Annotated in this window: 46 protein-coding genes and 2 tRNA genes (1 of these 48 running past the window's edge); 22 read left to right on the top strand and 26 right to left on the bottom strand. The window is 55.8% G+C overall.

Going from position 1 to position 57,671, the window contains the following annotated elements; all coding sequences use genetic code 11:
• Positions 1-720 carry the 3' end of a hypothetical protein gene (locus NOR51B_RS03495; protein WP_009019637.1) on the top strand. 1,062 nt of this gene lie to the left of the window's left edge, so the window shows 720 of its 1,782 coding nt (coding positions 1,063-1,782); the start codon falls outside the window, past its left edge; its stop codon occupies positions 718-720.
• A gap of 638 nt (positions 721-1,358) precedes the next feature.
• Here NOR51B_RS03495 and NOR51B_RS03490 read toward each other — a convergent pair.
• From NOR51B_RS03490 to NOR51B_RS03480, 3 genes are all read right to left on the bottom strand, one after another.
• Entirely contained in the window at positions 1,359-1,859 is a 501-nt protein-coding gene (locus tag NOR51B_RS03490) for a hypothetical protein (protein WP_040481723.1), read from the bottom strand.
• 182 nt (positions 1,860-2,041) lie between these two features.
• On the bottom strand, positions 2,042-2,878 hold the full coding sequence (locus NOR51B_RS03485; protein WP_040481720.1) for a hypothetical protein: 837 nt from the start codon (positions 2,876-2,878) through the stop codon (positions 2,042-2,044).
• A gap of 172 nt (positions 2,879-3,050) precedes the next feature.
• Positions 3,051-3,704, bottom strand: a complete 654-nt coding sequence (locus NOR51B_RS03480; RefSeq protein WP_009018981.1) for a HEPN domain-containing protein — start codon at positions 3,702-3,704, stop codon at positions 3,051-3,053.
• A gap of 146 nt (positions 3,705-3,850) precedes the next feature.
• On the opposite strand from NOR51B_RS03480, the gene NOR51B_RS03475 reads away from it, so the two are divergent.
• From NOR51B_RS03475 to NOR51B_RS03430, 9 genes are all read left to right on the top strand, one after another.
• Complete coding sequence (locus tag NOR51B_RS03475) at positions 3,851-4,174, top strand: hypothetical protein (protein ID WP_009020400.1); 324 nt, start codon at positions 3,851-3,853, stop codon at positions 4,172-4,174.
• A 722-nt stretch (positions 4,175-4,896) separates the two neighbouring features.
• The gene (locus NOR51B_RS03465) at positions 4,897-5,355 is read left to right on the top strand and encodes a hypothetical protein (protein ID WP_154647587.1); all 459 of its coding nucleotides are present in this window, start codon (positions 4,897-4,899) and stop codon (positions 5,353-5,355) included.
• 8 nt (positions 5,356-5,363) lie between these two features.
• On the top strand, positions 5,364-6,590 hold the full coding sequence (locus NOR51B_RS03460) for a PcfJ domain-containing protein (protein WP_009021588.1): 1,227 nt from the start codon (positions 5,364-5,366) through the stop codon (positions 6,588-6,590).
• Positions 6,591-7,483: 893 nt separating this feature from the next.
• Positions 7,484-8,797, top strand: coding sequence for a DUF2130 domain-containing protein (locus NOR51B_RS03455; protein ID WP_009021427.1), 1,314 nt, complete (start codon positions 7,484-7,486; stop codon positions 8,795-8,797).
• A gap of 90 nt (positions 8,798-8,887) precedes the next feature.
• Positions 8,888-9,700 (top strand): hypothetical protein, encoded by an 813-nt coding sequence (locus NOR51B_RS03450; protein WP_154647586.1) that lies wholly within the window; start codon positions 8,888-8,890, stop codon positions 9,698-9,700.
• Between the two features lie 130 nt (positions 9,701-9,830).
• A complete protein-coding gene (locus NOR51B_RS03445; RefSeq protein WP_009020493.1) occupies positions 9,831-13,385 on the top strand; it encodes a helicase-related protein in 3,555 nt (1,184 codons plus the stop codon).
• 9 nt (positions 13,386-13,394) lie between these two features.
• On the top strand, positions 13,395-16,301 hold the full coding sequence (locus NOR51B_RS03440) for a DUF1156 domain-containing protein (protein ID WP_009021079.1): 2,907 nt from the start codon (positions 13,395-13,397) through the stop codon (positions 16,299-16,301).
• The gene (locus NOR51B_RS03435; RefSeq protein WP_230198391.1) at positions 16,267-19,164 is read left to right on the top strand and encodes an ATP-binding protein; all 2,898 of its coding nucleotides are present in this window, start codon (positions 16,267-16,269) and stop codon (positions 19,162-19,164) included. The genes NOR51B_RS03440 and NOR51B_RS03435 overlap by 35 nt, the downstream gene beginning before the upstream one ends.
• A 116-nt stretch (positions 19,165-19,280) precedes the next feature.
• Positions 19,281-20,282, top strand: a complete 1,002-nt coding sequence (locus NOR51B_RS03430) for a hypothetical protein (RefSeq protein ID WP_009018961.1) — start codon at positions 19,281-19,283, stop codon at positions 20,280-20,282.
• Positions 20,283-21,508: 1,226 nt separating this feature from the next.
• Here the strand turns inward: NOR51B_RS03430 and NOR51B_RS03425 are convergent.
• The 4 genes from NOR51B_RS03425 to NOR51B_RS03410 form a co-directional block, all read right to left on the bottom strand.
• Positions 21,509-21,781, bottom strand: coding sequence for a hypothetical protein (locus NOR51B_RS03425; protein WP_009021305.1), 273 nt, complete (start codon positions 21,779-21,781; stop codon positions 21,509-21,511).
• A 103-nt stretch (positions 21,782-21,884) separates the two neighbouring features.
• Complete coding sequence (locus NOR51B_RS03420) at positions 21,885-22,517, bottom strand: hypothetical protein (protein WP_040481712.1); 633 nt, start codon at positions 22,515-22,517, stop codon at positions 21,885-21,887.
• Positions 22,514-23,404: a tyrosine-type recombinase/integrase gene (locus tag NOR51B_RS03415; RefSeq protein ID WP_009019066.1), complete on the bottom strand. Its 891-nt coding sequence runs from the start codon at positions 23,402-23,404 to the stop codon at positions 22,514-22,516. Before NOR51B_RS03415 ends, NOR51B_RS03420 begins: the two co-directional genes overlap by 4 nt.
• Positions 23,405-23,506: 102 nt before the next feature.
• Positions 23,507-23,583: transfer RNA gene (locus NOR51B_RS03410), tRNA-Val, on the bottom strand.
• Between the two features lie 60 nt (positions 23,584-23,643).
• Here NOR51B_RS03410 and NOR51B_RS03405 point away from each other — a divergent pair.
• Entirely contained in the window at positions 23,644-24,369 is a 726-nt protein-coding gene (locus NOR51B_RS03405; protein ID WP_230198390.1) for a sulfotransferase family protein, read from the top strand.
• A 59-nt stretch (positions 24,370-24,428) separates the two neighbouring features.
• Here the strand turns inward: NOR51B_RS03405 and NOR51B_RS03400 are convergent, their stop codons facing one another.
• Positions 24,429-25,424 (bottom strand): NAD-dependent epimerase/dehydratase family protein, encoded by a 996-nt coding sequence (locus NOR51B_RS03400; protein ID WP_009021201.1) that lies wholly within the window; start codon positions 25,422-25,424, stop codon positions 24,429-24,431.
• A 240-nt stretch (positions 25,425-25,664) separates the two neighbouring features.
• Between NOR51B_RS03400 and NOR51B_RS03395 the strand changes: the two genes are divergently transcribed.
• Positions 25,665-27,404: an isocitrate/isopropylmalate family dehydrogenase gene (locus NOR51B_RS03395; protein WP_009021088.1), complete on the top strand. Its 1,740-nt coding sequence runs from the start codon at positions 25,665-25,667 to the stop codon at positions 27,402-27,404.
• A gap of 219 nt (positions 27,405-27,623) precedes the next feature.
• Positions 27,624-27,699: transfer RNA gene (locus tag NOR51B_RS03390), tRNA-Thr, on the top strand.
• Between the two features lie 137 nt (positions 27,700-27,836).
• Here NOR51B_RS03390 and NOR51B_RS03385 read toward each other — a convergent pair.
• Complete coding sequence (locus NOR51B_RS03385) at positions 27,837-29,696, bottom strand: gamma-glutamyltransferase family protein (RefSeq protein WP_009020282.1); 1,860 nt, start codon at positions 29,694-29,696, stop codon at positions 27,837-27,839.
• 319 nt (positions 29,697-30,015) lie between these two features.
• Between NOR51B_RS03385 and NOR51B_RS03380 the strand changes: the two genes are divergently transcribed.
• Both NOR51B_RS03380 and NOR51B_RS03375 read left to right on the top strand, forming a co-directional pair.
• Positions 30,016-30,606, top strand: coding sequence for a carboxymuconolactone decarboxylase family protein (locus NOR51B_RS03380; protein ID WP_009020206.1), 591 nt, complete (start codon positions 30,016-30,018; stop codon positions 30,604-30,606).
• A 207-nt stretch (positions 30,607-30,813) separates the two neighbouring features.
• Positions 30,814-32,187 carry a VOC family protein gene (locus NOR51B_RS03375; protein WP_009019701.1) on the top strand — a complete coding sequence of 458 codons (1,374 nt, stop codon included), beginning with the start codon at positions 30,814-30,816 and terminating at the stop codon, positions 32,185-32,187.
• Positions 32,188-32,202: 15 nt separating this feature from the next.
• Here NOR51B_RS03375 and NOR51B_RS03370 read toward each other — a convergent pair whose 3' ends face one another.
• From NOR51B_RS03370 to NOR51B_RS03345, 6 genes are all read right to left on the bottom strand, one after another.
• Positions 32,203-33,093, bottom strand: coding sequence for an alpha/beta fold hydrolase (locus NOR51B_RS03370; protein WP_040481707.1), 891 nt, complete (start codon positions 33,091-33,093; stop codon positions 32,203-32,205).
• Positions 33,094-33,163: 70 nt separating this feature from the next.
• Positions 33,164-33,457 carry a TIGR03643 family protein gene (locus NOR51B_RS03365; protein ID WP_050759408.1) on the bottom strand — a complete coding sequence of 98 codons (294 nt, stop codon included), beginning with the start codon at positions 33,455-33,457 and terminating at the stop codon, positions 33,164-33,166.
• A 61-nt stretch (positions 33,458-33,518) separates the two neighbouring features.
• Positions 33,519-35,168: a tRNA-dihydrouridine synthase gene (locus NOR51B_RS03360; RefSeq protein ID WP_009020523.1), complete on the bottom strand. Its 1,650-nt coding sequence runs from the start codon at positions 35,166-35,168 to the stop codon at positions 33,519-33,521.
• A gap of 72 nt (positions 35,169-35,240) precedes the next feature.
• Complete coding sequence (locus tag NOR51B_RS03355) at positions 35,241-36,740, bottom strand: protein adenylyltransferase SelO (RefSeq protein WP_009020183.1); 1,500 nt, start codon at positions 36,738-36,740, stop codon at positions 35,241-35,243.
• A 63-nt stretch (positions 36,741-36,803) separates the two neighbouring features.
• Entirely contained in the window at positions 36,804-37,121 is a 318-nt protein-coding gene (locus NOR51B_RS03350; protein WP_009020525.1) for a high-potential iron-sulfur protein, read from the bottom strand.
• 3 nt (positions 37,122-37,124) lie between these two features.
• Complete coding sequence (locus tag NOR51B_RS03345) at positions 37,125-39,119, bottom strand: AsmA family protein (protein WP_009019024.1); 1,995 nt, start codon at positions 39,117-39,119, stop codon at positions 37,125-37,127.
• A 264-nt stretch (positions 39,120-39,383) separates the two neighbouring features.
• Here NOR51B_RS03345 and NOR51B_RS03340 point away from each other — a divergent pair, with 264 nt between their 5' ends.
• A complete protein-coding gene (locus tag NOR51B_RS03340) occupies positions 39,384-41,048 on the top strand; it encodes a M28 family metallopeptidase (protein WP_081443882.1) in 1,665 nt (554 codons plus the stop codon).
• A 24-nt stretch (positions 41,049-41,072) separates the two neighbouring features.
• Here the strand turns inward: NOR51B_RS03340 and NOR51B_RS03335 are convergent, their stop codons facing one another.
• Both NOR51B_RS03335 and NOR51B_RS03330 read right to left on the bottom strand, forming a co-directional pair.
• Complete coding sequence (locus NOR51B_RS03335; protein WP_040481705.1) at positions 41,073-42,539, bottom strand: FAD-binding domain-containing protein; 1,467 nt, start codon at positions 42,537-42,539, stop codon at positions 41,073-41,075.
• Complete coding sequence (locus tag NOR51B_RS03330; RefSeq protein ID WP_230198389.1) at positions 42,529-43,440, bottom strand: nucleotide excision repair endonuclease; 912 nt, start codon at positions 43,438-43,440, stop codon at positions 42,529-42,531. Before NOR51B_RS03330 ends, NOR51B_RS03335 begins: the two co-directional genes overlap by 11 nt.
• A gap of 44 nt (positions 43,441-43,484) precedes the next feature.
• Between NOR51B_RS03330 and NOR51B_RS14800 the strand changes: the two genes are divergently transcribed.
• Positions 43,485-44,321, top strand: a complete 837-nt coding sequence (locus tag NOR51B_RS14800; RefSeq protein ID WP_081443881.1) for a heme-dependent oxidative N-demethylase family protein — start codon at positions 43,485-43,487, stop codon at positions 44,319-44,321.
• A 41-nt stretch (positions 44,322-44,362) separates the two neighbouring features.
• Positions 44,363-44,683: a DUF6482 family protein gene (locus NOR51B_RS03320; RefSeq protein ID WP_040481699.1), complete on the top strand. Its 321-nt coding sequence runs from the start codon at positions 44,363-44,365 to the stop codon at positions 44,681-44,683.
• Here NOR51B_RS03320 and NOR51B_RS03315 read toward each other — a convergent pair.
• From NOR51B_RS03315 to NOR51B_RS03305, 3 genes are read right to left on the bottom strand one after another with little or no spacing between them, the layout of a single operon-like run.
• Positions 44,680-45,501: a GTP cyclohydrolase II gene (locus NOR51B_RS03315; protein ID WP_009019508.1), complete on the bottom strand. Its 822-nt coding sequence runs from the start codon at positions 45,499-45,501 to the stop codon at positions 44,680-44,682. The genes NOR51B_RS03320 and NOR51B_RS03315 overlap by 4 nt on opposite strands.
• Positions 45,502-45,512: 11 nt before the next feature.
• Positions 45,513-46,505 carry an agmatine deiminase family protein gene (locus NOR51B_RS03310; protein ID WP_009021188.1) on the bottom strand — a complete coding sequence of 331 codons (993 nt, stop codon included), beginning with the start codon at positions 46,503-46,505 and terminating at the stop codon, positions 45,513-45,515.
• 8 nt (positions 46,506-46,513) lie between these two features.
• Positions 46,514-47,509 carry a carbon-nitrogen hydrolase gene (locus NOR51B_RS03305; RefSeq protein ID WP_009018977.1) on the bottom strand — a complete coding sequence of 332 codons (996 nt, stop codon included), beginning with the start codon at positions 47,507-47,509 and terminating at the stop codon, positions 46,514-46,516.
• Positions 47,510-47,652: 143 nt separating this feature from the next.
• On the opposite strand from NOR51B_RS03305, the gene NOR51B_RS03300 reads away from it, so the two are divergent.
• Complete coding sequence (locus NOR51B_RS03300) at positions 47,653-49,125, top strand: coniferyl aldehyde dehydrogenase (protein WP_009020194.1); 1,473 nt, start codon at positions 47,653-47,655, stop codon at positions 49,123-49,125.
• Here NOR51B_RS03300 and NOR51B_RS03295 read toward each other — a convergent pair.
• From NOR51B_RS03295 to NOR51B_RS03280, 4 genes are all read right to left on the bottom strand, one after another.
• Positions 49,122-50,426: a DUF3422 domain-containing protein gene (locus tag NOR51B_RS03295; RefSeq protein ID WP_154647585.1), complete on the bottom strand. Its 1,305-nt coding sequence runs from the start codon at positions 50,424-50,426 to the stop codon at positions 49,122-49,124. The two genes, NOR51B_RS03300 and NOR51B_RS03295, sit on opposite strands and share 4 nt — an antisense overlap.
• 39 nt (positions 50,427-50,465) lie before the next feature.
• Positions 50,466-51,065 carry a DUF4136 domain-containing protein gene (locus NOR51B_RS03290; protein WP_009019501.1) on the bottom strand — a complete coding sequence of 200 codons (600 nt, stop codon included), beginning with the start codon at positions 51,063-51,065 and terminating at the stop codon, positions 50,466-50,468.
• A gap of 75 nt (positions 51,066-51,140) precedes the next feature.
• Positions 51,141-52,172: a DUF3080 family protein gene (locus NOR51B_RS03285; protein ID WP_195891463.1), complete on the bottom strand. Its 1,032-nt coding sequence runs from the start codon at positions 52,170-52,172 to the stop codon at positions 51,141-51,143.
• A 16-nt stretch (positions 52,173-52,188) separates the two neighbouring features.
• On the bottom strand, positions 52,189-52,815 hold the full coding sequence (locus tag NOR51B_RS03280; RefSeq protein ID WP_009020510.1) for a glutathione S-transferase family protein: 627 nt from the start codon (positions 52,813-52,815) through the stop codon (positions 52,189-52,191).
• A gap of 158 nt (positions 52,816-52,973) precedes the next feature.
• On the opposite strand from NOR51B_RS03280, the gene NOR51B_RS03275 reads away from it, so the two are divergent.
• Complete coding sequence (locus NOR51B_RS03275; RefSeq protein ID WP_040482291.1) at positions 52,974-53,402, top strand: c-type cytochrome; 429 nt, start codon at positions 52,974-52,976, stop codon at positions 53,400-53,402.
• A 53-nt stretch (positions 53,403-53,455) separates the two neighbouring features.
• Here NOR51B_RS03275 and NOR51B_RS03270 read toward each other — a convergent pair whose 3' ends face one another.
• Both NOR51B_RS03270 and NOR51B_RS03265 read right to left on the bottom strand, forming a co-directional pair.
• On the bottom strand, positions 53,456-54,967 hold the full coding sequence (locus tag NOR51B_RS03270) for a YifB family Mg chelatase-like AAA ATPase (RefSeq protein WP_009019319.1): 1,512 nt from the start codon (positions 54,965-54,967) through the stop codon (positions 53,456-53,458).
• A 71-nt stretch (positions 54,968-55,038) separates the two neighbouring features.
• Positions 55,039-55,317 carry an accessory factor UbiK family protein gene (locus NOR51B_RS03265; protein WP_009019153.1) on the bottom strand — a complete coding sequence of 93 codons (279 nt, stop codon included), beginning with the start codon at positions 55,315-55,317 and terminating at the stop codon, positions 55,039-55,041.
• A 605-nt stretch (positions 55,318-55,922) separates the two neighbouring features.
• On the opposite strand from NOR51B_RS03265, the gene glnK reads away from it, so the two are divergent.
• Both glnK and NOR51B_RS03255 read left to right on the top strand, forming a co-directional pair.
• Positions 55,923-56,261: a P-II family nitrogen regulator gene (gene glnK, locus NOR51B_RS03260; RefSeq protein ID WP_009020280.1), complete on the top strand. Its 339-nt coding sequence runs from the start codon at positions 55,923-55,925 to the stop codon at positions 56,259-56,261.
• Between the two features lie 27 nt (positions 56,262-56,288).
• Positions 56,289-57,524 carry an ammonium transporter gene (locus NOR51B_RS03255; RefSeq protein ID WP_009021245.1) on the top strand — a complete coding sequence of 412 codons (1,236 nt, stop codon included), beginning with the start codon at positions 56,289-56,291 and terminating at the stop codon, positions 57,522-57,524.
• Positions 57,525-57,671: the final 147 nt, after the last annotated feature.

The raw sequence follows: 57,671 nt of genomic DNA, 5'->3' as shown, positions 1-57,671 counted from the left end.
TCCAAAAGCGCCCCTATAAGCGCCGAAGCGCTAATAGCTGGTATCTTTTACGCGCTATTCACAAACACGGCTCTTGATGACACGCGTGAGGAAGCACTCGTGCTCGATGCGCTTCGTAGATCCACGAACTCACTGCATGACGCGTCCGAGAATGACCTCGCAAATTACTTGAGCTCATTGACCCCAGAACAACTGCGAGGCGTCGCAAACAGCGTCAAGGGTATCTACCACGAAATGCGTTGGATTGAAGAATACAATGCGATCCACACCGATACCTATGCAGTCCTGCATGAATCGACGGTACACCGAGGCGCGGATGTGCAAATACGCTCCAGTGATAGCCATGAAGTTATCGAAGAGTATCAACTTAAAGCTACTGGTAGCGGCGGTTATGTGCGAGAACATCTAGAGCGGTATCCAGATATCGAAGTTCTGGCGACTAGCGAGGTGGCAGCAGCAGTTTCAGAGGTAGACTCCAGCGGGTTTTCAAATAGTGGATTGAGCGAAACCACCGGCAACGTATTCGACGCAGTGGCCGATAATACTATTACCGACCGAGTTACAGAATCAGCGGAGTTGGCGGGCTTGGTCAGTGCTGGTAGAGAGGCAATATCGATGCTGAACGGCGACTCAAGCCTTAGCGATGCGGGCAAGCGAAGCATCAGCACGGTGGTACAAGCCGCAGCGGCTACAGGAATTACTGCCTATCTTTTCGGCTGACGGCAATTAGCCTCACTACGGTCAATCTCTCGATCGAAGAAAGCTCGGTAAAAGTGCAGCTCGGGCGGAATCGTTAATTTTCTCGGGACGAAGCCGCAGACTTGTTCACTTGACCTAATCTGCGACGTCGTTAACTGGAGTTTTCTGTGACCACGGGCACAGTGGGCGGCGATGAAGAAGTCACGATTTACGAACATCCATTTACTGCCCTGCATGCAAGTGGCCTGATGGGCTGTTTAATGGTGCCCACTTTCCCTAAGCTGAGACATCGTTAATTGGAGTTTTCTGTGACAATAAGCATAGGGAGCTGCGGTGAAGAAGTCACGATTTACGGAAAGCCAGATCATTGGGGGTTGAAGCAAGTGGATGCGGGCACAAAGTGTAGTGGTTAACTGATTCGAACCTTGTCCCCTTCGAAAATCGTGAGCTGCAGAGAGAGTTTGAGGCAGTAACAATGCGTCTTCAGGGAATGGCGTGAGTGATCTCGATGCCCACACCTTCTCGATTGTAGTCATCCAGCAGATTCAAGGCCCGCAGCATCCGGCCATCGACCAGAGAGTCGCGTATAAAAGCTATCGGCCAGCTCTGATTGGTAGAAGTGGACAGACAGAGCCATCCGAAATCTATTTATCAATGCACTATAGACGCGTTTCTTGTTCCGCTGCATGCGACATTATGGAACGCTCTATGCCCGACTGAGAGTCAGGAGCAGAGACTTCGTACGCTTGTAAGGAAGATTTCAGTTCGCCAAGGACGTGAAGAAAAAACTCTGAGTTTTCTATGGCATCAGGTGGACAGCCTTCCTGCCAGTGGGGCACGGCAAAAGAAGCGATCAAGTCTAGGTCTTGATCGATAGCTACTTGCGCATAGCGCCACTTCAGGTTCTTGTCGTTTATCCAAGCTATGCCAGCCTGTGTCTTCCTCTCAACGACACCCGTCCAGACGATATCTCCTTCTTCAGGATCTAGCCTCATGTAAAGTAGGTTGCTGGAGTCGCCAACATGCCAAGATTCCTCGTCGAATGGACGATTGTAGAGTCCGGACTCCTGCAGTTGAGCTGCTATCTCTTCTGTCGGGCACTCGGCGTCAGCGGTAGGTGTCAGTAGAATGCACGTGAGAAAGTAAAGTTGCTTCATCATTCACAGTGATTCCGTACGAGTTTTCAGTAGGACGCCTCTTGTGTGGATTAGTTCAATTGCAGTGCTTGGTTTAAATACACAGGTCAACCTTGTTGGTGAAGCGACATAGATGGTGGCTATGGATTAGGAAGGGCAGCCGAGTAGTAACAAACAGCCGGTAGCACCCACATTTGCGACTCAGGTCATCGGAGAAGATCGGTGCTTGCAGCCGCATTAGCTTGGACTAGAAATCTACCGTACTCGCACTGAGGGCTGTGTTCAGGGCAAGTGGTTTTTTCGAGGGTATTTTTCGCCTCGAACAAGGTTTTTTCAACCCAAGAATCATCGCCTTGATAAGGTATCACCGCCACATTGAATCGCATCCAAGCTTGTTGAGCGTTCGAAGGATCAAGCATGCCGGGTTCTTCAGCATGCTGCCCATCGACGTAGACGAAGTATCCAATGTCACTGACCGAAAAGCCCTTGCGCCGGGCGATCCATTGGTACATTTCCATTTGCCGCCGATACGCGCCCTTGTAGTCGGGTTTTTTCGGGTCTTCGGGAGCTGCGATAAATGAATCATCCAGTGGCTTAGGAGATTTGCTCATCTGAGCTGTGCTCTTATAGTCCACAATGTGGAGGTTGCCGGTATTTATGTCCTCCCAGACATCATCTAGGCCGCCCCCAAAGAGCAGATTTGTCTCTTGGTGAATAATGCAAAAATGATTTGGGCTTGAGCCGAAATGAAGAGAGCTCTCCCATTTTTCAATATCTTCATGGTCGAACGGACGAAGATGCGACAAGCCCGCCATTTCCATCACTGGGTGGGGTCCTAGTCCTCTCAAGCGGTCGAAGTCTTTTTTCAGGAGTGTGTCGGTATTGGTGTTCAGTAAAAACCCAGGTATCGAAGGGAATTTAACGCCCTTCACTCGATCCAGCCAAAAACACGCTTCGCATTTAAGGAAGCTCTCAAGCTTTCCACGAGAAATCTCGTACGGACTGCCACTTTCTGGATTGTATGTTCCACGATGTCTTGCCATCAGTTTAGCTGCCGTCGGTCGGTGGTTTTGCGGCCCCCAAAAATAGCAGGCCTTAAGGTTCTATAGCTCCAAAAATGCGCGCTACGGTTGATTACTCCGGTTTGGCAATGGCGGGTGAGCTGACGGACTAGAAACCTAGAGGCTGGCACAGCACATTGCATGGCTCCCATTCCTACATGGAAACCACCGGAAATGAGGGATCGCCCCACAGCGTATCTGGGTTGTCCATCATCAATTCAATAACTATCGGGACCAGCTTACTTAGAAAGGCAGTACTGTCCCGCAGCTGATCTCGATTGACTGACGAGTCCCAGGTGGCGCCACCATGCACGAGTTGGCACCGGAGGGTATATAGTCGCGACAGTATGATACTGATGATCCGGCCCGTATGACCCGCTGCAAGAGCCTGGTTTGCACCGCGATTTGCGGACTTGAATGCCTCTTCCCATTGCGCCTGCGTTGCCTGGCCACGCTGAAACTCCCAGAAGGGTGCAAAAACGTATTGGTTAGCCAGCAATACTCTTATTGACGCGGAGAATTCTTGCCAGACTAATTGGTAGAGCAAACGATTCTTGTCGAGGTCTGCGAGTTTGGAGATAAAAGCACCAGATTTTGCTTGTTCGTGCCCATGCCCAAATTCTGATAGTTCCTGTGCATAGGCAGCGTTAAAAGCCACCCAAAGAAATATGAAGCGCCCGTCCAGATCGTCACAAAGCTCGGCGCGTCTGACCCAGCTCAGCGAGCGATGTACGCGTAGACTTAGATTATTGGGCCACCCATCCCGCTCAGCACGATGCCTTACCTTCAGTTCGTCATACTGTCCCATACCGACCTCTATCCTTGCAGGATATCCGCAGGCTAACTCGACGTAAGCGGGGGATTCCAGCAGTTTCTATAGAGTTTTCTTGCGCCAGTATCATCAAGCGTGGCCAAATGGGGTGAGAAGAAAACGCCATATTTTCGAGGGGTCATATGACGCAACCGGAAGAAAAATTCCTCAATCGCTTATCTTTGCTGACTCAAGAGCTGTACGAGCTCAAGAAGTCCGGCGTCCCGGGAAGCGAATATGAGCTATTCCAATCGAGAGTGAAGGGCTTCGTTGAGGCGGGGCGATTGCTGGCACTGGTCGACGGTCGGCAAGTACAAACCACCATTGATGCTGCCCATTTAAAGGTATTCGGAGAGACTCGTCAGCAACGGCGGGCGAAAGATGGTGCCTCATCAGTTCCTGACAATGGGCAAGACTGGGCAGAGTTTGACTCACCTGCCTATGAACGCTACAGGTCTGGAGCCTAGCTATTGCCAGACGTAATCTGACGCACTACGATTCATACATCGCCGATTTCTGACACTTGCAGGGCGATTCAAAAATACTCGCTAAACCGTCGCATCCACCTCTACCCCGGTGTTCAGCGACCTATCATGCTTTGGGGTTGGAGGCTGTTATGCATAGTGAAAATCCAAACACACGTCCGTATCTCATAGTCGTACCACATTGGCCTGATGGGACAATGGCCTTCAAGTTTGGGTATGCCATCCAGAGAAGTATCCCCGTCGATCGAAATCAAATGACGATGGTGCAGTTTACACCTGAGCGTATTTTTCGCTTTGAGGCTGTGTTGTCCCCTGACATATTCACCCATCAGCTACGGACCAAAATGCGGGAAATAGGCTGTGGAAGACAGGTGATATTGGTCGATCTCCTGGCGGCAACAACGTTGACGGTGGGATCGCCGGCGGGTTGATTTAGCGAATATGTCGCTCAGACGTCCTATATACCTTCCACCTAGATTTCGTATCTTCCAAAGGTGCCCTGGGGGCCTGCGGGCAAAGTTAAGGACCATGAAAAGCCATTTTTGTGAGTCAGATCACACTTTTGGCCGGTGTGACGTCTGGGCGAGCCTACTCATGCGACATGTTAATCCATACACGATGGTGAAATTCGATGGGCCCTCTACGCTTAACCTCCGATTCAAGCTGTTTCAGCAAAGGCTAGATAAAGCCGTAGAGGTATGACGATGAAAAATACAAATGAAGGGCAAACCAAAAGAACGGCATTTATTTGCCTGATACTGGGTCTATGGAGCCATTCACCGAGCGCCCAGGAGTCATTGGGCTCATTGAGCGCCAATCCCTACGCCACCGATTCAACGAGTAATCCCTACGGCGCAGGAAGCCCGTACAGGTCAAATAGCATCAACAACCCTTACGGTGAGTATGGAAGCCAGTACAGCAATAAATCAGCAACCAACCCCTATGCGACGCAGGCCCCCAAGCTCCAGGACAGCCAGGGTAACTACCGGGGACGATTGAGCACCAACCCCTACGAGGCAGATTCGGTGAGCAACCCTTACGGCCGCTACGGCAGTCCGTACTCGAGTGACTCGATCAACAACCCCTACGGTGCGGGTAACCCTTATTCAGCCGACAGTCCGACAAATCCCTACGGCCGCGGTCTGGAAATCATTGGCGAGTGATAGGGGAGATGTCTCACACGACTGACGCCGATGCCGTTTTGCAGAAGCAAGTAACCGGCATTCAGCGGGATACTATGACCCCGACCTGCGCGACTGGCCAAGTAAGCGTCCAAAATGGCATAGCCTGGGACAGCAAACACGGGTGGTTGTCCGTCGACTGGTCGTACCTGCTGGATTACGACTGTGAGTTGCAGATTGGCGGCTGGGACTCAGGGCTCTGGGCAGCCTCTATCTCCGATGGCGACTACGCTCAATTGGATTTGACCGCGGTGGGCGACTGGATTCTCCTGGCCGAAGATGAGGGTATCAGGGCTTGGAAGTCGACGATTCCCGAACAGATTCTGAAGGCAGTCGACTGCTTGCCTGCCGACAAACTGGGCATTCTTGGGTTATGCGCAGAATGTTCCCAGTCATCGGATCTGTTAATTTCCAACCCCCTGTTGCTCTGGCTGCTTTACCGGAGCGAGTCCAGCGCAGTGGGTCGCGAGCACTGGATTGATCTTGTCTCAAGGCCACAGCGCGACTTGGTGGCACATATAGGCCTCATAGGGGGCAGAAGCACCGCAAGGCTACTCCAAAAAGCAGCGGGCGCCCTAAGTACCGTCGACGCGATCCGGATGTATGCGGTGGTGTTACGCAACGCTGACAGCCGGAAATACCTATCCCACGCTGCGGCGATTCGGTTTTCTGAAGTAAAAGCGATGTACGACTACCCGTGGGTAGCGGGATGCCAGGCTCGCGCCATCCTTCAACACCTGTCAGAGCCACGGATTCGCCGGAACTTCAACGACACCATCGCTTTGCTGGATGACCTGGAGCCACTGAAACGGTGCAAATCTCTCGATGAGGTGTCGAGGCTGCACGAAAGACTGGTTGAAGCACTGAACCGACAACCCGACTTAAAGCTACTGCGCAGAGATGAGAAGGGTAATGCCTTACCGCTGCCAGAAGCGCCCATTCACGGTACAGACGCGATCGTCCCTCTAACCACGCAACAGGACATTATCAGCGAGGGGCATCGAATGAAGCACTGTATTGCCACGTATATCCGCACTGTTCTGGAGGGTAACTACTATGTCTACAGCGGGTTATTTGAAGAGCCGGTAACCATTGGGGTGATGAAAAAGCCCTCGGTGGGGTGGGTGATCGACGATGTACGGGCAAAAAGAAATGCTGACCCTTCGAAGGCGACTATGTCTGCCTTGGAAGCGTGGCTCAGATCAAATTCAGAATGAATCGTATGGCATTACCCGAGTCCGGTTGTTGCATGAGTACCTACTCACAACTTTCGCAGGCAGGATCCGGGTATTTTCTAATTGACTAAGGAAAATCCCCACAGATTCGGTTATCGCACCTTGATCTCGGTTGTGGCGGGTGGGAACTTGGGGTTAGACGTTTGATTGTGTGCCAAGCTTCAGAAGTGATAGCAGGAGATACAGTGAGCGGAAGCCAATGCAGGTGCTCACAGCCTTTAATAGAGTTTTTTAACGGTGATCATAAGTGAACTTGGCGGCGAAAATATTGTTTCCGGTACTGCCGAGCTCATTGAAGGCGGAGATATTGCAAGAAGAAACGCTCCTTGGTCCGGCGGAACTGCAGCCACCTCTCAAAGTGGTAAGCGCTTTGCATCCTGCTGGTTCAACTTGCCCATGCTGCGCGAGCGATGATATCGCGAGCTATCTCCATGGATTACCGCCTATGGATGCAAGCGGGAAGCTTCGCGCCGATATTCAAGAGAAGCTGAGACTCGGAGAGATCATCTTGGGTGGATGCCTAATGGAGCCGCCGATGCCCTCCTGGAGGTGCCGGTGCTGCGAGGTGGATATCTACTGTAGAGAAGACTTTGCGGACGCCTGTGCACAATGAAGGCTGCGCTCTATTTGCCTGTGCCCAAATGGACGTGAGTGGGGGGGTTGGATGCAAGGCGAATATGACAATTCGGTCAGCTAGTAGGGGAGTGAGGTTTGTCGGCAGTTTGGTGGCGCGTACGAAACACGTCTTGGAGCGGCGGGCTGATCTATACCCTGCAAAGGTAATTTCCCCCAGCTATGAACCTTATGTCGGTCTGAATGAAACGAACCACCGGTAAATTCAGCTGGCTCTAAAGCATTTCAAGGTATATTTCTGAATGAATGAAATAATTTGTCCAAATTGTAAAACGGCCTTCAAGATTGATGAGGCTGGTTACGCCGATATCATTAAGCAGGTGCACGATACTGAGTTTGATAAGCAGGTAACTGAACGCTTGGTGTTAGCTGAACGCGATAAAGATGCAGCTCTTCAGCTAGCTCAGTCGCAGGCATTAGCAGAAAAGCAGGAACTTACTTCCGAGAAAGACCAGGTCATTCAGCAGCTCAAATCACAGTTAGAGTCTGGAAATGTTCAGCAGCAGTTGGCGATCGCCGAAGCCTTGAGGAAGGTAGAGCAAGAGAGAGATGCCCTGGCTGCTGAGAAAGATCGGAGAATCCAGCAGCTTGAAGCCAAGGTGAGTGCCAGCGCAACTGAAAGTAAATTGACTCTGGCTACTGCGCTCAATGAGGTAGAAAAGGAGCGAGATGCACTTGCTAGTCAACTTGATAACGCTAAGCTACAGCATAATCTGTCCGAGCAGTCACTGAAGGATAAATACGAGACTCAGCTAAAAGATCGGGATGATGCGATCGAGCGTTTGAAGGATCTTAAAGCAAAGCTTTCGACCAAAATGGTGGGTGAGACGCTCGAACAGCATTGCGAGACTGAATTCAATCGTATTCGTTCTACCGCGTTCCCTCGTGCCTACTTTGAGAAAGACAACGATGCTCGAACCGGGAGCAAGGCTGATTACATCTTTCGAGATATAGATGAGAACAATACCGAAATCGTCTCAATTGCCTTTGAGATGAAGAACGAGAATGATACGACTGCGACCAAGAAAAAGAACGAGGACTTTTTTAAGGAGCTGGATAAAGATCGCACGGAGAAAGAATGTGAATACGCTATCCTCGTCTCACTGCTGGAGTCGGATAGCGAGCTGTATAACACCGGTATCGTCGACGTTTCTCATCGGTACCCAAAAATGTATGTGGTTAGGCCGCAATTCTTTATCCCCATAATAACGCTACTCCGAAATGCCGCGACAGGTGCACTGCAATACAAGAACGAGCTGGCCCTAGTTAAGGAGCAAAATATAGATATAACTAACTTCGAGAATGATTTGGAGGCATTCAAATCAGCATTTTCGAAGAATTATGATCTGGCTTCGCGAAAATTCCAATTGGCAATTGATGAGATTGATAAGTCGATAGATCACTTGCAAAAAACGAAAGACGCACTTCTCAGTACGGATAGAAATCTTCGTCTCGCGAACAATAAGGCTCAAGACGTAACCATTAAAAAATTAACTCGTAAAAACCCCACTATGGCCCAGAAGTTCAGGGATTTAGATGAGGGAGACCAAGATTAGACGGGACGCGAATAAAAGAGGTTTACCTTGTTGAGGTGAAGGCTCGGAAATTTTCGAAGTAAGAATCTCTTCAAATTCAAAAGGTATCGTATGAAATCTGAAGTTAAAGAAGGACTGTCCGTTCGTCTCTATGACTACGGGACCGTACCTGATAGCAGCTCTGTATCCCTAGCCCCCTTCAATACAAATTCGTTTAGCGTCAATCTGTGGTCAGAGATGTATTATCCAGGCGGCCGCGAAGTTGCCCGGATAGGAGTGCCCGCAACTTGGAGGGAGCTTGTGGCCGTATTAGTTGACCTTGATGAGGGCTGGGTTGAAGAAGGGTGTTTTGAATCTATAGAAGTTACAGGTGCCGCCGGCGCGCAGGCTACCGCTTTAAGGTGCGCTTGGGTACTCGAGGCGCGGGATATTGCGTTGTGGATTTCCGAACAGTCTGATGATGACCTTGAAAAGTGGGGTGATCAGGTAGCTTTGGCTCTGCACTCTCTTGAAGACACACCAATATTTGAATTAATTGAATTGCTAAATAGCGTAAGTGCACCGACAACTTTGAGCAGCATAGTTGCAAATTACGGGTCAGATGGCGTGTTAGACATACAAGAGGTGTTACAGAAGATTGAGGAAGAGGTGTGCGATTTGGAAGAGAGGAAAAGCATGCAGAGATCCAGAATGCTTGAGCCATTTTCTGTTTCTATAGATGCAATCGCGCGTAACTTCGATGATCGGAGGATTAGAGGTGGCGGTTTCACTAGCCCGTCAAAGCGAGATCAAGTAAGAAGATGGTTGGAAGAATACTGTCTTACGCATGGGTCACTACCGAAAGGCATGCATGATGTCACCATAAAGTTTTTTGGAAATAAGCGACTCAGTGCAGGACGTATTGACTTTGACCAATTCACTTAGTGGAGAACCACCCAATAGATACCTTCTCAAGGTCTTGGGTTTTCCGCATTCAATAACGTCTCGGATGGTTACGAGAGAAGGCACTTAAAGGTCCTCACTACTTGTAACTTGTCTGTTGGAGCTCGAAATAATGCTGAAGCTAGAGGACGTAACAAAAGATGCCCAGGTGCGTGGCATCCAGGCTGATGAAATCGTCCGCGTGGTACAGGTGGAGCCGGTCGGCAATGACGCTTTGACCGTCTACTACAAAGATAGCCAGGGTCGCCTTAACGAACAAATGCTCTTTCGCTCCGACGAAGCACGGCTTGAGCTGGCGCAGGCTGGTCGACCATGGGCCTTCGATGCGCCAGGTGAAGATTTCAAACTCGGACTTGAGGCGTACCGTATCTCCCAGGCCGCCCTGTTTGACCCTATGATGGCGGTACACACCTCTAACGTAGAGCCGCTGCCACACCAAATCTCTGCGGTCTACGAAGCCATGCTACCCCGGCAGCCACTGCGGTTCGTGCTGGCTGATGATCCCGGCGCCGGCAAGACCATTATGGCTGGCTTACTGATCCGCGAACTGTTGCTGCGGGCCGATGCCAAACGCATCCTGATCGTCTCTCCCGGCGGTCTCACCGAGCAGTGGCAGGACGAATTGCTGGAGAAATTCGGCGTTCAGTTCGAGATCTTCAGCCGTGAGAAGCAGGAACAGTGTGCATCCGGCAACTACTTCGACGAACAGAATCAACTCCTCTGCCGCCTGGACCAGCTATCGCGTAATGAGGAGTATCAGGAAAAGCTGAAGAACACTGAGTGGGATCTCATTATCGTTGACGAGGCCCACAAGCTCTCGGCCAATTACTTCGGCAACAAGGTCAACAAGACCAAGCGCTTTTTACTGGGTGAGTTGCTCGGGTCTATCACCCGCCACTTTCTGTTAATGACAGCCACGCCGCACAACGGCAAGGAAGAAGACTTCCAGATCTGGCTCTCGCTGCTGGATGGCGATCGCTTCTACGGCAAGTTTCGCGAAGGCGCGCACAAGGTGGATGTCTCTGACATGATGCGCCGCATGGTGAAGGAGGAGCTGCTCAAATTCGACGGCACCCCACTGTTTCCTGAACGCCGTGCCTACAGTGCCAACTATGAACTGTCCGATGCAGAGGCAGCCTTGTACGCCGCCGTAACCGACTACGTCCGCAATGAGATGAACCGTGCCGACAATCTGGATGGTAAGCGCCGGGGTACGGTCGGCTTTGCACTCACGCAACTTCAGCGACGCCTAGCCTCAAGTCCAGAAGCGATCTACCAATCGCTGAAGCGCCGGCGAAAACGTCTTGAATCTCGCTTGGATGAGATGAAGCTGGTCGCTCGTGGCCACAGCGTTCAGAAAGGTGTCGCAGAAACCCTTGGTGAATACACAGTAAAAAGGCAGATCGACCTGCCGGATAATTTCGATGAGTTAGACGAAGAGCTGAGCGCAGAAGAATATGAGCTCTATGCTGACCAGGTCGTCGACCAAGCCACTGCGGCCGAAACCATCCCTGAGTTAGAAGCGGAAATTCTGATTCTGAAGGATCTGGAACACCAGGCGCTGGGAGTCGTGCAGTCGGGCAATGACAAAAAATGGGAAGAGCTTTCTCATCTGCTGCAGGACCGGCCTGAGATGTACACAGAGTCCGGCAGCCGCCGCAAGCTGATCATCTTCACCGAGCACAAGGATACCCTCAATTATCTGGTTGGCCGTATCCGCGGCATGTTGGGTAATCCCGAAGCGGTTATCACCATTCACGGTGGCGTCAATCGTGACGATCGACGTAAGGCCCAGGAAGAATTTCGTAACAATCGTGATGTGCAGGTGCTGGTGGCCACCGATGCCGCTGGTGAAGGTGTGAACCTGCAAAACGCTAACTTGATGGTCAATTACGATCTGCCCTGGAACCCCAACCGCCTGGAACAGCGCTTTGGCCGTATCCATCGCATTGGTCAAACAGAGGTGTGCCACCTATGGAATCTGATCGCCAGTGAAACAAGAGAAGGTGAGGTCTTCCAGCGATTATTCGACAAAATTGAGATCGAAAAACAAGCCCTCGGCGGTAAGGTCTTCGACATCCTGGGCGAAGTATTTGAGGGTAAATCTTTAAAGGACCTACTGGTAGATGCCATCCGGTCCAGCGAATCAGATGAGGCTCGACACGCCTATCAGGAAAGTTTTTTTGGCAAGGCTCTGGATACTGAACACCTGAAGGACATCCTCCGTCGCAATGCCCTCGTCGAACAGCATATGAGCCTGGAAGATCTTTATGCCGTCAAAGAAGAGATGGAAAAAGCCGAGGCTCGCAAGCTGCAGCCCTACTTTATCCGCGCCTTTTTCACCGAGGCATTTCAGAACCTCACTGGCGAAATGCGTCCCCGCGAGGCGGGTCGATACGAGGTGCGGCATGTGCCTGCCTCTATTCGTGAGCGTGACCGGATCATTGGTGAAAGCCGCACGCCGGTATTAAAGAAGTACGAACGGATCTGCTTCGAGAAAGACCTGGTTCGTACCCAAGGCAAGCCAATGGCGGACTTGATTCACCCCGGCCATCCACTGATGCATGCCACCACCGACCTGATCCTCTCAGCACACCGCAGCAAGCTCAAGCAAGGTGCAGTGCTGGTGGATCCCAATGATGACGGCGTAGAGCCACGCATACTGTTTATGGTGGATCACAGTGTTCGTGAAGCGTCAGCCAATGGTCAGCACGACAAGCCCAGAGTCGCTTCCCGGCACTTGCAGTTCGTCGAGATCGACCAGCATGGCAAGGCTATTCATGCCGGCTGGGCACCACACCTCGACCTGCAGCCCATTGATGATTACGACCTGAAACTGGTGCAGGACATTCTCAATGCCCCATGGATCAGCGCAGACCTTGAAGGTCTTGCGCTCAACCATGCATCCCAACACCTGGTGCCGGAACACTACCAGGAGGTAAAAGCCCGCTGTGAACATCAGGCCGATAAGGTGCTGGCTGCGGTCAATGAGCGGCTGGTCAAGGAGATCAACTACTGGTCCGACCGTTACATCAAACTCAGCGATGACGTCGCTGCCGGTAAGCAACCGCGCATGCAGCCTGAGATGGCGCGCCGCCGGGTAGATGAACTCACTGAACGCCTGAACCAGCGCAAGCGGGAACTGGAGGCTATGAAGGCCGTAGTCTCCAGTACGCCCGTGGTCATTGGTGGCGCATTGGTCATTCCGCAAGGTCTGTTGGCACAACGCAAAGGCGAGACCAGTTTCTGCGCGGACGCCGAGGCCCGCGCACGCGTAGAGATGGTAGCGATGAACGCCGTCATGGCTGTGGAACAGGGCTTTGGTTTTCAGGTGAAAGATATGTCTGCTGAAAAATGCGGCTGGGACGTGACTGCCCGCCCACCGGCCAACACGGATGGCTCGATTAAGCCGGATCGACATATTGAAGTGAAAGGCCGCGCGAAAGGGCAAAGCACCATCACAGTCAGTCGCAATGAAATCATCTATGCCCTCAACCAGACGGATAAATTTCTGCTGGCCGTTGTGGTTGTCGATGGCGACAGCTTTGAGGGCCCGCACTACATCCGCAACCCTTTCAGTACTGAGCCCGAGTTTGGCGTGGCCAGTATTAACTATGACTTGAGTGATCTGCTTTCCAAAGCAGTGTCACCAGAACTGACGATCTAAGGTTTATCAATGGCCGAAATAAAAGCACCCAAAAAACTGATTGAGGTTGCGCTACCTCTGGACGACATCAATGTGGCTTCAACTAGGGAAAACTATATTTACAAAGGGAACCCTTCTGCTATTCACAAATGGTGGGCTCAACGTCCCATAGCAGCAGCTAGAGCAGTCCTATTTGCTCAGATGGTAAATGATCCAGGCGGCGAGAGAGGATGGTACACAGGAAAATCAAAACAACAGGCTGACAAGGAGCGTGAGGAGCTCTTTGACATCATCAGAGAGCTTGTTAAATGGGAAAATAACAATAATGAAGACCTGCTGAACAGGGCTTGGCAAAAAATAAAGAACAGTTGGGCAGAGACCTGCAGACTTAATGCGGGCAAGCCTGGATTTGAAGAAAGTATCCTACCAGAGTTCCTTGATCCGTTTGCTGGAGGAGGAACTCTCCCGCTTGAGGCAAAACGTCTTGGCCTAAGGTCAAATGCTACTGACCTAAACCCTATTCCAGTGATGATTAATCGCGCATTGCTTCAGATTCCAGATATTTTCAAGAATCGTGAACCAATATCCGTAAAGTTTGAGCGCAGTGAACCTGAACAACTGGATTCCGCTAGTGACTGGAGTGGTGTTAAAGGCCTAGCCAGAGATGTCGAATATTTCGGTCAAGACCTCTTAGCTAGAGCTCAAGCGAGTATAGGAAGATATTATCCAAGCATTCCCGTTACAGAAACACTTATAAATGAGAATCCGCATCTAACAGGACTGGCTGGACAGACGCTTAAAGTTATCGCCTACATGTGGGCGCGCACCGTGAAAAGCCCAAACCCAGCATTTAATGATGTAGACGTCCCACTAATAACGTCATACATGCTTTCAACAAAGTCTGGCGGCGAGGTTTACTTGGAGCCGATAGTTGGAAGCAGAAAGTTTCATTTCAAAGTGGTGACTGAAAAGCCGAAGGACATAACAAAGGCCAAAATGGGGACGAAGCTCGCAAGAGGTGCAAATTTTCAATGTTTGCTTTCTGAGGTCCCGATTTCTAGCGAATATGTTCAGCAACAATCGAAAGCAGGCAACCTTGGCTACCGGATGTTAGCCATTGCTGTTGAGGGTCCTACGGGAAGAACTTACATTTCAGCTACGTATGAAGCGGAAAGTCTCGCGAAGAGCGCAGAACCAACCTGGAGACCAGAGGTACCTTTCTCCGGCACGTCTCGGTACCTGGGTGTCAAACTGTTTGGCATGGAGAATATTTCGGCGATTTTTACGGATAGGCAAACTCTTGCGTTAGAAACGTTTACAGGTCTTGTCCCTGAAATATTTGAAATCAGCCATCAAGCAGCTATTGAAGCAGGTCTTTCCGATGATGCGAACTCACTGGAAGATGGAGGGCGAGGAGCCAAAGCTTATGCTGAGGCTATTTGCCTTTTACTGGCATTCGCTATCGATAAATACTCTATTTATGGAAACACTTTAGTAACCTGGTACACGAAGGAAAACAGGCCGTCAATGCTTTTCAGCCAGAATGCGTTGCCGATGGCGTGGGATTTTATAGAACTCAATCCGTTCACTAATGTTGGCGGCGGATTATCGAAATCAATAAAAATTGTAGTTGATGTAGTCCGCGAGTTGCCAAGGTTGGGTAGCGCTGGTGTCATCAGTCAGAGAAGTGCCACAGAAGAACATGTAGTAATCAACCCCGTAATAAGCACAGACCCGCCTTACTACGATAATGTTCCATATTCTGATCTTTCGGATTTCTTTTACGTCTGGATGAGACGGTCTCTGAAAACATTTTTTCCGAAAACATTTTCAACTATTACTACCCCGAAAGAAGCTGAGTTGGTCGCATTCTCGCACAGGCATGAGGATCAGAATTCAGCAGAAGCCTTCTTCATGCATGGCATGACGAAAGCGATGGAGAAAATAGCGAATAATTCTCATCCTGCTTACCCAGTTACAATTTATTACGCGTTCAAACAATCTGATACGAAAAACTATGAAACTGCATCTAAAGGTTGGGAGACTTTTCTAGATGCGGTTTTGGCCGCTGGATTGACAATTACCGGCACTTGGCCATTGAGAACTGAGCGCCAAGGACGCACCAGGTCCAATCAGTCGAATGCTTTAGCCTCTTCGATCATATTGGTTTGCCACAAAAAAGACGATTCCGCCTCAGATATATCAAGGCGGGAATTTCAGCGTGAATTAAAAACTGAAATGCCTCTAATGTTGCTTGCAATGACAGGAGGAACAACAGGTCAGTCGCCGATTGCCCCCGTTGATTTAGCCCAAGCAGCTATTGGTCCGGGTATGGCAATCTTTTCCAAATACGGGGCTGTGCTTAACCAAGATGGCTCTCGGATGAGCGTACATGATGCACTAATATTGATTAATCGTGCCATCACAGAACACTTGAGTCCCGAATCAGGCAATTTTGATCCGGATACTCAATTCTGTTCGAGCTGGTTTGATCAGTATGGTTGGAGTATTGGCCCATTTGGGGAAGCCAACGTTTTGGCTCAGGCTAAGGGCACCACTGTTGACGGCGTTCGTATTGCAGGAGTTGTAGAGTCCGGCGGCGGCAAAGTAAGGCTTCTAAAATGGAGCGAGTATGAGGCCGATTGGGATCCCACTACAGACAACCGCACCCCTGTTTGGGAAGCCTGCCACCAGATGATTCGCAGCCTCAACAACCAAGGCGAATCTGCCGCTGGCGAGCTGCTGGCCAAGATGCCGGAAAAAGGCGAGCCCATCCGACAACTCGCCTATCACCTGTACACCCTGTGCGAACGCAAGAAGTGGGCCGAAGACGCCCGCGCCTACAACGAATTGATCGGTTCTTGGCACGCCATTGTCACCGCCTCACATGAGGTTGGCCACAGTGGCTCGCAAGCCGAACTCGGACTGGATTTTTGAGGACTACCCTATGAGTTTGAAACCCTGGCGAGAAATCTCCACCCCGCACAAGGATGTTCTGGAAGGCACCTTCAAACAGTCTGAGTTTGCGGCTGACATCACTCAGGTAGCCAATGGCACAGCCACGGCCGAGTATCAGGATGCGGAGATGTTCTTCTCCCGTACCTATATCACCGAGGGCATGCGCCTCTTACTGATCTCTGTCGCGCAACGATTGGCCGGGCTCGGTGGCGACCCGGTCATTCAATTACAGACCGCTTTCGGTGGCGGCAAGACCCATACCCTGCTGGCCGTATTGCACCTGGCTTCGCGCAAGGTGGGCACCGACAAGCTCACGGGCATTCCTCCGGTATTGGACGAGGCGGGTATCCAGAGCCTTCCGTCGGCCAGAGTGGCGGTGATTGATGGCATCAAACTGTCGCCCAGCCAGCCCAGGAAGTACGGGAGCATAACGGCCAACACGCTGTGGGGCGAACTGGCCTGGCAACTGCTGGGGGATGAGGGTTATCAGATGGTCACCGACAGCGATGCTGACGGCACCTCTCCCGGAAAAGAGGTTCTCACCGAACTGATCGGCAAGGCAGCGCCTTGCGTGATTCTGGTGGATGAGCTGGTGGCGTTTATTCGCCAACTGGAGCTTGGTAAGCAATACAAGGCAGGCACCTTCGATAGCAACGTCAGTTTTATCCAGGCGCTCACCGAAGCGCTGAAGGCGGTGCCCAATGCCATCCTATTGGCCTCGCTGCCCGAATCGGAGCTGGAAGTCGGAGGCACCCAAGGTCAACGCGCTCTTAATTCGCTGGAGAAGTACTTCGCCCGGGTTGAGTCCGTCTGGAAGCCAGTCGGCACTGAGGAAGCATTCGAGATTGTGCGTCGCAGATTGTTTGAGAACCCCGGTGAACGCGCCGAGGTGGAAGGGATCAGCCGTCAGTTCTCTGATTTTTATCGTCAGAACGCCGAAAAGTTTCCGGTAGAAACCCAATCCAACGAATACTTTGAGCGTCTGTGCCGGTCTTACCCAATCCACCCGGAGATCTTCGACCGCTTGTACGAGGACTGGTCCACGCTTGAGAAATTCCAGCGTACCCGGGGCGTACTTCAGTATATGGCCATTGTCATCCATCGCCTGTGGAATTCTGATAACAAAGACGCGTTGATCATGCCTGGCTCACTGCCGTTGGAAGATGGCAACGTGCGCAACAAAAGCATTCACTACCTGCCTCAGGGATGGGAACCCGTGATTGAACGGGAAGTGGATGGCACCCGCTCGGCGCCCTATGACATCGATGGCCACCACACCCTGTTCGGCAGCGTGCAAGCTGCACGCCGCACTGCCCGGACCATTTTCCTCGGCAGCGCGCCATCAACCACTGAGCAGATGATTCGCGGCGTTCAGGTCGAACGCATCCTGCTGGGCGCAGCACAACCCGGCCAAACGCTCGGTGTATTTGAGGACGTGCTCAAGCGCTTGCGCGATCGACTGCATTATCTCTATTCCGACAAGGACCGATTCTGGCTTGATACCAAACCCAACCTGCGCCGGGAAATGGAGAGCCGCAAGCAGAACATCAACGAACGTGATGAACTCCTGCCCTTGTTAAAAACCCGAGTCACCCAGGTTTTCGGCCGCAACCATCGGTTTGGCGGCGTGCATGTCTTTACACCGTCCGTCGATGTACCGGACGACTACGGCACGGGCCCACGACTGGTCGTGTTGCCGACCAACACAGCCTACAGTCGCAGTGAGACCAACCAGGCATTTTCTGACGCAGAAGAGATTTTGCGCAACCGCGGCGATCAACCACGGCAGAAACAGAATCGCCTGATCTTCCTGGCGCCGGACTACGATGTGGTTGGCCGACTCAAAGAGCAGGCGCGGATTTTTCTGGCGTGGCAATCCATTGTTGCAGATATTGAAAATGGCCACTTGAATCAGGATTTGTCGCATTGGAATCAAGCCAAGCGCAACCGTGATGGTGCAGATCAGTCGCTTGCCCAACTGGTGCGCGAAACATACAAATGGTTAATCGCCCCCGTTGAAGAATTCGTAAAGGGTAAGCCAATACTCAATTGGGAGGTGGTTCCTGTCTCCGCTGCAGCGCCCAACTTGATCCAGGCGATCGAGGAGAAATTGCGTGAAGAGGAGTGGATGATTTACGAGTGGTCTCCTATTCATCTTCGCAATGTCCTAAAGCAGTGGTACCTGAAAGAGGACGTAAATGACGTCGGTGCGTTAAAAGTCTGGCAGGACTGTTGCCACTACCTGTACCTGCCACGGCTTGTTAACGATAGTGTTTTCCGCAATGCCATCGACCAGGGTGTGGAAAGCGAAGACTATTTTGCCTTCGCGTCTGGCAAGGAAGGTGACCGGTACCTTGGCTTCACCTTTGGGCGTGGTTCCATCGCCACTTTAGACGAATCGTCACTATTGATTGGCCGTGAAGCCGCCGTAGCTTACCGCGAGCACACACAGCAACCTTCTCAGCCTGGTCCTGCGCCCGGTGGTGTGGGCGGCGAGCCTGGAGGGACTACAACGCCAGGCGGTGATACGGGCGGTACGGGGACACCAACCCCAGCTCCTGGCGGAACCGGAGGTGGTGGTACAACCACACCTGCGACAAATAAAAAGCAATTTTACGGCACCATTTCCCTCGATCCGGTAAAAGCCAAGATGGACTTCGCCACCATCATGGACGAAGTAGTCCAGCAGTTCACGGCCAAGCTTGGCGTTGATGTAACGATCTCGGTGGAGATCGAAGCCAAAAGCAGCGAAGGCTTTGATGAAGGAGTTCAGCGCACAGTCAAAGAGAACTGCAGCGTGTTACGTTTCTCGGCCGCTGAGTTCGAGCAGAGCAAGTCTTGACTAAGCCCTCGGATCCAAATGCACGCTATCGCGGTCGTTTTGAACGATACCTTGCAAAGGTACAGGCCATCAGCGGACCTACAGTAACAGCTGCAGAAAACATCAAGGAGCAATAGATGGGCTTTTTCCCTCATTGGATCTCTGAGGATCTTTCGAAGATAAGCGAAGAAATTTCGTTCGATAGCGCTACGTATTTCGATGACCTTGTGCGTCAAATCGATAAATACGACGCCTTCCTAGAAGAAGCGCCACAGGATGCAGAGATCGCAGAGTTGTACGAAATCACTCCTCAGGGGTTGAGCGGTTTTTCTCGTGACTTCGTAGAGGGGCTATTGCATGCAAACGAGTTCCTCATATCTCGCTGGGTCTGTCAGCATCAAATGAAAGCGTTATGCTTTTGGCGCGGGATGAAGGACGCTGTTTCAATCGCAAATTGGTTGGTCGCTGCGGCCTGTCTACGCTCCTTTTTCGAGGAGGTGGCGTCGTTTAACTATCACCTTCAGAAAGTCACCCCGCTGACTAAAGAGACCTCGAGTCTTCTTCAAAGCATGGGTAAGAGCGTGAGCAAAAAAAATAAGTTGCACAAAGGGTGGTCTGAAAAGTTTATCAAGACGCAAGTAAGCAACTTAGAAAAGCTTTCTACATCACTTCACGGCGGTGCTGATGAATGGGTCCGGTACGTAAAACAGAAACGTAATCCGTCAAGGTTGCAATCGGAGTCGGCGGGCCCACAGTTCTCCCCAACGGTGCACATAAACGACTGCATTCGCTCACTTAAGAAGACCGGCTGGCAAGACGCAATGGAAGTGTATTCCCTGCTATCCGAGTTAGTGCATCCCAATTTCGGAGCGTCAACTCTGGTCGTAGCGAGTCGGAAGAGATTGAATGAGAAGTGTGGGGACGTAATTCTTTCAACGCGCCCAAAGAATAGGGAGGCCGCTACTTGGTTTTTGGAGCTGGCAATTCAGCCTCTAGCCTCAGTTACCAGAGTTTCTGCGGCGAATATTCAGCTCGCGAATTCCCAGATGAGTTTCTACCAGAAGAACGCAGAGAAATGGGCATCCTTGAATACGATGCTTGCTGGGCCTTCCGCGCAAAGCGGCATGCGTCCGCACTAAGCGATTCGTTTGCGCCTTTATGCGCTATCGATCCAACATCTTTACTGCGTTAGCGTGCCCAAGCTTCTGTCAACGCCAACTGAATCACTTCGAAATGGCGCGTACTCGCTGTAGATACGCCAAAACTAACCTGGACTCATAGCCTCCGCCCGCTAGAACCTAAGTTCGAGTCTTAGTTGTTACGTCCGCTATCAATCGCCCTTTGCCCTTACAAGATCGGCAAACTGAGTCGGAGTAATGTAGATTCACAAGCTCAACTTCACACTCAGGGCAGATAACCAAGGTCTCGGAGTTGTTGAGCACGGAGTGGCAAGTCGGGCAGTGAGTAATAAGTTTTCCTGTACCGTTGCAATCCCAGCAATCGTATTCATAGCTCGACTTTGTCAGAACAGCAGGGAAGTACGCTTTCCCGTGGCAAACAACACACGTTTTTGCCTCACCCTTTTGCCACCACTTTTGCTCCTCGAATCCAGTGCCGCTGCATGCCCAGCACGCCTTTTCACTGGGTAGGGAGCTCGTAGTGTAGTTGGCTGACTTTTTTGCCATCTTCTCCTGTGCTTCTCAATTACGACCGTTCTCTAAGGAAGCTTGGCAGCCAATAGGCAAGAGATCAAGATTGCTCACCCAATCAATTTTCTGTTTGAAATAGCTGAAAGAAAGTGGCGACGACAGCGTTAGTGGATGGAGCGCCTGCTCAGTCTGTTACCTTGTAAGAGTATTGGCTGTCCGCCTGTAAACTCGACTTCTGAATAACAGATCTGTGGGTGCAACTTAGTCATGTCCATGACGTTGTGTAATTACTCGAAGCGGTTTTAGCCTCCACGCTTGGAAATACTATACCTCGCTAGTCAGTAACGTTAGAAAAGTGATGCTTGGCGACCCTGACCCTTGGTGAATTTCTGAAGGAAGATCCACGAGTTGCGGACGCAACTTAGCCAGCTAATGACTAAGTTGGTCTGACCCTCGGAGCCATTCCGTCAGTCAGATCCACCGATGTAGCGTCACCACTTGGGTTGGGGGCGGTTGAGCGGTCTCCCCATTACGCGCTGCTTCTTAACGCAGAACCACTGACTAGCCACATCGACGACAGTCAGCTTTCCGCAGGTTGCATTTAGCATTGCCTGCTCGTGTCGGCTTCGCCTTGCGGGTGTCCGACTTACCCAGCTGGGATCATCGCCAGTCTCAATGCCTTTACGGTGCAGGCAAATCCTGGCTCCCCGTTACAGCTATTTGTCTCGGCAATTCTCTTCGGGCTGATTCGCCTTCTTCATTAGAATGCGATAGCACGCGTCTCCAAATAACGGCGTTACTAACGTTACACGGCCACCTCTGCCTGGGATCATCACCTCTTCTCTTACCAATGCCTCTTTGTTTTGCCGGATAAACCACTGAAGCGAAGCAAAAGTTAAAAAAATAGCTGCCCCGCTGGCGACATGCATTTCATGCCACCGGTAGAGTGGAATCAGACGCGTGAGCGTATTTTTGGTGTCGTAAGCCATCGCCTTCCCTCTTAAAAACCTCACCAGTCACGGTGTTGAGGGAAGAATGGCCTAGCATGCTGTTGGCCCTTTCATTGGGCCAACAGATTTCTTAGGGTCAGGGCTATTCCAGCATCGAATTGAGGGGCCGCAGTCCAAATTCGGTGCAAATTGTCTGAAGCGAGCGCTCTTCGAAGTACCAGTCCTCCCCAGCCTTCATCTCTGCGATCAGCAGTTCGACCCTATAACGGGTAAGTTTCTGTACTTCCGCATGATTTACGCCGCTGTTTTTGAGGACCTTTTTTGCGAGCTGTAGGGTCTTTTTAGAGCCAGGTCGTTTGTTATCTTGTTGACTTAGGTGTCTCCAGGCTAAGTGGACCGCAGCGAGCGACTGAATTGGGAGTTGGATTCCTCGGGCTCTATTTGATTCGGAGGTTCCTTTACCCTGCTTAGCACGCCGTTTAGCGACTTTGAAAATGGCTTCTGCGGCAACGCCGGGCAAGTGTTCTGACGATGTCTGACCACCCCCTGGGTAACCTGATGCAACCAGCAAGCATCTTAGGTAGAACTCAGTATCGATAATTTTGTACAACATCTTTAACTCTAGAGGCGTCAAAGGCTCATCGGTATCCGGCAGCAGTCTTTCGAATGGCAAATTCAGGTCTTCGAGGATTGTCCCGTCAAAGGGATTCATTGGGTCGGTTTCGATCTGATCGAGAATCTCCTCCATCCATATGCCGGTATGTAAATTACTCATTGAAATACCCTCCCTACAACCGCTCTACGATCTTCGACATTACTGTGCATGTAGCGCGCCGAGGCAACAAGCGTTCTGTGCCCCATTACCTGCATAATCTGAGCTTGTGAGACGCCTGCAGACGCGAGCGCTGACCCACAGCCATGCCTTAGCCAGTGAAACGTCCGTCCCTCGAAGCCTGCCTCATCGCAGACCTTTTGCCAAAGATCTCGGTAGTTGAACGGTTTGTCGGTGCGATAGCTCCTGAAAACCAGATCGCTAGGCGACCCGGCAGGCAGCTTTTGTAGCTCAGTGATGCAGCGATCAGTCAATGCTGCAATATGCGGCCGACCATTCTTGGTGGTGGCCACGGAGAGGGTTCTTTCATCCAAATCGACATCCTCCCACTTCAGATCAAGCAGGTTCCCCACGCGGAGGCCGGTATGGAATCCGAGGATGATCAGTGCTGGTAGTTTTCTCCATTTTTGGTCGACTACTCGGGCCACCGCCATGAGTTTGTCGACTTCTTCCGGCCTGAAGTACTTTTCGGGGTCCACGGGCTCCGGTGCTTTCTCGATACCACGTGTCGGCGGTGTATGAGAGCGGGGCAGGGCGCGTACTCGCCGGGCGTATTTGAAGATCCCGGACAAGGTGGAGATAAAGCGGTTAATGGTGCTGCCGGCCAGCGGTTTCCCGGTAGGGACAGCCCTGCGGGCCGATCCTCGGCCAGCTTTGAGTTTACCGCGCTTGGCAAGGCGCACTAACGCCTGATCAACCGCGTCCTCGGTAATGGCATCAATGGGTTGGTCGCCGAACTCTTCGACCCAGAATTGAATGCGGCCCAGGGAGCCGACACAGTGCTCGCGCGAGGCAATCCACGCCTCGGCAACGTCTTGGAAGGTAGTCATATTGAACTCCGTTCATCGCAAGTAGACCAATACCCTTTTCAGGGCGATTTATGTCCACCGTGACCGGTGCGATTTCAAGAAAATCAATGACTTACATCACTATGGTAGGACCAGGCGGATTCGAACCGCCGACCTCTACCATGTCAAGGTAGCGCTCTAACCAACTGAGCTATGGTCCTAAAGTGAGGGCGCGATTATACCGACTGGCCCGATCTTGGCAAGCACCTGCCGTGAGCGGTTTGGGGTCGCTTAACCCGCTCGACGGCACTGCCGCCCGCATCTATGCTCTATGTTGTTATGGTGCGGAGGACGAAATAATATCACTACAGATCATTGGCTCGGGTTTTGGCCGCACGGGCACGATGTCGCTCAAAACCGCGCTCGAGCAACTGGGCTTTCCCTGTTACCACATGCTCGAATGTTTTCCGCAGGGGCCTGCGCACTGGAAAATGTGGGAGCAGGCACTCCAGGGAAATCCCGATTGGGAGGCCATCTTTGATGGATTCACGGCGACTGTAGATTTCCCGGCCAATACCAGTTTTGCGGAGTTAGCCGAGGCTTATCCCGACGCTAAGGTCATCCATACGGTTCGCGACCCCGAGAAGTGGTTTACCTCCACCCAGAACACCATTTTTGGGAAGGAGTGGATTAAATTCCTACCCTCCAGCGAGGCCGGGCCGTTCATGTCTGCAACCATCAATAACTACTTCGATGATCGCATGCACGACCATGATCACCTGATAAAGCGTTTTCATGAGCATACCGAGCGGGTCAAGGCGACGATCGCCCCGGAGCGCTTGTTGGTGTTTGAAGTGGCGCAAGGCTGGGAGCCGTTGTGTGAGTTCCTCGGTGTCCCCGTCCCGGACGGAGAATTCCCCAACATTAACGAAACGCCAGCGGTGCAGGGGCTTTTAAGGGCAGTAATGGATCAGGGTTTTCAGGCGGTGCTCGGCTACGAGGGCTGATTGTTAAAGGCACTACTCCTGCCCGCGCCGATATCTATCGTCGCAGTCATTGCAAGGGTTTATTCGTAATAAGCGCGATACCAGTCGACGAATTTTCCAAGGCCCTCTTCGATTCGGGTGGTCGGATGGTAGTGGAGCAAATGGCGTGCCGCATCGATGTTGGCTGCGGTTTTGTAAACGTCGCCGGGCTGCATATCGACGTACTCTTTGATGGCCTCTTTACCCAGTAATTGCTCGAGGGTCTCGATAAAGTAACCGAGGGCCACGGGCTCATTATTACCGAGGTTAAGAATTCGAAAGGGAACATCCTGATCCTTGGGAGGAGCCTCACACGCGGCGATGACGCCCGCTAAGATGTCATCGATATACGTGAAATCGCGCATCAACTGGCCCCGATTGAAGACGCGGATGGGCTCATTTTCCAAAATGGCGCGGGTGAAATCGAAATAAGCCATGTCCGGCCGCCCCGCGGGCCCATACACCGTGAAAAACCGAAGTCCGGTCATGGCAATGCCGTAGAGTTTGGCGTAGCTGTGGCCCACGAGTTCATTGGATTTTTTGGTGGCGGCGTAAAGGCTGACCGGTGTGTCGGTGTTATCGGTTTCTGAAAACCACTCGGCATTATTGTTGCCATAAACCGATGAAGAGGAGGCAAACACCAGGTGCTCGGGTTGATGGTATCGGCAATTCTCGACGATCGACTGAAAGCCCAAGACGTTTGATCGGATGTAGGCGTCAGGGTTTTGTAGCGAGTAGCGCACTCCGGCCTGAGCCGCCAGGTGAACCACCAGGTCAATCGGGTGAGCCTCAAACACCTCGTCGACCGCCGGCTGATTGGCGAGGTCCAGTGTATTGAAAGAAAACCCGGGTCGCCCCGTGAGGCCATCCAGGCGATACTGCTTTAGCGCGACATCGTAATAATCATTCAGATTGTCCACGCCGATCACGCTATAGCCGCGATCGAGCAGTGCAGCGCTGACATTGGCTCCAATGAATCCCGCGGCACCAGTGACCAGTGCGGTTTTTGAGGGGCCGGGTGGGGCGTCGGTCATCATCCGTAAAACCTTCTACAGGGAAATTCGGTGGAGCCTCTAATGCTACCGCGTTTCGCTTTATCCGCGAGGGAAATTACCGATCGAGTTCTTTCAATGACACTGAATTAAAAGTCCTCGCTACGAGGGGAAAGGACGTCTCCATCGCGCTGTATTCGACGATGGTCTAGGTGGTTTACCTTTCCGTTTTGCGCCCGGACACGGTAAATTGCGCGTCTGTTTATTTAAAATGGGGCTAGTCAGGTGGGCGAGAAAATAAAGGTCGAGAATCCGTTGGTCATTCTTCACGGCGATGAGATGGCACAAATTGCCTTTGAGCGGATTCTTGAGCAGTTTGTGAACTCGCGTCTTGATATCGATCTTGTGGAGGTCGATCTCTCCGCTGAACAGCGCTTGCTGAGCAATGGCCGTGTGGTGACCGAGGCCATCGAAGCACTCATACAACACGGTGTGGGGGTCAAGAACGCCGGTATGACCGTTAATCGTAGCCAGCTCGACGAGATGCTTGCCAAATACCCGGAGATCAAAGAATCCGAGCTCGACAAGCTCGCGACCAAATCGCCCAATGGCGCCATCCGCAAAGGCATAGGCGGCAATATCACCCGGGAGGACATCGAGTTTCGTAATCTGAGACGGGTCCGTCCTGATTGGGTGAATCGCGACATCGAGGTCGATACCATGGATTCCGGTGGTTCGGATTTCAGTTATAGCGAGCTCTCCAACGCGACGGGAGTGGCCAAGGTGATGTTCGTCGGCAGCAGCGGTGACCCGGTTGAGGTACATCGGCGCACACTGAAAAAAGGCGACCCCTGGATGCTGACCACCAATTGTCTTGAGGAGGTCAAAGCTTGGGCGCATCGCTTTTTCCAGCGCGCTATCGACGAAAAGCGCGATATTTATCTCGGTCTCAAGGATACCGTGATCCCGGGTTACGACGGTGTGATGCGCGCGGCCATCGAGGATATTTACCAGAGCGACTATAAGGAGCAGGTCGAAGCCGCGGGACTCAGTTACCACTACGAGCTGATCGATGCCCAGGCGGCTCGAATTGTGGCCAGTCCTCCCGAGCGTGCGCTCTGGGGGGTACCCGACAACGTGACCGGGATGAAGCTTTATAAACTGGTTCAGCAGCTCAAGCGCTATGGACTGCCCGATCGCAGCGCCAATGTATCGATTTCGAGAATGAGTGCCGGCGGCGGTGACCAGTACGGTAGTTACAACATGCCCGCACCTGAGGACGGCATCATCAAGGTCATCATGGACGGTGAGGAAAAACACGCACGCACCGTCAAGAAAAATGACCCGCTTCTCTTTATGTCCAACGATCGGGAAGCCATTAAGGACTGGGTGAAGCAGGTGTTCCGTGACGCTTCGCTCAATAAAAAGGAAGTTTACTTCGGGCTCAAGCGCGAGTTTGTCGACTACGACGAGGTCTACAGCTCGATTATCCTCGAGATTCGACAGGAGCTGGCGGCCCTCGATACGCCGCCACCCTCGTTCATGATCATGCGGCCCTCGCGGCAGCTGAGCAAAATGATCTGCGATCCACCCCGCTGGAGTATCTACCCGGCGCAGAACCTCGATGGTGATATTTTCTCAGATATTTCGGCGGCCCTCGGCGGCAGTCTCGCTACTGCAAGCTCGGTGATCGAGAGCAAAGACGGCACCATGCTCTACGAGGCGCCCCACGGTACCGCCCACGATCTGTACCTCCGTTATCTCGAAACCGACGGCAAAGAGGCCATCTTCAACTCGTCGGCATTGATCTTCGCGGTGGGCAATGCGCTGGAGGAGTTGGCTCGACGAGAGGGTAATGACGCACTGTCGACTTACGCCGTCCAGCTCAAAAGCGCACTGATTGAAACGGTCGCCGAGGGCACCATCACCGGTGATCTCAAGGGTAAGACCACCGATCCCTCATCGGAGACCGTGGTTGATATGGCCGGCTTCCTCAACGCGGTCGAGGCGAATCTGGCGGCATAAGTCTGGGGCGCCCGGCGACCTGCAATTCGCCAGCAGCACGTTCAGCAAAGGCAACGAAGGCAAAAGTACCAATCCCTTGTGAAGTTGCCGCGCGTGGCTATAATGCGCGGCGGCGAGGCTTCGGAAAAAGCCTAGCGTAGTGTCTCGCCATGGTGTCCCGATACTGAAGACACTCCCTGCGCTGGTGATGATCGATATTGCCAGCCACAACCCCAAAAAGCCGGTGTAGCTCAGTTGGTAGAGCAGCGCATTCGTAATGCGAAGGTCGTAGGTTCGACTCCTATCTCCGGCACCATATTAGTCAATAAAATCAATTACTTAAGTATAATTCGCTTGCATATAGGCATTGGGCAGGCGAGCCGCGCCCAATGGGTACCCCGTAGAGCAGACAGGGGCTAGCGGACTTTGGGCTGTGCTGATCCGTAGGCGACGCTACCAGGCAATGCCGTAGTCATCGCCATAGTCGCTGGCACCGCCCTGGAAGGTACCCTGCTCGGGGTCAATGATAATCGCTGTGATCGGGCTGTAGGTGCGGTCGACGACTTCAACGTCATAGCCCATCGCCTTGAGACGATTTCGAGAATAGGGCAGTAATTGAGGTGTCACCGACAGACGTCCGGGCTCGCTGATATGTGCGCCAAAGGAGCTTTGCATCTGGTAGCTCGTCACGTTGTGCGCCTCGGCGGCCTGCTGCACATTCATGCCAAATTCCACCACGTTCAAAAAGAACTGCAGCAGGTTCTGTTCCTGCGTATCACCACCTTGCACCGAAAAGGCCATGATGGGATCGCCGTCCCTGAGGGCCAGAGTGGGTGTCAACGTGGCGCGCGGACGCTTGCCCGGCGCAACCACATTGAACGGATTGATTCGCTCATCGAGGACAAAGCTTTGCATCCGCTGACTGAGACCTACGCCACTGTCACCGGCTATAAATGCGGGAATCCATCCACCGGAGGGCGTTATCGACACCACCCAGCCATCGGCATCCGCAGCCTGTATGGACGTCGTACCTGCGAGAAATCCATTGTCATGATTCACACTGGCTTGTTGGAACCCGTCTGAACCCTCGGCGTCAGCTGCCGGAGGTATAGGCGACCATTCTTCCAGAAGCTCGGTGAAGGGGTTTTTGTCACCCTGAAAGGGATAAGGGTCGCCCGGCCTCGCAGTGACATCGTTGACGTCGGGCTTGATGAGCGCACGGCGTTGGGCTGCGTAGTCTTTGCTCAATAGGCCTTCAATAGGTTCTGCCGGAGGAAAGTACGGGTCACCGTAGTAGAAATCGCGATCCGCAAAAGCCAGGTTCATCACTTGATACAGCGTATGAATGTATTTCGCACTGTTGTAACCCATACCTTTAACATCGATGGGTTCGAGAATGTTCAGAGCCTGAAGCATGGCAGGGCCCTGCACCCAGGTGGTGAGTTTGTAGACATCAATGCCCTTGTAATTGGTGCTTACCGGCTCTTCGATATGGACTTGCCAGTTGGCCAGGTCTTGTTCGGTAAAAAGCCCTCCCTGTTCGCGGGTAGCACGGACAATTTCCCTGGCAATGTCGCCGCTATAGAAGCGCTCATAGGCCGCATAAATCGCCTCTTTACGCGACTGTCCTTCAGCCAGGGCGTCGGCCTCAGCAGCCACCAGTTTTTGCAGGGTTGTCAGCAAATCCAATTGCCTGAATAGTTCGCCGCCGTCGGGGGCTGCGCGTTGATCCGGATTGCTTTCGTCGAGATGGGGCAGGAATACGCGTTTGGAGTCGGGCCACTGAGCGATAATCTCCCGGCGGCGCTCTATGTTGTCTGCCTGTACCGCTTCAATAGGATAGCCCTCGGCCATCTGCATGGAAGGCGCGAGTACTTCTGCCAGGCTCAGACGGCCATATTCAGCGAGCATCACCATCAGTCCCCCAGGGGTGCCCGGGGTCACCGCTGCCAGGGGGCCGTATTCCGGCGGGTACACCATGCCTTGTTCGCGGAAAAATTCGGGCGTTGCGCCGCTGGGGGCGACGCCCAATGCGTTGATACCCACGACCTTGCCCGTTTCCGGATTGTAGATCAGCGCCTGTGTTTCTCCCCCCCAGCCCAGGGTGTCCCACATGGTAGCGGTGGCTCCGAGCATGGCGCAGGCCGCGTCAACGGCGTTGCCGCCTTGGGCAAACATCATTGCACCGGCGCTTGCCGCGAGGGGCTTGCCGGTCATCGCCACCCAATGCCGCCCGTGCAGCACCGGCTTTGCGGTGTCCTGTGCCGATGCGGGCATTACCGAGGCGATGGTCAGACTCAGGCAGATACCCAAGGTGGATCCTATGCGGCCAAAAACCGCCCATTTCGTAGGAACATCACTTTGAGGCACGGTGCGTCTCCAGGGTGTTTTGAGAAGGGGGGCTATTGAGGCTACGCAGCTACCATCGATTGTCAATCAGTGACTACTGTTCGACCCGTTGCCCCTCATTGTTATGGCTCGCGTTGGTCAAAGACGCGATTGTCGGTGCTGGACAGGCTCTGAGTCCTTCTCTAGGGTAGGGTGTTGGTCTTTTGCACCGGCACGCTGGATAACTAACAGTGCTGGCGCGCCTAACCCTAAGTCTCTTATTAATCATAAGAAAGGAGAAATCATGAGTCGTATCAGCAAACTACCGGTAGAGCAGTGGGATCCTGAACTGGCAAAAATGACCATGGCGGATACCGCCACCGACATCGAGCAGGGCATCACCCGCATGTTGGCGCATTGTCCTGAAATGGCCAAGGGCGCGATTGGTTTTGGCGCCGCTATTGCCATGAACCGAACCCTGCCCGAGCGCCTCATCGAATTGGTCCGTCTGCGTGTGGCGTTTCATAACCAGTGCCGCTCCTGCATGGCGATTCGCTACTCGAGTGCCGCCAACGATGTCGACGAAGATCTGGTGTGCTCGATTGAGAAGCCTCAGGAAGCACCCGATCTCACCGACGCCGAGCGGGTCGCGCTGGAGTTTGCCGATCGCTTCGCCACCGATCACCTGTCTAATACCGACAAGCGGTTTGCGGAACTGCGCGAGCATTTCACCGAGGCGCAAACCATGGAACTGATGCTGCATCTCGCGCTGTATGTGGGGATGGGCCGCCTTGCCGCAACACTCGATATGACCGAGGAGCTGCCCGCGGGCTTCCAGAAGCCCTTCGGCGAGGTCGTTCAGCCCTGGGCCGATGCGCCGGTGCAGGTGCGCTAGGGACTTAATGAGGTGCCCTTCAGGAAAGGGGTAGTGAGCTCACTGCCTCGAGCGTACTCGCCAAATTAAGCCGGGGTGTCAGCCGGCGTGATGGCTGCCTGTCTGTTAAATGGAGTCCAACGATTAGGCACCCAGATCCCGTTGGGGCCGCACCCGCGCTGCGGTAGCCGGCGCATACTGAATGATAACGATAAGTGGGTGATGACTATGCGAATGACTGTCTGTGCCGTTTTCTTACTCATCGCCGCAGGATTTTTCGCGGCTTCTTCAGTCTTGGCGGCGGACGCCCAGCTGACACGATTCGGTCCGGAAGTCTACCAGCCCTCTCCCCGGGTCCCCGACATCGATCGCCGCGCTTTTTTTGGCGTGGCAGGGCCCGGAGAAATGGTAATTACTCGCGGCGGTGATGCCGCGGCCGCGGACCTTGAATTAGCCGATGTGATTATTTCCCTCAATGAGGAGGAGGTCTGGCGTTCCGGGGAAGCGCGTTTCATCGATGGTCAGGCTCGCATCAATGTCGCCTTAAAAGAGACAAACCTGCTTCGTGTGCAATCCCGGGGTTACCGCGGGGAGCCACTGACGCTGCGTGTGGTTCAGCCCGAGCGCGTATCGCTGGGGATCGCGGGTCGAATCCACTTCAATATCAATACCAACGACTACCCGGCAACCCGGGAGTTTTATCGCCAGCTCGGATTCGCCAAGGCCATTGGTCCTTTTCCTGAAACCAATACCCTCGAGATGGCCCACTCGATGGGGATGACCGATACGTACCGGCTGTACGCCGAATTAATCTATATCGGTGCGTCGGATCTGGATCCGGCCCAGCTCTTTGTTCCCAGTGGCCGGATGATCGACATCATCCATTGGCGCGACCCCGAAAATCGCGGCGAGGCTTACCCCAGTCTCAATCGACTGGGCATCTCCCGGCTGGTGCTTACCACCACCCATCTCGATGCCGATTTGGCGCGCATGGCGAGTCTGGGCGTGACACCGTTGGGGCCGGCGGCCACCCGCGCTGATGGTTCCCGGTTCGCGATCATCCGCGACCCTGCGGGTACCTTTGTGGAGCTTCGACAGGAGCCGGGTGCAACGCCGAGGGAAACCCATGGGGCTTTTGTGACGGCGATCAACCGGCTGGTGATCAATGTCAGCGATTTTGAGCGATCCCGGGAATTTTACCGGCTCATTGGATTCACCGAGGGCTCGGCGTTGCCTGCACAATTATCAGAGCCCGAGCGGCGCGCCATGGGTTTTGATCAGCCCGCCCGTTTTACCGCTGAGCTGATTCGCCACGAGCAGGACGGGTCATTGATAGAGCTGGTCGAATGGCATACCCCCCGTGATTTAACACCTCCCCACCCGGCGCCGATCAATCACCCCGGTATGCACCGCATTAATTACGCAACCACCGACATTGACAGCGATACGGCCGCGTTGCTCGATGCAGGGGTTGAGTTTCTTTCCCCGGTGGTGCGTTGCTGTGACGGTGACGCATCGACCATGGGGATTGTCGTATTCAAGGATCCCGATGGTATTTTCCTGCAGCTCCTCGGTGCAGTGGAGCCCCGTTCGACCCCCTGAGACGCTGTCTGCGCTTCAGACGCCTTTTGCGAGTTGGTCGATATGGTCCGCCATGGATTCCATCAGCGGCTCGGGGAAATCGTGCCCCATTCCGGGATAGAGCACGAGCTCGGATTGCGGCAGATTGTTGGCGGTATCGATTCCACAGGCTACCGGGACCAGCGGATCATCCTCACCGTGGATGACCAGCGAGGGCACCCGGACCGAGCGCAGTAAGCGGCGTCGGTCCCTTGAATGTAATACCGCGGCCAGCTGCCGGGAGACCCCCCTAGGGTAGTAGCCCCCGCGATCCACCGCCGCCGCGGCCGCCGCGCGCAATTCATCATCATCCTTGGGATAGGCCGGGCTTTGCACGGCTTTGCGAACACGCACGTTGCGAATAACAATGGACTCCCGACTGGTGGGGTCATCGGGTTTCATAAAAATGGCTTTCGATGCCTCGGGCTCCGGATTGGGCAGCGAACGGTGGCCTGTAGTCGACATAATCGATGTCAACGTCGCGGCGCGGGACGAATGCTTGGCGGCAATCAGCTGGGCGATCATGCCCCCCATTGAGGCACCGACGATGTGCGCCCGCTCAATGCCTAGGGCATCGAGCAGACCGACGGCGTCCTGCGCCATATCATCCAGGGTATAGGGCACCGGGGGGCGTAAACCGACCAGCCGCGCGAGTATCAATGGCCCAATTTTCGGCACTTTGAGGTGATCGAGCTTGCTCGATAAACCGACGTCGCGGTTATCAAAGCGCACGACGAAGTAACCGTGCTTAACCAGCTGCTGACAAAAGCTGTCGGGCCAGGCGGTCAGTTGGGTGGCGAGCCCCATGATGAGTAACACGCAGGGCTTATCCGGGTCACCGAAGGTTTCGTATTCCAATTCGATGCCATTGGCGTGGGCGGTGGGCATTGGCTGTCCTTTTGCTTGCGGCTGGAAATCAACACCTGTTGTGTCGGGGAAGCGCGTCGGAGTTTGGGCGTCAGCGCTGTTTGTATTGGGTGGGGCAATAGCCCCGGGATACACCAAAACCGCGCAGTGCCCGGTGCTTGGTGGCGCGCCCGGTCACCCGTTTGCGCCAGTTGTTGAACGCGGTGCGTTTCAGGGACCGACGCATGAGCGCGATGGTGTCTGGCTCGCTTAACCCATAGCTGGCCTCGATCGCTTCAAACGGCGTTCGATCTTCCCAGGCCATTTCAATCACCCGCGATTGTTCCGCAGCGGTCAGGGACGGTCGGTGTTTTGCGGAGTGAGCTGATCGATTGACGGACGGCATGTGTATACGGGTCGGAGTATGGATTTGACGGCTAGTTTAATGGGTTTAACGCCTGTTCCCATCAGCCATTGAGGATCGGCGCTTCGATATCGATAAACGGACCATCGATGCAGATCCGGCGCCCGTCGGGGCTCGCACAGGCACCGCAGATGCCGACGCCGCACTTGGTGGTGTAATCAATCGCTGAATGGATCTGCTCATCGGCGCAATAACGCTGCTGTACCGCGTGAGCCGCATGGATCATGGGTTCGGGCCCGCAGTTGTAGAACACGGTGCGCGACAAGACATCGGCGGGCAGCGCGGCGAGGTAATCGTCGAGGGCATCGGTGACGCGGCCGCGAAAGCCCTCGCTGCCATCGTCGGTGGCCACGGTGACCTCGGCAATGGCGCGGCATTCTTCGAGGAAGTACAGCCGGTCGGCACTGCGCGCGCCGGCAAAAATCTGTGCGGGTGCCTCGGCCGAACCAAAGTCCCTCGCCAGTTGATACACCGCGGCCAGTCCGGTCCCACCGGCAACACAGACAATATGGGCATCACCCGGCGGTGAAACGGCCTCGCCGTAAGGCCCCCGGATGAATACCTCATCGCCTTGCTGTAACCCATAAGTAGCATGGGTGAATTCACCGACGTCGATAGCGGCGAGACGCAGGGGCTTATCGGTCAGACAGGAAAATGGTTTCTCACCCACGCCCGGTATCCAGACGAACACGTACTCGCCGGCGCGAATATCAATGCCCCCATCGAGGGTGAGCACGGTAATGTCGTCACAGACGGGCTTGTTGCTGACGACTTCGAAGGAGTGAAACGCCATGTCTACGTCGTAGCGAACATAACCCTCGGCAGTCGCCGTTTTCTCCGTGAGATCACTCTCGAGCGCGGCAAAATAATCAATGAGCGTCGCCGTGTTGAGTCCGGTGAGTGCCGAGCCAATACCCACGATATCGGCGCCCGCGGTCATCGCTGCCCGACAATCCTCGGCCGTAGAGAGTCCACCGCAGCCGATAATCGGTACCTCGGTGACCGCCCGTAACTCGCGGATGCACTTCAATGCGATGGGAAGTACCCCCTTGCCCGACATCCCCCCTACCTCGTTCGAGAGCACCGGATGGCCATGGCTCGAGGTAAGGCCCGGCCCCACGGTATTGATGGCGCAAAGTGCGTCGGCTCCGGCGTCGACCGCGGCGCGGCCGATGGCGGCAATATCACTGGCATTGGGTGTTAGTTTGGGTACCACCGGGATCGCAACGGCCGCTTTTACCGCGGCGACGACTTCCGCGACCATGTCAGGATCCTGGCCCATGGCCATGCCGTAGCCCTTGGCGTGCGGACAGGACAGATTGAGCTCCAGTCCATCGGCGACGGGTGCGAGAAGCGTCGCTACCGCGACAAATTCTTCAACGCTGCCACCAAAAATCGATACCAGCAGGAAGCGATCCTCAGGAACAGTGAGCTTGCGCAATCCCGCCAATGCCGCCTCGGCACCCGGGTTGGTGAGTCCGACCGCATTGACGAAGCACCCGGGAGCATACTGGCTGTAGATCGGCTCGCGATTCCCTGCCCGGGGTGTGGGGCCGATACTTTTGGTCGTAATTACGCCGATCTGCGGACAGTCCCGCAGCAACCGCTGAATAATGGACGGCGCTGTGCTGACGATACCGGAGGGGATAGTAAACGGGCCGCTGATACGCTTGCCCAGAAATTCGGTGGTCACGAATGCAGTCTCGAGATCAGAAAGCTGGATTATACGAGTCACCCGCGTCCGCTGCGAGCGTTGTTAAAGCAATCAGGTGCCACAAAATGTGCGCAGTACCTGCTCCTCCGGCTCCGGAGGGCGAATGTACTCGAGATCGGCGTCGCGCCAGGCAAACGGCTGTTTCCAGCGTGCCTCCAGGTCGAGAAGCGCGGTGTCATCGCCGTTTTCCGCGGCGGCAATGGCGCCGGCTACCAAATGATTCCGAGGAATGGTGACCGGGTTGCTCGATTGCATTGCCTCGATATGCGTGCTGCGACCACCGGTATTGGCCACGAAGCGGCGTCGCCACAGCCCCAGCCAGCCATTGAGCCCGGCGGTGGGTACAAACACCTCGGGAATCAGGCTGTCATCCAGCGCACCGGCGGCCACCTCGGTAAGCCAGCGGAAGCTGAGGGTGAAATCGAGTTGATCCTGCTGGAGTTGGGCGAAGAATCCATCGATCAATTCCCGATCACCTTCACGCATGTGATCGAGCCCAAACTTGGCAGTGAGGACCGTGTTATAGGCCTCGTCGAACTGCGCCGGGAAGCTATCCACCAGGCGTTGGGCAATGGCGACGGCCTCGTCCTGCTCGCCGGGCAACAGTGACAGCAGTGATTGGGCCAGCATGGTGTAATTCCAATGCACGATGCGCGGCTGATTGGCAAAGGCATAGCGACCCTGGGTATCGATCGAGCTGAATACCTGATTGTGCGAGAACGCGTCCATAAAGGCACAGGGCCCGTAATCAACGGTCTCACCGCAGAGCAGCATATTGTCGGTGTTGAGTACGCCGTGGATAAAACCCAGGCCCTGCCACTGTGCCACCAATCCGGCGAGTCGCTGGCCGACGACGGTTAACAGCAACTCGGTGGCGGACAGGTCCGGGTTGAGCTCGCTAGCGGCGTCCATGGCATCGGCGTAATGCCGCTGCACTGTGTAGTCCACTAACGCCTCGAGACCTTCGCCGCGCTGGCTCACCGCAAAGTACTGCATCGTGCCAATGCGCAGGTGACTGCTGGCCACTCGCGTGAGGACCGCGCCGTATTCGGCGGTCTGTCGATAAACCCGCTCGCCGGTGCGGATGGCGGCCAGGGCTCGGGTCGTCGGTACCCCCAGCGCGGCCATTGCTTCGCTGACCAGATACTCACGTACCACCGGACCAATCGGCGATCGCCCATCGCCACCTCTTGAATAGGGTGTGGTTCCCGCGCCTTTCAATTGCAGGTCAAAACGCGCTCCCGCGGGGGTCAGGCACTCGCCGAGCAGGATGGCACGACCGTCCCCCAATTGAGGATTGTAGCTGCCGAATTGATGCCCGGCGTAAACGGTAGCGACGGGTTCAGAGCCCGGTAACAGGGTATTGCCTGATAATGCCGACAGTGCATCGTCACCGGGAACGTCTCCACCTGACCAGCCAAGTTCTTTCGCCAGTGGCGCGTTCCATGCGATCCAATCGGGTTGAGCGACGGGCGTGGGTGGCTGGGCGCTGGAATAGGGCGAGCCCAGAGCCGCGTAGCTGTTATCAAATCGAAAAGACGTGGTGGTCATGTCGTGGCTCAACTCCTGGAGGGGGCATTCAACAGTACCCGTTTTGTGGTGGGCGCGGTTCTGTTAGCGCTTGGTCCAGGCATTACACCAGCCGTTGTCGGGAACTTCACGGCCCCAAAAAATATCGCAGCGGCCCACCTCCGATTCCCCTTTCTTGAACAGTGCACAGGAACGACAGCGCTGCTTATCGCCATTTGCCGACGCTTTTTTGGGCCACGCCTTAGTGTCGACCTGGGTATGGTCTGGCGAGTAACCGAGCGCCTGCGCGCTCAGGCTTTGCGGGTCCAGCACACCCTGTGCGAAGCCGGAGTCAGGAATCGGTAGACAGAGGGCCGCCGAGCCCGCGATGAGCTGTCGGCGCGTCATGCCGCAGGGCTTCATCGATCAGTCTCCGAACAAACCCTTCAGAACATCGCCGGCCTTTTCGCCGATTTCGCTGCCAATTTTTTCGGTTTGCTTGCGCAATTGTGACTTGGCTTCATTGCGTATCACCTGCTCCGCCAGCGAATCGGTGTCCAGGCCGCACCAGGAGGCAGGATCGCCCTTCAGATTACCCTCGCAGCTGACCGGCCACTTTATGGTTTCATACCCCTCACGGATCCTGCAGGCTTCATCCTGCTCGGCGAGCGCTTCGTAGAGCTTGGCGCCCAATTCCAATTCCAGATCAAGGTTTGCCAGTACAATACGACCCTCACCGGTCATGGAAACCCCTGCGGTGGTGAGTTTGACAGGGTCGATCTCGGCATAGCCGTCATCGAACTCCACTTCAACCAGGACGGTATCGAGGGCAGTTTCGGTACCAAAATCATGGCTTAGCTGGTCCTGATTGATCAGTGCGGCCGCCGAACACATCACGCCCTGCACCGAGACCTTTTCCACCACCACATTGCTGCCCTCGACGGTCAGGTCACCATCGAGTCCCACCTGCAGCGCTTGCGCCGTCTGACCCGCGGTCTCGACCTCCCATTTCATATCCACACGGCCGCGGGCAGTGTCGGTCTGATCGAGGGAGGCGAGCAGGCTTTCGATCTGAAACCCGCCCAGGCCCCCTTCGATACTGGCCTCCACCTCGGCGCGTCGGGCGTTGATGACCATTTCAGTGTTCAGTTGCCCTCCGTGTAAAACACCCTGAATTTGCGAAAAGTCAGCAATCCCATCGAGTACCCGCAGTTTCAGCAATGCCCCGGTGATGGTTTGTCCGCCCGCGATTAACTCATTGGCACCGAGGGATAAGTCCAGATCAAGGGCGCGCAGCGGGCCCACCGGCAATGGAACGGGTGGGGCCGGGGTGGCTGGGGATGACGCCGCCGCTGTACTTCCGGCGGTACTGGGTTTTGCTCCTTCGGGCGCGGATTCACTGCTGCTGTCAGCCTCGGTTTCCGTGACCGGGGTAGCTTTCCCCGAGGCACTACTTGCCGGGGGCGTTAGTTGATCCAAATTAAGGGATTCACTCTCAAAACTGACGAGGATCTGCGGGCTTTCCAGCGCGGCGAAGGTGAGGTCGCCCGAAACCGATCCGCCGGGCAAGGCCGTGGTGAGATCAAAGTCCGCGTGTAGTGGCAGCAGTGTTACCGCACCGCTGAGCGTGCTGTCGATCGGACCGCTGAGCACACCGGTTAGCCGTGTATTGACAGCGATGACTTTAATGTCGGTGAGGTTGCTTGCAACACGCACATCGCCATCGATCGAGAGATTAATAGGCGTCGCGTCAGGACTTTGCAGCCGCGCGCGCCCGTCAATGGTGATTGGGCGCTCCTCGGTATTGACGTCACTGACCTTGAATAGCGGGATTGCGACATTCAGGGTTTCCTTACCCGATGAATCCAGCAGGGTTAGCGATACGTCCTCGAGTACCACGGCATCGACCGCAACGACCAAGCCTGATGAAACAACCGTCGCTCCGGTCATTTCTTTGCGCTTCGCTTCCCGCTCCTTTCGCAGTGCTCTGCCGAGTTGCTCCCACTCGCGGTCGGATAAGTCCTCCAGATCATCGGGTACCGGTATTTCGGGGGTGGCCACCGCCTCGGTAATGGTCACATTGACGCCCGATAAGTTCATCGCATCGACTTCGGTTCGCCCGGTGAGGAGCGGCAGGATGGCCAAACCGAAATCGAGTTGAGTGATCTTCGCTTCAATCCGAGACTCGGTGTCATCCGCGGGCGGGATTGTTAGCGTCGCCTCGCCCAGATTCAAGGACAGACGCGGGAATACTGAGAAATCCGCCTCACCCAACACCCGGAGCTCTCCGCCGGTGGCCTCTCCGACCATCTCGTCCGCCAGCGCAACCAGCTCGTTGGTATCGATGAATACCGGAAGTAGAAACAGCGCGACCACCACCAGAGCAATCAGCGCGCCTACGATCCACAGAATGACCAGCATGTAAATTCTCCTCAATAGTGGGAAAAGGATAGCAGAGGCTGCAGCTCACTACCGCATGGCGTAGGATCGCGGTCGCGGCGGCTAGTGTTGCCCGTTTTAAGGCCTGCGTGCGTGGTAGCGCCCGTCTTTCCGCGCCTTACCCGTTGTCTTGGTGCAACGGGCTCAATGCGTGCCAGGTGCGCCCTGCCAAAATTGATGCCCGCTGATGCAGTGGGATAGCATCCATCCATCAAAACTATTGCGTGTTCAAAGAGGAGTCACATCATGACAGGGCAGCATACTCAGCGCTGGATAATTAGTTTCTGTTGCGCCGCAGTTTTTTGCGGCGTGGCGGTAAACGCCTCTGAAGAGCAACTCACGGTTGATTTCCATCCCGACCCGGATCGACTGGTCGCCCATACGGCGTTTCTTGCCGATGATCTGCTCGAGGGTCGCGAGGCGGGAACGCCGGGTCATGAGCGCGCCTCGCTCTATATTGCCACCGAGTTTCGCAAGTTGGGACTTCAGCCCGCGGGCACTGACGGGTATCTCCAGCGAATTGATTTTCGCCGCTCGCGCCTAAAAACCGATTCACTCAGGGCGGTACTGAACACCCCCGGCGAGGAGCGGGAGCTCACCTTCCTGGATGATTATTACGTGGGCGCCAGTCTGGTTCGTACCGCGTCCAGCCTCGATTGCGAAATGGTGTTTGTCGGCTACGGTATTGTTGCCCAACCGCTGGATTACGACGATTACCAGGGCGTCGATGTTCAGGACAAATGCGTCGTGGCGTTCAAAGGTAAGCCCGCCTGGTTTCCGAGTGAGCAGGGTGCCCACTTTTCCAAACTAAAGGTAAAGAACGCCGCTGATCGAGGCGCGATTGGCTTCATTTCGTTGACCACCCCCGAATCACTGGAGCGATTCCCTTTCGAGAAATACAGAGAACGGGTCGGACGCGCCCGCATGACATGGCTGTACGATGACGGTTCGCTGTTCAATGCCAAGCCCCGTATCCAGAGCAGTATCACGCCCAGTCCTGCGGTGGCCGCGAGTCTCTTTGTCGCCACTGAAAAGGATCTCGACGACCTCTATGCCATGTTGGAAACCGAAGAGCGGTTCGTCCCGTTCCCAATACCGGGACGGCTCCAGCTTGAAAAGGGAAGCCAGCATGAGGCGGTGACCAGTCCCAACGTGGTTGCCCTGTTGGAAGGGTCGGATCCGGTGCTCAAACACGAGTACGTGGTGTTTTCTGCCCACTCGGATGCCATCGGCATGAAACAGGGCGAGGCGGGTGAGGACCTGATTATTAACGGCGCCCTCGATAACGCATCGGGGATTGCTACGATGCTTGAGGTTGCCCGGCTATTTTCTGGAATGGAGGTAGCGCCGCGACGATCGGTCGTGTTTGCAGCGATGACCGCTGAGGAAAAAGGGCTGCTGGGGGCCTATTATTTCGCCGAGCACCCAACGGTTCCGGTCCAGTCTATGGTGGCCAACGTCAATCTGGACATGCCGATTCTTTTGTATGAGTTTGCCGACATCATCGCGTTTGGCGCGGGCCACAGTGATATGGGAGGGACCGTATCTCGCGCCGCGGCGGCGGAGTCCCTTGAGCTCACGCCAGACCCCTGGCCCGAGCAGGGTTATTTCACGCGATCTGATCACTATGCGTTTGTAAAACAGGGTATCCCCGCGGTTTTTGTTAAAGGGGGCATCAAGGCGCGAGACCCATCCGTCGATGCCTTGGAAGTGGATAAGGATTTTCGCAAGCATCATTATCATCAGGTTAGTGATGATATGAGGCTGCCGATCAAATGGGATGCGGCGGTTACCTTTACACGGGTTAATGCGCGCATTGCCCTTGAGCTTGCCAACCAGCCATCGCGGCCACGGTGGAACGACGGCGACTTTTTTGGTGAGACCTTTGCCAGAGAAACCGCGGCGGAGTAGCGCCAGAACGGCATTGATCGCAGCTCAGGCTCCGGATGCAAAACTCGACCGGCGCTCCACATGCCGGCTCAGAATACGGGCCCGTTCGCGGGCGATGGTCGGGTCTTTTTTCAGCGACCAGAGCCGATCCCTAGCCTCGCGATAGCTCGATTCGGGGGAGACAACAGGGTCCGGATAGTCGCAGCTATAGAGCATGCGCTCCATTGCTGACATCTCCCAGGGCTGGTGACGCAGGGGTGCCGGTAGCCCCGCTAATTCTGGCACCCACTGGGCAATGAAATCGCCGTCGGGGTCGTGGTCCATCGATTGCTTGACGGGGTTGTAGATGCGAATGGTGTTAATGCCCGTGACCCCGGCCTGCATTTGCATCTGGGCGTAATGAATACCGGGCTCAAAGTCGAGAAACAGTGAACCGAGCCAGGCCGCGCCCTGCCGCCAGTCCTGTGCCAGGTAATGGCAAAGAAAGCTGGTGAGCATCGCTCTTGAACGAAAATTGATATAGCCGGTTGCTATCAGACAGCGCATGGCGGCATCGATCAGCGGGTAACCGGTGCGACCCTCGCACCAGGCCCGGACAAGCTCGGGATCGGCTTCGGTTCGGTGGGGTATATACCCGCGATTGATCGGCTCGAACTCCATTCGGCACTCCATCTCGAATTTCTGGATGAAGTGACAATGCCAATGCAGGCGCGATTCAAAGGCGGCCAGTTGCCGCCGCCACTGCCCCTTTTCACGGGCCTGCTGTAACGCCTGATAAACCTGACGAATACTCAGGTTGCCCCAGGCGATGTAGGGTGAAAGTCGTGAGCAGGAGTTGCGACTTGCCGCTGGTTTAGAGATGCCGCGCTGGTAGCCGGCAACGCGACCTTCAAGAAAGGAATTCAAGGTCTCGTGGGCGCGACGTTCACCACCGCGCTGGAACTGTGGATGCGTGGTTTCCCATTGGGCCAGGCGACGGCACACCCTACCGCTGAGCGCCTCTGGCAGCGCCGGGGTTCGACCGGGGAGTGCATTCAGCCGCGGCGAGTCCGGCTGGGCAGACATCTGCTGATGCCAGGCGCGGCTCCAGCCTTTGCGATTGCGGCGACCCCGTTGCACGCCATTGGTGGGGTACTCGAGCCAGTCGATATCCTGGCTTTGTGCAAACTCCGATACCCAGCGATCCCGCGCGTAGGTCACCTCGAGCCCCGTTTCCTCGTGGCTGTATATGGTGGCGATGCCGAGCGTGCGGTGTAACCGCGGGAACACCTCCTCGGCGTCGGCCTCGAGGACATGCAAAAGGGTGTCGTGAGGGGACAGGCGACTCGAAAGATCGCGGAGTGATTGGGCAATAAAGTGCCAGTGCCGGCGTCGATAGTGGGGGTCCCGGAGCAACCGGGGTTCCACCAGATAAAGAAGCAGCAGGGGTTTGTTGGCATCGATTGCGGCGGACAAGGCGGCGTTGTCTTCCAGGCGAAGGTCCCGCTTGAACCACACGATGTTAACGCTCACGCCGTCTCCCCACTCCCAGCAGGGGGTTACTGACCGGCTTTCCGTCAAGGCCCAGAACCTCTACCTGCCCGCGGACCAGCGCTTTCATGATCAGATGGTAGCTATCCCGGTCAAAGCGACGCCGGGACTCGGTGTCGGCCGCCCGCTGGGCGGAGTTGATGGAATTGAAATGACCGTGATACACCCAGTGATTCACCCAATAGAACTGTTCGGGCGGCTGGGGATCGACGGGGTGCAGGGTGTGTTCGCGCAGCAGCAATGGTCCGGGGAAGGGCCAGGCGGCAATGCGATCGCCATCCAGCGCCGAAAGCAGACGGGCGTTGTGCTCCTCGGCGGTCTCATCTCCGGCGCAGGCGCCATCGCATCGCTTCAACTGATAATGAAAGCAGGGCGCGCGGCCTTTCTCCAGACCCAGCATCAGCAAACACAGCCCCTGGTCACGGGCGTGCCGGCGCAGGGTGGAATCGATATGTTTCTTGTTGTGAAAAAGGCCGTAGCTATCGTGCGTGCGAGCACCAGAGGGCGCGAAATCACGGGCAGTGGGTTTCAGAAACCCCGTCGTGTCGCGATTTAACTCAATCGTCCACAATTGCCGTTGCTGTCGCTGGCGTCGGTTGTAGAGCGGGGTCTCCGCCTTGATCGCAGCGTTTTCCAGAAGCAATGCACCGAACTCCCCGGCGGTGGGTTCGCAATCGATGCGGGCGACCTGCGACATGATGCGCTGATGCCTGCCGGGCTTGCTGCCGGCGTGAAAGTGAGACACGACGCGCGCGTGTATGTCGACGCTTTTACCGATATAAAGTAGCTCTCCACCGCCAGCAAAGAAGCGATAAACCCCACTAAATCTGGGCAACACGTCGACAGGGCTGTCGCATATCCGGAGATCAATTTGGTCGGGCACAGACATGCTGCCATTATGATCGGTTCAACGTGGGAGCTGATGCCATGCGTCCATTTTTTGTCACAAAAGACGGTGAGCCACCTTTCCAGCCGCATCGGCGTGGGTCTCAGGAGCTGTCCATGGGCATGGTGCCCATGGGCGACCAATGGATCGATTTTGATACCGATGTTGCCGCCTGGAAAGCACACAAGCTTGAGCAGCGGGAGCTGCGTGGTGACAGGGTCTATCGCGTGCTTCCAGAGGCGCTGGACGCGGCGCAGGAGTTGTCGGCGATGATCGCGGACCTGCCTGAGGTGGACGGTGCAGCGCTCGCAAGCGGTGGTATTGCAGCCGAAGAGCGGTTGTGGCGTGCATCCCTGCAGGTGCCCGATGACCTGATCATCATGTTGCCCGGAGATGACGAGGGCTATCGTTTGGTGGCGGCGAGTCTTTGCAGTCCCAGCCACTGGAAGTTGCCCGAGAAGATTGGCAAGCCCATCCGCCGGGTGCACGATCCGATTCCCCGAGTTCACGATACGCTCAGCCCCAAAATTGATCGCTTCTTTGATCGCATCCATCCGGACAATCCGGTGGAGCGTCACAACTGGTCGATACAGTGTCCGCCGGAGCTTTTCGCCGATTCCAGGTATGACCGCGATGCTGTGCCGGAGGATGCCCCCCTGTTTTACCGCGCCGAGCGGCAGACCCTGCGGCGGTTACCCCGGTCCAACGCCGTCGCGTTCACGATACGCATCTATATGACCCCGCTCGATGATTTTCCCGAAGGCTTCGGCGAGTTATTTGCGGCGATCGACAATACCCCGGAGGAGCTGGCCGTTTATAAGGGCTTACCGCGATATACCGCGGCGCTCAAACGCTATCGGGATCGACAAAACCGCTAAATTCATAACCGCGTAACAACGGTTCAGACAATGGACGTGCCATGAAAATCTCACTGCGTGAACTGGGAAAAGCCCCGGACGCCATCGACAAGCTGATTATCGAATCGGTCGATCTGTCGCTCTATATCGCCAGTGCATCAATTGCTGGAGAAGAACGGGTTATCAGCAAAAACGACGGTTCTATCCTGAAAACGCGCAACCTGCTCGACATGAAGCGCCAGCTCAAGTCAGTCGCGAGTTGCGAGATGATTTTGCGCCAGCGCAGCCCCTACGATGAGATGGTCGGTCACAACTATCAGGCGACAGACAATACCCTCGAGCTGTCACTGGGCGATCAGCCATTGCCCGAGTGGTTGAGCTAGGGATTCGAGAGATCTTCCTCGTCGATTCGGTGTCCCCACTGGCGTTTGGCCTGCAGGTAGCGGAGATTACAGTCATCGACGCCGGATACATGTTTGACCCGCTCAAGATTGGGCACACCAAAGGCTCTGAGGTCTTCGATTTTTTTCGGATTGTTGGTCATTAACCGCAGTTTCCGGCCGGCGCCAAAGTAGTGCAGTAGGGTAGCCGCGTCAGAAAAATCCCTGGAGTCATCAGGCAGCCCCAGCGATCGATTGGCCTGATAGGTGTCCTCGCCGGCGTCCTGCAGCAGATACGTTGCCGCCTTTGCCCACAGGCCGATACCGCGGCCTTCATGACCGGCCATGTAAATCAGGTAGCCCCCCTGCTCATCGGTGGCTATCCGATCGATGGCCGCCTCGAGCTGGGGTCCGCATTCGCAGCGACGGGAGCCGAACACATCGCCGGTCAGACAGCTTGAGTGGACCCGCACCAGCGGCGCTTCACTTTTTTCCGGTTCACCGATGACCAAGACACTGTTGACCGCGATGCTCGAGACCAGCTCCGAAAACAAATGCTGGCCGCCGCGCTCGCGGAGCGTGCTCGCCAGTGACTCCACTTCGCTGAGCTCGGTGCTGCGCACGGCGGCATACCAGCTCGCTACCGGCTGCTCTGTGCCCCTGCTCAGCGGCAATGGGATGGGCCCCAGCACATTGAGCGCACGCTGCCCTTCGGCAAGGGGGGCATCGACCGCCACCGGATGTCCGGCGCTGTCGATACGGACGAGCTTGCCATCGTCGATGAGCTGCCGACGGACTTCAGGATTGAGGTAAGTAAACATGTTGTCCTATGTTAGCAGGAGGCAGACGGGGCCGGTTGTTGCTGGGTGATGCAGTGGATGCCGCCACCCATGGCGAATATTACTCGGGCGTCTACGGGTCGGATCTCTCGACCGGGATAAATCTCAGACAATATCTCCTGTACTGCTCCGTCATTGGGGTCATCGAAGCTCGGACAGATCACGGCGCCGTTGCAGACGTAATGGTTGATGTAGCTGTAATCCACCCAGTTGATATTATCGCGCAGGGTTTTGGGTGCCGGCAGCTCGACCACGGTTAAGTCCGCTTGTTCAAGAGCATCGCGCACCTCTCGGCAGATTTTGGCATCGGGGTGTGCGGTATCGGTCTGCCAGTGCAACAGCACCTGCCCAGCGGGTGTGAAGCAGGCGACGATATCCACGTGGCCGCGGGTGCCGTGGTCAAAGTAATCGCGATACAGGCCTCGCGGCAGCCAAAGGGCGTGATCGGTCCCCAGTCGCTGATGAACTTCCTCCTCGACATCCTCCCGGGACCAGCCGGGATTGCGCCCTTCATCACGTTGCACCGTTTCAGTCAGCAGTACTCGACCGGTACCATCAACGTGAATACCGCCTCCTTCATTGGTCAGCGGGCTGGATTCGCGTTCGATGCCGGCAATCGCGCAGATGCGACCCGCCAGTTCGTTGTCACGTTGCCAGTCGAAGGCGGTGTGATCGCCCCAGCCATTAAAATTCCAATCGATACCGCGCAGTTCACCGTCGACCTCGACGAAGGTGGGTCCGGAATCGCGCAACCAGGCATCGTCGAGGGGACAATCGTGCCGGTGTATCGCCCCCGAGACCAGTTTGGCGGCGATCGCCGCGTCCTCGGGGCTGACCAGCAGGTGTAACGGTTCATGCTCGGCGATGGTATTGGCGACGGCGGACCAGGCGGCCTGGGCCTCCGCAGTGCTGACTCCGGTGCCCGGATACGACTCCTGGGGAAAGCTCATCCAGGTCGCCGTGTGCGGCGCCCATTCGGGGGGCATGAACCGACTCATTGTGGTTTGATCCCGGCAATACCGCCGGCGGCCCCGTGGCCACCCTGCGTTCGCGGGTTGGCGACGTCATCGCAAAGCGCGGCATAGGTATCGGGACGGCGTGTGGCCAGAAATGGAAATAGCGTCAGCCAATCTTCACGCCAACCAAGATCGATGTCGGCGACCAGGGTGACCTCCTTGTCCCTGGGTGCCTGCGCCAACAGTCGACCGAAGGGGTCGACGATAAAACTACTGCCATAGAATTCGACGGTGCCTTCGCCACCGAAACGATTGGGTACGGCAATAAACAAGCCGTTGGCGATGGCGTGACCGACGATGGTCTGGCGCCAGAGCGGCTCGGTGTCGAAGTCGGGGAAGTCCGGCTCGGAACCTATGGCGGTGGGGTAGGCGAGCATCTCAGCCCCGCGCAGCGCATAATTGCGCGCCACTTCGGGAAACCATTCGTCCCAGCAGGTGGGTAAACCCAGGGCGGCGTCGCCGCTGTCAAACGCCATGTGGTGCACGGGGTAGGGCGCCTCATTGGGTCCCGGTGCGAAGTAATGATCTTCGTAGTAGCCGGTGGTGACGGGAATATGCAATTTATGGGTGTGGGCAATCAGTTCCCCGTTGGGAGAGACCACAATCGCAGTATTGAGTCCCCGGCCATCGTCGGCGCCACTCAGTTGGAATAAGGAGGCGTGCACATGCAGGTCATAGCGCTTGGCGAGTTCCGCGGCGAACAGGAACGTGGGACCATCGGCCAGGGGTTCGGCGGTCGTATCCGCGCGTCCCTCGGGCAGGGTATCGGCCGGATACCGGGACAATGTCAGCTCGGGCAGGAACACGATTTGTGCGCCTGCCATGGCGGCAGCGGCCACCCCCTCTTCGATTCGCCGTTTGTGCGCTTCGGGATCCGGGTACCAGCGCATCTGGTAAAGCGCGATGGTCAAAGGTCGACTCACACGGTCGTGAGGGCAGAGGCTGGGTAGTGCGGGGGCGCGCAGAATATCCATGGACAATACTGAGATCGGGTGTCGGGGAGTGTGAGAGTAAAAGCCTCTGGGTTTTGGCACAAGCGTATCGGGTTTGGAGACGCCCCTTCGGCTCCGTCATACTTCCCGCGCAAGAACCCAAACAGCGAACCCTGGAGGATCCGGTGAGCCCGGTAGACGTCACAGAAGCGAATGTAACGGGCAGCATCGATCTGTCATCGAGTGTGAACGAAACGCTGTCTGCTGTCCTTGAGGAGCAGCGAGTCGCCTATCGTGCCGACCCGGTGCCGGACACCGCCACTCGCTATCGCGACCTGACCACACTGCATCGGATGATCAGCGAGAATGTGGATGCCATCGTCGCAGCGATCGATGCCGACTATGGCGGCCGATCCCGGAATGAGACCCTGTTTACCGAGGTGATTACCTCGCTCGATACGCTACTGAGTGCACGTCGGCAGTTAAAAGCCTGGATGAAAACCCAGAGTCGGTCCGTCGACAAATTGCTGTTCCCCGGCGCAAAAAACCGGGTCATTCCGCAACCTCTGGGCGTGGTGGGCCTGATCATTCCCTGGAACTTCCCCTTAAACCTCGCCTTTTGCCAGCTGGCGTCCGTATTTGCTGCCGGCAACCGCGCGATGGTGAAAATGTCAGAGCACTCGAGCCGGCTCACAGCGCTACTGGTGAATCTGACACCGCGTTATTTCGGTCGCGACAAACTGGCGTTTTTCGCCGAGACCGGCGGTGTTGGTGAGATGTTCAGTCGGCTACCGCTCGACCTGCTGATGTTTACGGGCTCGGGCACGACGGGGCGCAAGGTAATGGCCTCTGCAGCCGCTAACCTGACCCCGGTTATTCTCGAGCTGGGGGGCAAGGCGCCGGCGGTTATTGACCCCGACTATCCCCTTGAAAAAGCGGTGGAGCGAATCCTCTACGTCAAGCAGCTGAATGCCGGCCAGATATGCACCAATGTTGATTACGTCTTTGTGCATCGGTCGCAGCGCGATGCCTTTGTGCGTCTGGCCACCCAATGGGCCGAAAAGCATATCCCGGATATCCTCAGTCAGGATTACACCGCACTGATCGATGACCGCTCCTATGAGCGTATCGCTGCCACTGTTGCCGATGCCGAGCTACACGGGGCGACCGTGATTAACTGTACCGGTCAGCCGCCCGAGCCGGGACCGCGAAAATACCCGGTCACGTTGGTGCTCGACACCACCGAAGCCATGGAGATTCGTAAGCGCGAGACCTTTGGCCCGTTACTGATGGTGCTGGACTACGAGTCGCCGGAAGAGGTCGTGGATTACGTCAACGCCCGGGATCGACCGCTGGCGCTTTATCCGTTTAGCAATGCACCCAAACAACAGCAGTACTACATCGATCGCATTATGTCCGGCGGGGTGACCGTCAATGATGCCTTGCTTCATGTGGCGCAACACGATCTGCCGTTTGGAGGCGTCGGAGCCAGCGGCATGGGGCATTATCATGGCTACGACGGCTTTTTGGCCTGTTCCAAACTGCGACCCGTGTTTTACCAGGCTTCGTTCTCGGGAATGCGCTATCTCGCCCCGCCTTATGGCCGTCTGGCGGATAAAGCGTTGGGCTTTCTCCTGAAACGGAAAATGAAGCGCTAGTCGGACTTCTGGGTGATGCGTCGTCGTACCCAATGCACGAACACCCAGACCGAAACCAGCACCAGGGGCGTCATGATGCCGGTAGTTATCTTCGGATCCAGGGGCGAGCCCAGCGCTTTTGCAGCGGTGAGCATGTAATTGATCAGCCCCAGTGAGTAATAGCTGATGACGAAGATGGAAAAGCCCTCAACGGCTTCCTGCAGCCGGACCTGCATTTCTGCATTGCGACTCATACTCTCGATCATGCGATTGGTCTGCTGGGTTTGCCTGACACCCACCATCGAATTGAGCAGGCTGGTGGCCCGCGAGACCCGCTGGGCAAGCTGATCGATGCGTCGCTCTGCTGCCAGGCAGGTACGCATGGCGGGCTGAAGCGAGCGCAATAAGAATACCGAGTAGCGCGGCTGGGTAAGCACGAGCTCTTCGCGCAATTCCTCCAATCGCTGTTCGACAATGCTGGAGTAGGCTTTTGCCGCACCAAAGCGGTAACTCGTAGCGGCGGCGAGATGTTCAGTCTGGGCCGCCATCATCGACAGGCGATTGAGCATGGCGTCGTGGTCAACGGTGTCGCGATCGGCGGCCAGCGACTCCATCAACGGTTCAAGCTCGGCTTCCAGCGCGCTCAAATTAGCCATGGTTTCCCGTGCCAGCGGCAAAGCGCTCATGGCTTGCATGCGGTAGCTATCGGCCTCGATAACGCGCTGCAGGAGGCGACCGATCGCCCCCGGGGGCAATTCATGGTCGACGATGACAATGCGCGAAAAGCCCTCAGCATCAAGGAGAAAACTGGACCAGAGCGAGGCTTTGCCGTCGGCAACGGGCCCGCCGTACAGATTGTCGGCCCCGAGGCTACCGCGGATAACCGCCATATCCATGTCGCCAACGGTTTGTTTCAACACCTCGACTTTGATGCCGCAAAAAAGCTTCTCGCCAAAAAGAGAGCGCAGTGGCTTGGGCGCAAGCCCAAACGCGGGCTCGCTGAACAACGGCGCGGCGTTACCGGGAACCAGGCAGGTCACACTGTCAGCATCCGTATGGCCTTCCCATTTGACCAGTGCGCTGCCAAGGGTGGTCTGATGGTGTCGGCTGCCGTCGACGGGTGACGCCTGGCCGTGACTCTGGCACAGTCGCGCGAAGTTCTCCCGGGCGTGACTGGACGGTCCCTGCCGCTGAAAAACCTGATGACTGCAGCGAAAGGGCGAGGCCATTTGTGCGGTGGGTCGGGCGTGCCACTCATTGTTCAGCTGCGTACGCATGAACAAGGCATCAGTCGACACTCTCTGGTCTGGGTTTGACTCCATGGTTACGCGTTCCTGGGTACTACACCCGGCTTCGGTTCCTTACTCCCCCGTCATGGGCGGAAAATTGTTCAGTATGACCCGGGCAGCGTTGTTCAGGACTTCCTGATCATTGATGTTCTCGCCCTTGAGTTTCGACTGGGTCACGGCTCGCCATACGGAGCGCTGCTTCTCGGGTTCGATCATGTCGACGATAAAGGTTCCCTCGGTGTAATTGCTGACCCTGACTTCGGTATTGTCAAAGCAGCTGTAGCAGTTATACATGGCATAACGGTTATAACGACTGTAGCCCATGGACATACCGTAATTGGGCGAGTTGTAGGTTTTCACATCGGTTTTTTCGGCACTAATCAGGTGCCAGCTGATGAGTAGGTCGGCGTCGGCGGCGCTGTCGACCATCGTAAAGCCCTTTTCAGAAAGCGCAGTCCTGAGCGCCGTATTCAGCCGCTCTTTCTGAAAGTCGGCCAGGTTAACCGGATTTTCGCCGCTGCTCTGCCCACTCAGGGCGTAAAAGGCAATTTTCCGTTCGTCGCTGAAATCATGCTGAGGGTCGAAATCGACGACCGGCTTGGGGGGCGAGCTGGCGCAGGCGGCAATCAGAAGGGATGCCAGAATTATCGAAATTCGCGACAAGCGTTGCATGGTGGACTCCGGGTTTGCGATAGAAAGTGGCGGAATTCTAGCAGAGCACAGCGCCGGAGTTGCAACGGATGGTACTTATTGGCCCTGAGTGCCCGCGATTGAGCCGGGGCACTCCCGAAAAACCGCCTGAATCGCTTCAACATGAGCTCGAGGGGTTCGTCTGAGGCTCGCGAGGTGCGCATCGCGCTGCTGTTGCCAGCCGGTATATTCCCGTGGGAGCACGGTGCTGAGTCGTGCTTCGAGCGCACGCAAGGGCTGCATAAGACTCACTTCACGACGACTCAGCTCGGCAAGCCATTGCTGCGTGTCCGCGGCAAAGTATTTGGCGACCACGTTTCGCAGCGTTAATGCTCGCTGTGTGGTGGTGCCGAAGGGGCACAGCGGCGACGCTTCGCCCAGCGCAAGATTGGCCTCTGCGAGGGCCTCATGCTGGTAGCTCGCGGCAAGCAGTAGCGTCCCACCGTCTCCCGACCTCAGTGTCGCCAGTAAATCTTCGAGATGGGGCGTTGGCGTGACGCGGTAATCACCCGCCAACCAGGCGGCGCTCTGGTTGTCGATTACCTGCAAGGCAGCGGGCAAATCACCACCTGTGTTCAAGGGGTAGTTGCCCAGGACTGCGGGTATTTTCCAGAAATCACGGTACTCGCTTCCCCCCAGCACCGCGTTATAGATTGCAGCGGGAAGGTGGGTGCGTCGAGTCGTGAAAGCGGCCTCTATTTGCCGGGCCAGATCGGGATCGCCGCGGTCTCTCAGTTTATCAATGCAGGCGGGTGCCAATCGCAGGAATTCAAGGTCCAGCAGCAGGCGCTGTGACGCGCCGGCCACGCGGCCGAGACTGCTATTGCGTCGTGCGAGATTGACCTGCAGCGCGCAATCGGACAGCGACAGAAAATCGAGCACCCCCAGGTCGGCGGTGGGAAGCACCAGAGGTGTTAACGGGGCGCTGTTGAGGCGAGGTAGTGCTCCCGGTCGCGTTGAGGCTATCGGGCTGTCGATGGCGCCGCTGAGACGATCCAGGTAGTGATCCAGCTTCGACGGGCCATCGCTGGGCTTCTGGCAGGCGGTAAGAACCAGCCCCAGCGCCAGGAGCCGAATGAGCTTTTGCACGATCGATTGGGGCGTGTCAGCGGCCGAGGGCATCCTCGGTGCGTGCGCGCCAGTCCGCCAGTCGGGTAAGTGCCGGGTCCGGAGTGACCTTGGCGGCCCATTTTGCGAATTCAATCGCGGCCAACAGATCGATGTCGGCCAGGGTGATACTGCTGCCGGTCAGGAAGTGACCGTCCTCGAGCTCCGCATTAATTCGTTGCAGTGAATCAATGAGCCTTACTTTGCCCCGTTCGACCAATGCCGGGATCTGCGGGTAGGGGGTCGTGCCGGGCAAGCTCCGGTTCTCAAAATTGGGATTACTGTTTCGAAAGACTTCGGCGACGCCCATAAAAGTGGTGTTGAAGATCCGTTGGCACCAATTCAGGACCAGGGCTTTCTCGCGGGGGGTCACGCCCATGAGGGGGCGCTCCGGGTGTAGGGACTCGAGGTACTGCGCGATCGCAATGATGGCCGTCAGAACGGTGCCATCCTCAAGTACCAGCGCCGGTACCGTTGCCTCGGGAACCAGTTTCACATAGTCCTCGCTCTGCTGTTCCAGCTTCATCATGTCGATTACTTCGGTATCCACGTGAATACCTTTGTAATCGATAAACATTTTGAGGCGGGCAGGGTTGGGTGCGGCGTCGTAGGTATAGAGCTTCATTTTTGTTTCCGGTGGCCTGTCTTGAAAGATAAATGAGAGTTTTCGCTGACAATTTAGCAGAGCGGGCGGGGCAGATGCGACAAAACGACGTCAAAGGCGAGTTTTCCAACGCCCCAGCAATGGCTATACTCCGGCGCCTGAACGAACAGGAGAAAGTAATGAAGCGTTTATTTGTAATCGTGGCAGCCCTGATTCCACTAACGGTGATGGCCGTCGACCTTTCCGACGAGCAGCGCGCCGCGATCGAGGAGCGTATCCAGCCGTACAGCAAGGTCTGTGTGACCGGCGATGAGGCGTGCTCCGCCAAGGACATGGGCGCGGCGGTCGCTGAGAGCGGTGCCCGCTCGGGAGACGCGGTATACAACTCGGCGTGCATGGCCTGCCACGCCACTGGCGCTGCGGGAGCCCCCATGCTCGGTGATGTTGCCGCATGGGAGCCGCGGATTGCCAAGGGAATGGAAGCGCTTTACGACAGCGGTATCAATGGCGTCGCGGGTTCAAGCATGATTGCCAAGGGCGGTTGTATGGACTGCTCTGACGAGGAAATTCGGGCTGCCGTCGATTTCATGGTCGCTGAGAGCCAGTGATGGTCGTGCGCACGCTGTCGTTGTGCGCACTGCGTAGAAGCCGGGCTCGATCCTCACAGCGAGTCCCCCACTCGGTGTCCGACCACGGGCATCGCACGATAATTTAGCGCTTCCAACAACGTCGACTGTTCTACGGTCGGCGCACGCTCCAGGTCGGCGATAGTGCGGGCAACCCGCAGGCAGCGGTGAATCCCGCGGGCTGACATGTGGAGCCTGTCCGCCGCCCGTTCAAACCACCGCTGTGTCGCCGCGTCCAGTGCGGTAGTGCTCATCAGTTTCGCTGTTTCCAGGCCTGCATTAAGGCTTCCCTGCCGTTCAATCTGGCGATCGCGCGCCAGAGACACTCTTCGGGCAACCTGTTTACTCGATTCATTGATATTGTTCGCGTTCAGCAGGTCTTCTGCAGTCTGGCGCTGCAGTGTGACGTGGAGGTCGATGCGATCGAGCAGTGGTCCAGACACCCTGGCCTGATAGCGCTGGATGGTGTCCTGCCCGCAGCGGCAAGTGACACCGCTGGCACCGGCATTGCCGCAGGGACACGGATTCATTGCCGCGACGAGTTGAAAGCTCGCCGGATACCAGTGCTGGCCGCGAACCCTGGATACGAGCACCTGCCCGCTCTCCAGCGGTTGCCTCAACGTGTCCAGAACGGCTCTCGGAAATTCAGCCAGTTCGTCAAGAAACAACACGCCACCATGTGCGCGACTGACTTCGCCCGGCCGCGCGCTGGCCCCGCCGCCGATGAGGGCCGCCGGACTCGCCGAATGATGTGGAGCGCGAAACGGGCGAATCGCCAGCGGGGGATCGCCCATCAAATCGCTGATTTGCATGATTTCCAATTGCTGTCGCGGATGGGGTGGTGGGAGCAGCCCGGGTAGGCACGCGGCGAGTAGGCTCTTGCCTGCCCCCGGAGGTCCGTTGAGCAGCAGGTGATGACCGCCAGCGGCTGCCACCTCGATCGCGCGTCGGGCACACCCCTGGCCCTGTACGTCCGCCAGGTCGGGATAAGCTCGGGTCTCCTGCAAATCCCTTGATGGCGCCGCCGGCGGCGCGGAGGGGGTTCGTATCAGTGCGCACGCGGACAATAAATCAACGGCACCCACAATCACGCTGTTGGGCACCCGCGCCAGCTGTGGCGCCTGTATCAATGGAACAAGGCACCGCCGCTGCGCTGACGTTGCCGCGATGATGCCGCCAAGTAGCCCGGTGCAGGGGTGCAGGCTGCCATCGAGTCCCAGTTCGCCAAAGCACTCCCAGTTTTCCAGTCCCGTCTGGGCCAGTTGTCCGGAGGCAACCAGCAGACCCAGAGCGATGGGCAGATCGTATCGGCCTCCGGCCTTGGGCAGGTCTGCCGGTGCGAGGTTGACGGTAATGCGGGTATCGGGCCACTCGAAAAAAGAGTTGAGCAGTGCACTGCGTACCCGCTCCCGGGATTCGCGCACGGTGCTCTCCGGCAGGCCGACGACAGTGAAGGCCGGCAAACCGTTGGTAATATGTACTTGAATGGCGACAGCAGGCGCAGCCAGCCCGGCGCTGCCGCGGGTGAATATGGTTGCGGTTGTCATGGTTCGTCCCTGAACCGGTATGGAAATAATCGCCAGCGGCGTGATTAGCGCCCGCTGGCCTCCTCGACGCCTCAGTCTGTTGGGGTCTGGTTGTTCTCGACTCTCGCGGTCAGCGCGTCCAATGTCTGCTCGAGTTCTTCAACGCGCTGCCGGGTTCGGCGAAGCACCTCGGTCTGGGCATCAAACTCGGCTCGACTGACGACATCAAGTTTTGCCAAGGCACTTTGCGCCAGCGATCGGGCGTTGCGATCGAGTTGCTCTATGACGGGGTTGTCCCGGTCGAGCACCCGACCGAAGAGATCGCCTAGTCCGGGGCGCCTGCCCTGGCTTTGATCGTATTGATTGCTCATTCAGCCACTCCTGCTTACCGAGTCATGCAATGTAGCGCACCTGGGCCGGTCAGCCCACATCAAAGGCGACCAATAATGGTGCATGTCGGGCACCATTTGGGTGCGGAGAGGCGTCGGTGACGCCTGACTTGCGGACCCAACTAGTCGCAAGCAACTGAAAAAACGGGAAAAAATGGGATGTGGTACGCGAGTGGCTAGTTAAATGGTGAACAGGTCCGTTCCACTCAGTGTGGGCGCTTCGGCGCCGCGCACTGAATATCGACAATTCCCTGAGAGGATTGACAATGAATGTCGCTGAGCCACTTATCGCAGCCGCTGTAAATCCAGCAGCTGCTCTGTCCGCCACTGCTCCCACCAGTGCGGTCAGCGTCGATGCACGCGGCGACGCGTGCCCGACCAACTATTACGGGTACACGGCCTCTCACGGCCTTGTCCGGTAGTTACACACTCGGCACCCCATCCACCAGATCCTGCGAGGGAACCCGATCTCAGAGACACGTGAGTGAGGGATTAACACCAGGGCCCATCAATCGTCGTTCCCCGCTGTTGATGGTTGGTCAGAAGCAAAAACGCCCTCTGCAGGGCCTAAATGATCGGAGAAGAAAATGAAGCTAGTTACTGCAGTCATCAAACCCTTCAAGCTCGACGATGTTCGTGAGTCGCTGTCGCAAATCGGCGTCCAGGGCATCACGGTCAGTGAGGTGAAGGGGTTTGGTCGCCAGAAAGGCCACACCGAGTTGTATCGCGGCGCTGAATACGTCGTCGATTTCCTGCCCAAGATCAAGATCGAAGTCGCGGTGAAGGGCGATATGGTGGAACAAACCATCGAAGCCATCACCAAGGCAGCCCAAACCGGAAAGATCGGTGACGGAAAAATCTTTATCTCCGAACTGGAGCAGGCCATACGTATTCGAACCGGCGAAACCGGCGAGTCGGCGATCTAATCACCAGAATAGGAGCGAGAAACAGAGATGGAAAACGAAATTTTTCAGTTACAGTACGCCCTCGACACCTTTTACTTCCTGGTGTGCGGCGCGTTGGTTATGTGGATGGCAGCAGGTTTTGCCATGCTCGAGGCGGGTCTGGTACGCAGTAAGAATACCGTCGAGATCCTGACTAAAAACGTCACCCTGTTTGCGGTGGCATGCACTATGTACATGGTCTGTGGTTACGCGATCATGTACGGCGGCGATTACCTGTTGAGTACGATTACCGGTGATGGCGTCGCGGGAGCGGATGAGCCCGCAACTTACGCCCCTTCGGCTGACTTCTTCTTTCAGGTCGTGTTTGTGGCTACCGCCATGTCGATTGTCTCCGGTGCCGTTGCAGAGCGCATGAAGCTGTTTGCCTTCCTCGCCTTTGCCGTGGTGATGACGGGTTTCATCTACCCGATGGAGGGAAGCTGGACCTGGGGTGGTAATGACGTCTTTGGCGCTTATAACCTCGGTGAGCTGGGCTTCCTCGACTTTGCCGGATCGGGCATTGTGCACATGGCCGGTGCCGCTGCTGCACTCGCGGGTGTAATCCTGGTGGGTGCTCGAAAAGGAAAATATGGTCCCAACGGTGAAATCAATGCATTTCCCGGTGCCAATCTTCCACTCGCGACCCTGGGTACCTTCATCCTGTGGTTGGGCTGGTTTGGATTCAACGGCGGTTCGGTGCTCGCCACTGCATCGGTAGAGTCCGCAAACGCAGTAGCGGTCGTCTTCATGAATACCAATGCGGCCGCTGCCGGTGGTTGTATTCTGGCTCTGATCACTGCTCGAGCCCTGTTTGGAAAAGCCGATCTGACGATGGCGCTGAACGGCTGTCTTGCTGGTCTGGTTGCGATTACTGCCGGTCCTGATACGCCGTCCGCCTTGCAGGCCACCTTGTTCGGTGGGCTCGGTGGCATCCTGGTGGTGTTCTCTATCGTCACGCTGGACAAGCTGAAGATCGACGACCCCGTTGGTGCGATCTCGGTTCATGGTGTAGTCGGTTTACTCGGTCTTCTGTTGGTGCCTGTCACCAACGATGGTGCCAGCTTCAGCGGTCAGATCATCGGTGCCCTCACGATCTTCGGTTGGGTGTTTGTGACCTCGCTGGTGGTCTTCACTGTCATCAAACTCGTCATGGGACTGCGCGTCTCCGAGGAAGACGAATACGAAGGCAGCGACATCGCCGAATGCGGTATGGAGGCATACCCGGAGTTCACCAAGAGCAGCTAATTCCTTTTTGGAGTGCGATTGGGCCCCTTGGGGGCCCTTTTTTTTTGGTTCATCGCGAATTTCAGGGATCCTCTATCTCCCCGCATTGGCTTCGCGTATGACGTCATTCCGCGCCCGGGCGGCACTGCCGCGAGGTGAGGTGGGCGG

Source organism: Luminiphilus syltensis NOR5-1B (genome assembly GCF_000158175.1).
Lineage (GTDB): Bacteria > Pseudomonadota > Gammaproteobacteria > Pseudomonadales > Halieaceae > Luminiphilus > Luminiphilus syltensis.
Note: the sequence above shows the minus strand (reverse complement) of the source record. Positions and strands in the feature narration are given on the sequence as shown.

Coding starts and splice junctions, on each gene's coding strand:
- NOR51B_RS03305 (WP_009018977.1), bottom strand. CDS start 47,509: ATGGATATTCTGCGCGCCCCCGCACTACCCAGCCTCTGCCCTCACGAC.
- NOR51B_RS14800 (WP_081443881.1), top strand. CDS start 43,485: ATGCGTCCATTTTTTGTCACAAAAGACGGTGAGCCACCTTTCCAGCCG.
- NOR51B_RS03275 (WP_040482291.1), top strand. CDS start 52,974: ATGAAGCGTTTATTTGTAATCGTGGCAGCCCTGATTCCACTAACGGTG.
- NOR51B_RS03415 (WP_009019066.1), bottom strand. CDS start 23,404: ATGACTACCTTCCAAGACGTTGCCGAGGCGTGGATTGCCTCGCGCGAG.
- NOR51B_RS03445 (WP_009020493.1), top strand. CDS start 9,831: ATGCTGAAGCTAGAGGACGTAACAAAAGATGCCCAGGTGCGTGGCATC.
- NOR51B_RS03340 (WP_081443882.1), top strand. CDS start 39,384: ATGACAGGGCAGCATACTCAGCGCTGGATAATTAGTTTCTGTTGCGCC.
- NOR51B_RS03345 (WP_009019024.1), bottom strand. CDS start 39,119: ATGCTGGTCATTCTGTGGATCGTAGGCGCGCTGATTGCTCTGGTGGTG.
- NOR51B_RS03380 (WP_009020206.1), top strand. CDS start 30,016: ATGAGTCGTATCAGCAAACTACCGGTAGAGCAGTGGGATCCTGAACTG.
- NOR51B_RS03465 (WP_154647587.1), top strand. CDS start 4,897: ATGAAAAATACAAATGAAGGGCAAACCAAAAGAACGGCATTTATTTGC.
- NOR51B_RS03400 (WP_009021201.1), bottom strand. CDS start 25,424: ATGATGACCGACGCCCCACCCGGCCCCTCAAAAACCGCACTGGTCACT.
- NOR51B_RS03455 (WP_009021427.1), top strand. CDS start 7,484: ATGAATGAAATAATTTGTCCAAATTGTAAAACGGCCTTCAAGATTGAT.
- NOR51B_RS03460 (WP_009021588.1), top strand. CDS start 5,364: ATGTCTCACACGACTGACGCCGATGCCGTTTTGCAGAAGCAAGTAACC.
- NOR51B_RS03265 (WP_009019153.1), bottom strand. CDS start 55,317: ATGAGCAATCAATACGATCAAAGCCAGGGCAGGCGCCCCGGACTAGGC.
- NOR51B_RS03310 (WP_009021188.1), bottom strand. CDS start 46,505: ATGCCCCCCGAATGGGCGCCGCACACGGCGACCTGGATGAGCTTTCCC.
- NOR51B_RS03375 (WP_009019701.1), top strand. CDS start 30,814: ATGCGAATGACTGTCTGTGCCGTTTTCTTACTCATCGCCGCAGGATTT.
- NOR51B_RS03315 (WP_009019508.1), bottom strand. CDS start 45,501: ATGTTTACTTACCTCAATCCTGAAGTCCGTCGGCAGCTCATCGACGAT.
- NOR51B_RS03270 (WP_009019319.1), bottom strand. CDS start 54,967: ATGACAACCGCAACCATATTCACCCGCGGCAGCGCCGGGCTGGCTGCG.
- NOR51B_RS03485 (WP_040481720.1), bottom strand. CDS start 2,878: ATGGCAAGACATCGTGGAACATACAATCCAGAAAGTGGCAGTCCGTAC.
- NOR51B_RS03490 (WP_040481723.1), bottom strand. CDS start 1,859: ATGATGAAGCAACTTTACTTTCTCACGTGCATTCTACTGACACCTACC.
- NOR51B_RS03355 (WP_009020183.1), bottom strand. CDS start 36,740: ATGACCACCACGTCTTTTCGATTTGATAACAGCTACGCGGCTCTGGGC.
- NOR51B_RS03280 (WP_009020510.1), bottom strand. CDS start 52,815: ATGAAGCTCTATACCTACGACGCCGCACCCAACCCTGCCCGCCTCAAA.
- NOR51B_RS03370 (WP_040481707.1), bottom strand. CDS start 33,093: ATGCCCACCGCCCACGCCAATGGCATCGAATTGGAATACGAAACCTTC.
- NOR51B_RS03350 (WP_009020525.1), bottom strand. CDS start 37,121: ATGAAGCCCTGCGGCATGACGCGCCGACAGCTCATCGCGGGCTCGGCG.
- NOR51B_RS03290 (WP_009019501.1), bottom strand. CDS start 51,065: ATGCAACGCTTGTCGCGAATTTCGATAATTCTGGCATCCCTTCTGATT.
- NOR51B_RS03480 (WP_009018981.1), bottom strand. CDS start 3,704: ATGGGACAGTATGACGAACTGAAGGTAAGGCATCGTGCTGAGCGGGAT.
- NOR51B_RS03365 (WP_050759408.1), bottom strand. CDS start 33,457: ATGCCGTCCGTCAATCGATCAGCTCACTCCGCAAAACACCGACCGTCC.
- NOR51B_RS03320 (WP_040481699.1), top strand. CDS start 44,363: ATGAAAATCTCACTGCGTGAACTGGGAAAAGCCCCGGACGCCATCGAC.
- glnK (WP_009020280.1), top strand. CDS start 55,923: ATGAAGCTAGTTACTGCAGTCATCAAACCCTTCAAGCTCGACGATGTT.
- NOR51B_RS03475 (WP_009020400.1), top strand. CDS start 3,851: ATGACGCAACCGGAAGAAAAATTCCTCAATCGCTTATCTTTGCTGACT.
- NOR51B_RS03450 (WP_154647586.1), top strand. CDS start 8,888: ATGAAATCTGAAGTTAAAGAAGGACTGTCCGTTCGTCTCTATGACTAC.
- NOR51B_RS03440 (WP_009021079.1), top strand. CDS start 13,395: ATGGCCGAAATAAAAGCACCCAAAAAACTGATTGAGGTTGCGCTACCT.
- NOR51B_RS03430 (WP_009018961.1), top strand. CDS start 19,281: ATGGGCTTTTTCCCTCATTGGATCTCTGAGGATCTTTCGAAGATAAGC.
- NOR51B_RS03425 (WP_009021305.1), bottom strand. CDS start 21,781: ATGGCTTACGACACCAAAAATACGCTCACGCGTCTGATTCCACTCTAC.
- NOR51B_RS03420 (WP_040481712.1), bottom strand. CDS start 22,517: ATGAGTAATTTACATACCGGCATATGGATGGAGGAGATTCTCGATCAG.
- NOR51B_RS03295 (WP_154647585.1), bottom strand. CDS start 50,426: ATGGAGTCAAACCCAGACCAGAGAGTGTCGACTGATGCCTTGTTCATG.
- NOR51B_RS03255 (WP_009021245.1), top strand. CDS start 56,289: ATGGAAAACGAAATTTTTCAGTTACAGTACGCCCTCGACACCTTTTAC.